This window comes from Profundibacter sp. (assembly GCF_056498605.1).
In genome coordinates, this window is sequence record NZ_JBSMEZ010000139.1 from 1 (window position 1) to 49973 (window position 49973).

Genomic DNA, 49973 nt, shown 5'->3' on the forward strand with positions numbered 1-49973 from the left:
GCGCGGAAATTGCGTTTGCGCTGTTTGCGGTCGCGGGTGGCGTATTGGTTTGCCTTATCCACGGCTTGCGTCGCGGATTTATACAGATTTTTGCGACGTCCTTTAAAACCTTTGGCGGCTTTAATGACTTTCTTGTGGCGGGCTTGGGTCGTTGGACCTGAAGTAACTCTCATTGCTCAATCCCTCCTAGCGTGAATACGGCATCATCGACTTGATGATTTTCGCATCAGGCGCCGACAGCGTGGTTGTGCCGCGCGCATTGCGCAGGAATTTGTTTGAGCGTTTGATCATGCCGTGGCGCTTGCCTGCTTGTCCAGCCAGAACGCGGCCAGTAGCCGTCACTTTGAACCGCTTTTTGCAGCTCGATTTCGTCTTCATCTTAGGCATTTCCGTCTCCTTTGTTGGGCGGTGGTTACACGCGACTCGGCATGCCACTTGGGCCGGTCGCGCACATCGAAGGCCGTCATATAGGCCGCTTCCCCCTGTATGACAAGGGAAAACGCACCTCTTAGGGCGCTTAGTTTAGATATTTCCCGATAACCCGCGTAAACGCTTTGGGCACATCGTCAAAACTGTATCCGCTGGGTTTGCCCATAATCGCAACAGCAATCATACCGCTGCCGATCATAACCATAATCGCTGCCCCGCGTGGTACTCTGCCGTCCACAAGTGCCCCAATGATAGACGGGATCGAAAGTCCAAAAACAACCAATCCAATAACCAGAAATAAGTCGTTATCCATTACTCATCCTTAATAATACTTTTACCGATAGCTTTTCCTTAGGTCATTATTATTGATCTGTGCGAAAAATCAACCTTTCATCACATGGCGCAACCCTAAGGATATTAGTGGTTCCCGGCACATTGAACGGCACACCCGCGGTTACAACGATCTGGTCTTTGTCTGTGGCAAGCCCTGACGCACGCGCCGCGCGTGCAGCACTAACCACAGCCAGTTTGAACCGGTCCACCTCGCCCGAGATGTAACAGTTCACCCCCCAGCTCAGACACAATCGGCGTGCTGTACCGGTCAGTGGCGTCAATGCGATGATCGGCACGCTGGGCCGCTCGCGTGACGTCAACAGGGCCGTTGTTCCCGATTGGGTAAAACAACAGATTGCCTTGATATCGGTGGTTTCCGCAATCTCGCGGGCTGCGGCAACAATGCCATCCGCCACAGTGCTTCGTTTCAGGTGGCGTGATGCCTCAATCACTTCACGGTAGGTTGGGTCATTTTCGACTTCGATTGCCACGTTGTTCATCGTGGTCACAGCCTCGACCGGATAACGGCCCGCGGCGGATTCCGCTGACAACATGATCGCATCCGTGCCCTCGTAAATCGCTGTGGCGACATCGGACACCTCGGCCCGTGTCGGCACAGGGCTCTCGATCATGCTCTCCATCATCTGGGTTGCGACGATCACAGGTTTGCCAGCCGCACGGCACCCGCGGATCAGGCGTTTCTGTATCGGCGGCACATTCTGCACCGGCAGTTCAACCCCCAGATCACCCCGCGCTACCATTATCCCGTCCGATACCTCCAGAATCTCCTTGAACGCCTCAACCGCTGCCGGTTTTTCAATCTTGGACAGGATTGCGGCACGACCTTGCGCCAGCTCACGCGCGTCGGTTACATCCTCGGGTCGCTGCACAAATGACAGCGCCAACCAGTCCACACCCAATTGGCAAACAAACTCCAGATCCTTGCGGTCCTTTTTCGACAGCGCCGCCAGTGGCAACACCACATCGGGCACATTCACCCCCTTGCGATTGGAAATCGTGCCGCCCACAACCACGGTGCAATTGGCAAAATCCGCGCCGCATTCCACGACCTTCAGCTCGATCTTGCCGTCATCCACCAACAGGGTTGATCCGACCTTCAACGCCGAGAAAATCTCTTTGTGTGGCAGGCGAACGCGGTGATTATCCCCATCTGCTTTATCCATATCAAAGCGGAAATCCTGCCCGTCTTCCAATTCAGCCGCCTTATTGGCGAATGTGCCGCAGCGCAGCTTTGGCCCCTGCAAATCGGCCAGAATGGCAATCGGACGGTCCACGTCTTTTTCGATCTGCCGGATTATCCCGTGGCGCACACGGATTTCATCGTGCTCTCCATGGCTCATGTTCAAACGGAACACATCGGCCCCCGCCTCGAACAGGGCGCGTATCGTTTCATAATCATCAGATGCCGGCCCAAGGGTCGCCACGATCTTTACATTGCGTTGGCGTATCATACTGCCACGTTCCTCGTGTTATTCATCATTTAATGGTGGGCCACAGGCTATATGCCGCATATCCCGCGCCGTTTCAACTGGCGCTTTTGATTTATCGCGCTTATGCAGGACATGACTTAAGACAATGACAAAGCCATGACATATCATCCGTTTCATATTATCGGTCAGGAGCGTGCGTCGCGCTGGCTGTTAACGTGCGATCACGCCGCCAACACTGTTCCCGACAGCGTAGGGGGTGGCAACCTTGGTCTTGCGCCTGCCGATATGGCGCGTCACATCGCTTATGATGTGGGGGCTGCGGGGGTGACCTATGCTCTGGCCGACCTGCTGGATGCCCCCGCGATCCTGTCCAATTTCTCGCGCCTTGTGATTGATCCGAACCGTGGCGAGGATGACCCGACTCTGCTAATGCGCCTCTATGACGGCACCATCATCCCAGGCAACCGCCATGCGGATTTGACTGAGCGTGAACACCGCCTGAACATCTGTTACCGCCCCTATCACACCGCGCAGGCGAAAATGGCCGCGCGGCAAGATAATACTGTGCTTGTGGCGATCCACAGCTATACTCCACAGTTAAATGGCTACCCCATTCGCCCGTGGCACATCGGTATCTTGCATGGCGAGGACGCGAGGTTCTCGATCCCGCTGCTGACCCGCCTAAATCAGGAATCCGATCTGTGCGTTGGCGAAAACGAACCATACGGCGGTCATCTGGATGGGGATTCTATTGACCGCCATGCCATTACACATGGACGCCTGAACACACTGATTGAAATACGCAATGACCTGATCAAAACCGAAGAACAGCAGGTCGCATGGGCCAAACGCCTTGCGCCAGTCCTGCAAGAGGTGCTCGAGGCGTCGGATCTGTAAACAAAAAAAGGGAGATATTGGAATGCCACACATTATCGTTGAATACGCCGGCCATCTGGACGAAACCCACTGCATGACCGGCATGTGCCAGACCCTGCTTGACGCGGCCGCAACATCAGGCGTGTTCCCCGACACCACCGCCATCAAGGTCCGTGCCACCCCCTGTCCGTTTTCCCGCATCGGGACAGAGCCGCAAACCTTTGCCCATGTCACCATCCGCCTGCTGGCCGGACGTGATGACGCAGTTAAGGCGAATTTGACCCAAATCATTCTGGCGGCACTGGATCAGGCGTTACCAGATGTCGGCAGCCTGTCGGTCGATATAAAGGACATCGACACTGCGACCTACGCGAAACGCACATTGTAATTCCGGCGCCCCGATTTCATTCAATGAAATCGGACCTCTTTTTTTAAAAAAAAGAGAGCCGCCGCGCAAAATTCAAGGACTCTGAGATGGACACCCAAACCAAAACCGAACTGGAAGCCGCCGCATTCCGCGCCCTGCTGAAACATTTGGACGGGCGCAAGGATGTGCAAAACATCGACATGATGATCCTGACCGGCATGTGCCGCAATTGCCTGTCGCGCTGGTATCAGGAAGCCGCTAATGAGCGCGGCATCGGGATGAGCAAAGCCGAGGGGCGCGAAGCCATTTATGGCGAACCATATGCCGACTGGGTTGAAAAATACCAGTCCGATGCCACCGACGAACAACAAGCCGCCTTCAAAGTGGCCTTTGCAGAAAATGTGGGCGAGCCTGCAAAGTAAGGCCAGACCATGCAAAGACGTTTTTTCCTGACCGCCCTGATTGCCGCCCCACTGGTGGCTTGTGTGCCTGAATACGGTGGCGACCCGCCCTCTATATATAAACCTGGCGTGCAGCCTGAATTCATCGGCCGCTGGATCGAAGTGCTGCTTGGCGGTGATGGCGGCGGGTTTGAATTATTCGCCGACGGCACCGCCGCCTCCATAGACCAACCTGAACTGAACTACGTCAGCTGGCGCGTTGAGCCGGGCAAGCTGTTCCTGACCACAGCCGAAACGGTCGGCAATGCCATCAAAACCACCGAAGTCGAATATTCGGCGACAATTGATGAGGAATACCGCATGCAGCTAAATCTGGGCGGCGACGATGACTGGCCACAAGTCTTCCGGAAAATTGACTAGAAACGAAGAGGCGGAGAATGCAGGTTTTATCACAATGGGGGGAATTCATCGCGGCGTTTGTCGTGTTTTTCCTGTCGCACTCCATCCCCGTGCGCCCCGCCGTAAAATCCCGCATTGTCGCAAAAACCGGCGCACTCGGTTTTACGCTGCTCTACTCCGCCCTATCAATCACCATCCTTACCTGGATAATCATCGCCGCAGGGCGCGCACCCTTTGTTGAAATCTGGGGCTGGTCAGAGTGGCAAAACTATGTACCACTGATCGGCATGTTGGTCGCCACCCTGATCATCACAATGGCATTTGGGCAACCTAATCCGCTGTCCTTTGGCGGCTGGAACAATGACCGGTTTGAACCAGACAACCCCGGCCTGATCGGCTGGATCCGCCATCCGCTGCTGGTGGCTCTGCTAATCTGGTCTGCGGCCCATATGGTGCCTAACGGCAATCTGGCGCATGTGATTGTGTTCGGGCTGTTTGCCGGATTTTCGATCCTCGGTATGGCGATCATTGATCGGCGCGCGCGGCGCATCCTTGGGATGGATGCGTGGCAACACCTGTCCAATACCCGTCGCCGCCTGATCATCACCCGCAGAGGCATCACACGCATCATCTTGGGCGTGTTGATCTATCTGGCCCTGCTCTATTCCCACGAATGGGTGATCGGCGTATCCCCGTTGCTTTGAACGCCCTCGCCAAGGTCTGCGCGTTGGTCTATGACAGCCCCATGTCACAAATTGAATCACTCTTCGTCACCCCGATTTACCGCGCCGCTCTGTCCGAATTGGGCAAGCCGGTAGATACGGGCGAACTCGAAACCTCTTGCTGGTCCATCGCCGAAGATGACGAAGCAGGGCAAAAATGGTGCGAGGATAACGACTATCCAGGCTATACCAGCTACGCCTCGCTGGATGATCTGCCTTGGCGCTTTCCACTCTTCAAAGACCTCTCCAAAGTGCTGAACAAACACGTTGCGGCTTTTGTCAAAAATCTGGCCTTCGATACCGGCGACAAAAAGATCAAACTGGATTCTCTGTGGATCAACATCCTGCCAAACGGCGGCTTGCACACCTCGCACATCCACCCCCATAGCGTGATCAGCGGCACCACCTATGTGGCCATGCCAAAGGGCACCAGCGCGATCAAATTTGAGGATCCGCGTTCTGCCATGATGATGGCCGCCCCGACCCGCAAACCCGACGCCCCGCGAGATTTACGCAATTTCATCTACTTTGAACCCGATGTGGGTGATGTCCTGCTATGGGAAAGCTGGCTGCGTCACGAGGTGCCGATGAACATGGCCGAGGAAGAACGCATTTCCGTCAGCTTTAATTACAGCTGGGGCTGAGACAGCCTTAAGAACATACCACGGTTTGTTCCCATAAGCGTTGGCGTCTGACACTGCAACATTCGATTGCATTGAAGTTGCGCACATAGTCCGTAAGCGGCGGAAAAATTTGCAGTAGAACCATTAATTAATCAACGTTGCTTGGCTTGGTAACCTGCTCTCTGACCTCTTGGTGCAACCAAGCACGAAAAGCTTGCACAGATTCCAGTTTCAACGCCTCATGGCGACATACAAACCAATATGAAAACTGCGATTTGACGACTTGCGGAAATGGGCAAGCCAAAGTGCCCTCAGCAATCGCATCACAGATCAACGGGGTCCGGCCCATGGCTATGCCCAACCCCTTAACCGCGGCCTGCACCACCATATTCGCCTGTCCGAACTTACGGATACGTGGCAGGTTTGGCAGCTCAATGTCTGCTTGCTGTGCCCAGTAATTCCAAGTCGGCGGTGTGCCGAGGTTCTGCACGTCATCTTTCAGAATTGTAAACTGGCTCAGATCACCAATCTCGTGCAGTTCCGCTGCGATCCCGGGTGAACAAACCGGCGTTATAGTTTCCTGCATCAACATTTCACTGTGCAATCCAGAAAAACCGCCAGACCCATATTGGATCATCACATCGGTATCTTCGGCGTTCACATCGCGGGCGTAAATATCTGTGGATAACGACACCGGAAAATCCGGAAAATCCTGATCAAAGTTCATTAACCGTGGCAATAACCAGACAAACCCAAACCCGGGTGGAGAGGCGACAAGCACACCTCGGTTTACCGTTTGGCGCTTGTCACGAAACTCATCACAAACCGCTTCAACCATGCCATACCCTTCTGCTACGGCACTGGCCAGACGCAAACCTTTCTCGGTCGCTACTGTTTTTCGCGCCCCACGGACAAGCAACTTGTGCCCTGTCCACTCTTCCAAGGATTTGATGTGTTGGCTGACAGCACTCTGGGTCACATTCAGCTCTTCTGCCGCGCGGCCAAATCCGCGCAACCTAACCACAGCTTCCAGCGTTCTGAGCGCTGTAAATGGCAAAAGTTTCATCATATAAGCTGTGGTAATACCTAACATTATGAGAATCAAATGGGTTCTGACTAGGCACGCGCATAAACAACAGGTAAGCCATGGGGGAAGACTTATATGATGAACAATACATCGCCAAATCAATTCCATTCAGGTGTGCGCAATCTGTTGTTCAACTGCGGCGAATGCAAACCTGGTCAAACCCTTTTAATCATTCATGAAAACACCGCCGAAACCTATTTTGAGCCCGAATTGGCATTGGCGGTTTCCAACGCTGCCCAGGAATTGGGCCTGACAACAGAATTTTTTGAAGTGGGCGTCGTAAATGATGTCAGCACGCCCAACCCAACCCTTAGCGCAAAAATTCAACAAGCTGATAAAACCCTCTATCTGGCGCGAATGGGCGATCAGATACGCTTTCACCCCAGTGGCGCTGCCGACACCCAAATTGTTAGCTACGCCTTGGACCGCGATATGCTGGCATCCAGTTTTGGTAACGCAGATTATCGGGCATTTGTGGCTATAAAGAATCTGATTAATCAGGCTATGGCATCAGCCAAAGACATCCATGTTACGTGTGCTGCTGGCACAGACTTCAAAGGCGGGGGCGTCGCATATGACAAAGACGGGGGTGATGTTACCATCAAACGCTTCCCCCTATCTGTTTTCACCCCTGCCCCTGCAAAGGGGGTCAAGGGGCGCATCGCGCAAGTCGGGTTTCTGGTTGGCACTGGCTCTCGGTATTATCACCCCTATGCGTGCGAATTAACCGATACGCTTTTTGTAGATTTCGAAGATAACCGGATTACCGGTTTTGACGGAAACCCCAAAGATGTTGCTGCCGCCAAGGCGCATTATGAGCGCGTTGGCAAAGAATTCGGGATCGACCCTTATTTCGTGCATTCTTGGCACGCAGGTATCCACCCCGGTTGCGATTACAAACTGCCCGCCGCAGAGTATTTTGAACGCTGGAGCAGCGGTGCTTTTGGCAATCCTCGCATGTTGCATTTTCATACCTGTGGCGAATACCCCCCTGGAGAAATCTCGCTTAACGTGGTTGATCCGACAGTCCGGCTGGATGGCATCGCAGTGTGGGAAAACGGTGTGCTGCATCCAGAACGAATTCCAGGTGGCGCAGATGTTTTAAACACTTACCCATGTGCTGCACGGGCCTTTGGTGATCCAGCATCCAGCATCGGACTAGGGCGCAACGGAGCGCTTTCTTTTCAAACCTAATCAGGGGCGTAAAGGCTCAAGAGCTCTCATTAAGGAAAGGAACCAAAATGTCCGCATGGATCAAAATGCTTTCGGACGATGACGCCGACGAAAGCCTCAGCAAGGCACTGGATTTTGCCCGCACGCCGCATGGCACCGTAGATAATGTGATGCGTGTGCATTCCCTGCGCCCTGCGACGATGAACGGTCATGTCGTGCTTTACCGCGCATGTCTACACGATGACAGCAACAGTATACCTACTTGGTTTCAGGAGGTGATCAGTTCTTACGTCTCTACACTGAACAGCTGTGCCTATTCCTATGCCAATCATTGGTCCAATGCTCGCCACCTGATTGGTGATGACACCCGTGCAGACATAATCGAGGCCGCGTTGCAATCGCGACGCCCGGAAGATGCCTTTGAGGGGGGGGAGCTGGCGTTGTTACACTATGCCGAAAAGCTGACACTTCATCCCGGTGACATGGTTAAGGCCGATGTTGATGCACTGAAACAGTCGGGCGTGCCGGACGGCGAAATATTGGAAGCGAACCAGATTATCGGTTACTTCAATTATGCCAATCGCTTGCTGAACGGCCTGGGCGTGACCACAGATGGCGACGTTGTTGGCTACTATGCCAAGAGCGAATAAGTCTGACTAATGCCCGCCATAATGAATTGGAAATGGCGCCAATTTCCAGACAGTTCTATGATCGAAAGTAACATAGGAGTTCCTGAGATGTTTTTACGCAATTGCTGGTATGTTGCAGGGTGGAGCAAGGATTACGAACAGACGTTACACGCCCAGAAATTGCTGGGCGAAAACGTGGTTCTCTACCGTCAAACCGATGGCACCCCCGTGGCACTAGAGGACGCCTGCCCGCATCGTAAATTACCGCTTTCGGATGGGATGCTTGATGGTGATCGCGTGGTTTGCGGGTATCATGGTTTGACGTTTGACTGCTCTGGTAAATGTGTCGATGCTCCGACCCAGCGGGGAAACATTCCCAAACGCGCTGTGGTGAAATCCTATCCGGTTCAAGACCGCTATAATCTATTGTGGATATGGATGGGTGATCCGGACCAGGCAGACCCTGATCTGATTTTCCCGATCGAAAACTTTGATAACCCCGACTGGGGGTGCACTGATGGCGGTACGTTGCCAATTGGCTGCAACTACCTTTGGGTGGCAGACAACCTGCTGGATCCCAGTCATGTGGCATGGGTGCATGTGACATCTTTCGCAGGTGGTGGCACCGAAGACGCGCCACTGGATATTGAACGCACTAATCGCGGCGTCATCGTTTCGCGCTGGATCTACGACCAACCGGCGTCACCATATTATGCAGATCTGGTAAAATTTGATGGCAATGCAGATCGTAAACAACATTATGAAATGTGTTTTCCAGCAATTGCATTGAACATGTCGATCTATTCCCCTGCTGGTACGGGTGGGTCGGATAAAGCAGCTGGCGAAAAAGCCTATGTGAATATTTCCTACAACTTCCTGACCCCAGTTGACGAAAATAATACGCAATATATCTGGTTCCAGCACCGAAACACCGACCCGAACGACAAGGCAATTTCCGAGAAGATGAATGCGGGTGCGGTCATGGCATTCATTGAGGACAAGGACATCCTGGAAGCTGTGCATAGTGGTATGGCCAAGATGGCAACGCCAAATATCGACTTGGGATTAGATGCAGGTGCCAAACTCTTCCGGCTGCAACTGCAACGGTTGATTGACAAAGAGCAGGGAAAGGCCACGCCCTGAAAGACTGGAAGAATGATTACAACAACCGCAAACCACATTCGTCCTTTGGAAACCTGACACCACAGGAATTTGCACAGAAAATGAGGGTGGGCAAACTGGCAGCTTAACGCCATTAACTGGGAATGTCCGAATCTCTGTGTATAGGGCTTGGCCCACGCGGTTTAAACGGGTCATCTGTTGAACCGTTCGGGATATAGAATAGCGAACTGATTGCGGGCGGCAACCCATTCTCTGACCACCCTGCCTTTTTTCTCAAAATTGCGGATAGCCAGATAGATCAGTTTTGTTGCGGCTTCGTCAGTCGGGAAGCTGCCACGGGTTTTGGTGGTTTTGCGGATGACGCGGTTCAGGCTCTCTATGGCGTTGGCTGTGTAGATGATTTTGCGCACATCTGGCGGGAAGGCAAAGAACGGGATGACCTCCTGCCATGCCCGTCGCCAACTCGGGGCTATTGAAGGATATTTTGGACCCCATTTTTCTTCGAAATCATCCAGCGATTTGGCTGCGGCTTCATCGTCCACGGCCTGATAAATCACCTCCAGGGATTTGGCCACTTCCTTGCGATCTTTCCAGCCGCAGAAGTTCAGGGAATGGCGCACAAGGTGCACAATACAGGTTTGCACTGTGGTGTCGGGATAGGCGGCATTGATCGCATCAGGGAAGCCCTTCAGGCCGTCCACAACGGCGATCAGGATGTCCTCCAGCCCACGATTTTTGAGATTATTCATGATGGAAAGCCAGAATTTGGCCCCTTCGTTAGCCGCGACCCATAAGCCCAGAACCTCACGTTCTCCCTCAGGAGTGACCCCTAGAGCCACGTAAACCGCCTTGTTTTTAACCTGACGGCTTTCCGCATCACGGATTTTGACCCGCAGGGCATCGAGGAAAACGATTGGATAACCGGCTCCAGAGCGCGGCTCTGCCAGTCTGAAACTTCCTCCAGAACCGCGTCGGTCGCACGACTGATCAGATCGGCAGAAACCCGTAATCCGTAAACTCCCTCAAGGTGGGAACGGATATCACGGGTCGATAATCCAGCGGCATAAAGCCCGATGATTTTGTCATCCATCCCGTCGATCCGAGTCTGACCTTTCTGGATTAGCTCAGGCTCAAAACTGCCATCCCTATCGCGTGGAATATCGATGGGAACTGCCCCGTCATTGCCTTTCAGAACCTTGCGCGTGGCCCCGTTGCGTCGATTGGCCTGCTGGCTGGCAGGTGCTCCATTCGGCTCATAGCCCAGATGTTCGGTCAGTTCAGCACCAAGCATCCGCTCCATCAACCGGACCTTCAGCTCCTTCATCAAGCCTTTGTCGCCGAGTAAATCTTCAGGCCGTTCAACGCCGTTAAGCAGCTCGTCCAGTAGTTCTTTGGAAATCGGCATTGTCGTCATGCTCCTTCGGAGTGGAAGCATGGACCAAATTACTCATACACAGAAGATCGGACAGTCTCTGATTTTACTGTTCCTTTGGTTTGAGGAGTATTCGATGGTGGCACTTGGATTAATCGTCCTAGTTGTCGTCATTCCCATTAAGGCATTCCTAAACAAGAATAGAAAATAACATACCGAAGGATCCGTGTTTTCATCACCCCTACCTCTCCATCATCTCCGCTATATGAAATACCACCCCTACAGAGCCCCCTCTTTCACCGCCTGCATCGCCACATAGGTCGAGGTGCTGGCCACATGCGGCAGGCTTGAAATCTTCTCGCCCAGAACCTCGCGGTACGCCGTCATATCCTTGACCCGCACCTTCAGCAAATAATCGAAATTCGCCGCCAGCATGTGGCATTCTTCAATTTCCGGCACCTTGCGCACGGCCGCATTGAACGCCGATAGGGATTTCTCGCGGGTGTCCGATAGCCGCACCTCGACAAATGCCACATGGTTTAGCCCCAGCCGGATCGGGTCCAGCAAGGCGCGGTATCCGGTGATATAGCGCTCGCTCTCCAGCCGTTTCAGGCGGGCTTGGGTCGGGGATTTGGACAACCCGATGCGCATAGCCAATTCGGTGACGCTAATGCGCCCGTCCGCCGCCATCTCGCGCAGAATCGCCTGATCGAAACTGTCCAACTCGGAAATGTTCATTTTCACTGCAAAATCTACCATATTCAGGCTCTTTCACTGCTCGTGTGGAAATTTCAGCCAGATTAGCCCACTTAAATCAGATACAAAAGACACAATCCCTATTTCGTGAAGGATATCCACATGCCTGATTCACACCGCACCAATATTGACGCCACCCTCTATGCAGACGAGGCCGAAACGCTTGCCACACTGATCCGTAACGCCGCCCTAACGCCCGCAGCCCGCGCCGATATCACCTCCCGCGCCACCCAACTGGTCCGCGACATCCGCGCCTCGGCCAAACCGGGATTGATGGAGGTGTTCCTCGCTGAATATGGCCTGTCCACCGACGAAGGCATCGCGCTGATGTGCCTTGCCGAAGCCCTGTTGCGCGTCCCCGACGCCACCACCATCGACGCGCTGATCGAGGATAAAATCGCGCCCTCGAACTGGGGTAAACACCTTGGCAAATCCTCGTCCTCCTTGGTCAACGCCTCCACGTGGGCCTTGATGCTGACCGGCAAAGTGCTGGATGATGTCGAGCCAGGCATCGCCAGCCACTTGCGCGGCGCGGTCAAACGATTGGGCGAACCAGTAATCCGCAGCGCTGTGGCCCGTGCCATGCGCGAAATGGGCCGCCAGTTTGTGCTGGGCGAAGACATCAAAAAGGCAATGAAACGCGCGGCAGGGATGGAGGTCAAAGGCTATACCTATTCCTACGACATGCTGGGCGAAGCCGCCCGCACTGAGGACGACGCGCGCCGCTATCATCTCGCCTATTCATCCGCGATCACCTCGATCGCCACCGCCTGCACCCATGACGACATCCGCCAAAACCCTGGCATATCAGTCAAACTGTCGGCCCTGCATCCGCGGTACGAGGTGGCCCAAAAAGCCCGCGTGATGGACGAACTTGTGCCGCGCCTCCGTGCCCTTGCGGGCCTCGCCAAATCTGCCGGAATGGGGTTCAACATTGACGCGGAAGAGGCTGATCGACTGTCCCTGTCGCTTGATGTGATCGAGGCGGTTCTGTCCGATCCATCCCTCTCAGGTTGGGACGGATTTGGCGTGGTGGTTCAGGCATTCGGCCAACGCGCGGCGCCAGTGATTGACTGGCTCTATGCCCTATCCCAAAAGCTGGATCGCCGCATCATGGTGCGGCTGGTAAAAGGGGCCTATTGGGACACCGAAATCAAACATGCGCAGGTCATCGGCGTAGATGGTTTTCCGGTTTTCACCCATAAATCCGCCACCGATATTTCCTACATTTCATGCGCCCGAAAACTGCTTACGATGACAGACCGCATCTATCCACAGTTCGCCACCCATAACGCCCATACCGTCGCTGCCATTCTGGAAATGGATGATGATTCAGAGGTTTACGAATTTCAACGCCTGCACGGCATGGGTGAACGGCTGCACGACATTGTGCTTCAAACCGAACGAACCCGTTGCCGCATCTACGCCCCCGTTGGCGCACACCGCGACCTGCTCGCCTATCTCGTGCGCCGTTTACTGGAAAACGGCGCGAACTCCTCGTTCGTCAATCAGATCGTAGACGAAGACGTGCCCGCAGAGGAGGTCGCGGCCGATCCGTTCGCCACCCCGCCAAAACCCGCCACCATCCCGCGCGGACCAGAATTATTCCTGCCCGAACGGCGCAATTCCAAGGGCTGGGATCTGGCCGACGCCCCCACACTCGCCGCCATTGATACAGCCCGCAAACCGCACCAAACCGCGGCCTTTACCGCAGCCCCGCTGATCGCTGGCAAGCTGGCCAAATCCAGCCCCATTCCCGTCCTGAACCCTGCCAATCCGAACGACATCGTCGGCCATGTCACATGGGCAACCCCCGCCGATGTAGACACTGCGCTGGCAGGCGCAAAACCATGGGCCACCAACACATCCGAACGCACCAAAATCCTGAACCGCGCCGCTGATCTGTATGAGGAAAACTTTGGCCAGATCTTTGCTATTCTTACACGAGAAGCCGGTAAAACCCTGCCCGATGCCGTGGGTGAGGTGCGCGAAGCGGTGGATTTTCTGCGCTACTACGCTGCCCAAGCCACCCACCACGAAAGCCCGCCCATCGGCACCTTCACCTGCATATCACCGTGGAATTTCCCGCTGGCAATTTTCACCGGCCAAATCGCGGCGTCCCTCGCCACAGGCAACGCCACGCTGGCCAAACCCGCCGAACAAACCCCGCAGATCGCAACCCTTGCCGTCACCCTTCTGCACAAGGCAGGCGTGCCGCGCGAGGCCCTGCAACTGTTGCCCGGTGACGGGGCCATCGGGGCCGCGCTCAGCTCTGATCCACGCGTTGGCGGCGTGTGTTTCACCGGCTCCACCGGCACGGCGCTGAAAATCCGCCGCGCGATGGCTGAAAACCTTGCGCCGGGCGCGCCCCTGATTGCCGAAACCGGCGGGCTGAACGCGATGATCGTCGACAGCACAGCACTTCCCGAACAGGCGGTGCGCGATGTGGTGCAAAGCGCGTTCCAGTCGGCAGGCCAGCGCTGTTCGGCCTTGCGCTGTTTGTATGTGCAAGAGGACATCGCGGATGGGTTCACCAAAATGCTAAAGGGCGCGATGGACGAATTGTCCATCGGCAGCCCGTGGGATTTATCCTGCGACATTGGGCCGGTGATTGATGACGCCGCCTGCCGCGATATCAACGCCTATATCGCGGCGGCGGATGCCGTGAAACAACTGCCCTGCCCCGATACAGGTCACTACGTCCCGCCCACTCTGATCCGTATAAACGGGATTACAGAAATGCAGCGTGAAATTTTTGGCCCAGTTCTGCACATCGCCACCTTCAAGGCGGGTGAACTGGACCGCGTGATTGAAGATATCAACGCCACGGGATACGGGCTGACCTTTGGTCTGCACACCCGCATTGACGACCGTGTGCAGCATGTGGTTGAACGCCTGAAGGCGGGCAACATTTACGTCAATCGCAACCAGATCGGTGCCGTCGTCGGATCACAACCCTTTGGCGGTGAAGGATTATCCGGCACGGGGCCGAAGGCGGGCGGGCCGGAGTACCTGACGCGATTCCTGACCCATGAAGCCCCGAAAATCACGGGCACAGATGCGCCGCGGTTGATCGATGATGTGCAACGCGACATTGCAAATGCCGACGTGCCAAGCGAGCTATCCACCACCGACCTGCCCGGCCCCACGGGGGAATCCAATCGGCTAGCTCACCACGCGCGATCGCCCATATTGTGCCTTGGGCCGACAGACGAGGGTGCCGAGACGCAAGCCAAAGCCGTGCGTGATCTGGGTGGTATTCCAGTGCTTGCCAACGGGATAGAGACGGGGGCGCTAACAAGCCTGACCGGATTTTCCGGCGCGATCTACTGGGGGGATCAAGCCCGCCCCTATGTTCAGGCGCTGGCCGCACGGGGCGGGGACATCCTGCCGCTGATTACAGCCATACCTTGCAAGGCAGATTGCCAACTGGAGCGTCATACTTGCGTTGACACCACGGCATCTGGTGGCAACGCGGCGTTGTTGGCCGAAGCGGGGTGATTAAATGCGGGATTGCGCCGCGCTACGCGCGTCGCCCCAAGCGCTTTGACCCCTGCGGGTCAAAGCGCAGGATGCCTGCGGCGCAGGTATTTAAGGCAAGAAGAAGCTGAAAATCCGTGTCTTAAAAGACCTTCAAATCTTTCACGATAGCGCTAATTTTACCGTCCGTATCATCGCTATCTGCTGATATTCCGACCCCCACCAGCACACCTGCCATCTTGCCAAAGGCCCGCTGGAAATCTGCTGCCAGATCAACGTTTTCGGAAAACGAGCCCTTGCCCGCCGCACGCGTGACCACTGTTTTTAACTGGTTTGGACCGTAAGGGCTGCGCAGGATTTTGCCGCGTGGATATCCCCCCCCCCAGACATAAACCAGCGCGCGCGTGCTGGCGTTTTTCAACACCCGACGCACTGATGCCCCCGACAGTTTTTCAGCCGAGGCCTGATCCATAAAGATAAAATAGATCGCCAGATTGCGATCATCCCCGCCTTTGCGGGTCAAATCCGTTGCCACAACCGACTGCGCCACAGACCATCCCCATGACGCCATTTTCGAATTCCATGCCGATTTTGGAACCGAACGATACAGCAATGAAACCGTGCCATCCGACGTCACCTTTAACTGACGGCCCGCTAAGTCGTAATCGTTGGTCCACAGGCGCAAGAAGCCCTGCTCGGTCCAGCTGTTATCGAATTTCAGGGTTTCGGCAGCAGCTTGAAATCCTGACATGGAAGTCAAAATTGCAACCGCCGCGAATGTTCGGGACATGAGTTTTTTCATCTGGATAACCACCTTTATAATCACAAAACGACGTAATTCCATCCTCATTGACGCCTGGCGCGCCGACTTGCCAATCAATTATACGTCATAGCACCTGCAAACATATTATACCTGTGTGCCCTTGACCCTGTCCTGTGCATCGGCGAGTTTCGGCAATATGTTTCCTATTCGTGATCACAACCCGTCGCTGAAAACGCCCTATGTCACCTACGCCTTGATGGCGGTGAACATTGTGGTTTTCCTGACCTATTGGCCGAACCTGCAAGACCCGCAGGTGATCAATCCGTTTTTCTATCAATGGGCAATGGTGCCCCAACGGGTGAGTGATGGCGATCATTATTACACCATGATTTCGTCGATGTTCCTGCATGGCGGGTTTATGCACCTTGCGGGTAACATGCTGTTTTTATGGATATTTGGCGACAATATGGAGGAGCAGCTGGGCCATATCGGCTATCTGGTATTTTATTTCGCCGTCGGTCTGGCCGCAGGGTTTGCCCAGATCATGACCGACCCGACTTCGCCCGTTGCCGTGGTCGGCGCATCCGGTGCGATTGCTGGCGTAATGGGCGGGTATTTGCTGCTGTTCCCAAAGGCAAAAATCGACATTTTGATCATCATTGTGGTGTTTTTTCGCATCTTCCCAGTTCCGGCGTGGATCATGCTGGGCCTTTGGTTTGCGATCCAGCTGTTCAGCGGTGTGGCGGTTGACGCGCAAACTGGCGGCATTGCCTATTGGGAACATGCGGGCGGATTTATTGCCGGAATGCTGTTTGCGGTGCCGATCTGGCTGCGCCTAGGGGGCAAGGCGTTCTGGAACAGGAACCACGGCCACCCGCCGCATCCCGACGCACAATATGAACTCTCGTCCTCCCGCATCCCCAGAATTAAGAGACGCCTATGAGCGCGCATAAACTGACCTGCCATTGCGGCGCGATTGAACTCGCCGTCACGCTCAGTGACGGGCTGAACACCGCGCGGCGCTGTGATTGCTCGTTTTGTCGTCGTCGCGGAGCGATTGCGGTTTCGGCGCCGCTGGACGGGGTCAAGGTGGTCAAAGGGGCTGACAAACTTACGCTCTATACATGGGGCACCGGCACTGCGAAACATTACTTTTGCTCGGTCTGTGGCAACTACACCCACCACCAGCGCCGCTCTAATCCGAATGAATTTGGCGTGAACGTCGCCGCGCTTGAAGGCATCAACCCGCGTGATTTAGGGGATGTGCCGTGGGACGACGGGGTGAACCACCCTTCGGACCGCTAACCTGACATGATCGGGCTGGAAACTCTCGGTTTTCCGGTGCTGATTTTTGCGATGCAGGGCTCACCGCTCAGCAGCCCTCGCGGATAATCTTGCTGAACTTATCAAAGATCGGCTCGTTGGCGCAAATCACGTCACCATCGCCTAAAATATCGCCACCCTTGGCCAACGGTTCAATCAAACCACCCGCCTCGCGCACGATCACCACACCGGCGGCCATGTCCCACGAATGCAGGCTGCGTTCCCAAAATCCGTCATAGCGCCCCGCGGCCACATAGGCCAAATCCAGCGCCGCAGCACCCCAGCGCCGCACACCGGCACAGGTCGGCAATATCCGCGCCAGATCCTGCAATGTTGCTGGCAAATCAGCACTACCGGCAAATGGCAGCCCCGTGGCGAACACGCAATCAATCAAGCGCTTGCGCCCCGAAACCCGCAAACGGCTTTCGTTCAACCACGCGCCCTGACCTTTTTCAGCAAAGAACATCTCGTCCTTGGTCGGGTCATACACCACACCGGCCACCACCTCGCCCTTATGCTCCAGCGCGATCGACACCGCCCAATGCGGCATCCCGTGCAGAAAATTCGTGGTGCCATCCAGCGGGTCGACAATCCAGCGCCGTGTCGGGTCTTCGCCATCCACCGCATCGGATTCTTCGCCGACCCAGCCATAGGTCGGACGCGCACCCATCAGCTCCTCACGGATGATTTCCTCGGCAGCGATATCGGCCTTGGAGACAAAATCGCCAGCGCCCTTCATCGACACCTGCAGGTTTTCAACTTCGCGAAAATCTTTTGACAGGGACCGCCCCGCCAAACGCGCAGCTTTTATCATCAGGTTCAGGTTGGCGCTCATTGCCATCGGGCAAACTCCTTATGCATCAAGGATGCCGTATATACACCCCCGCGCCCAACGCACAAGGGCCGCACAAGGTCTGGTCAGGAAAATAATAGCCGTGTCTCGCCTGCCTTCAGAGAAGGGCGAACCAACCCACCATATGCCGCACCCCCGCCGACACGCAATTCAGGGAACAACGTAAATATTTCATCGCGGGACGCATCAGACAAACTGTGCAATGCCAGTTGCCCCGGATTAAAGCTTTCAGTTTCAATACCAGCTGAATACACCAGTTCATGCTGATCAAACATAATGTGGAAATATTGCACTTCACCGCCACGCGCTTGCACAATCGTATCCCCGTTCACCAGATTTTTCGCAGCAACCAGCACCTCTGGTTCACCAAAATACAGCTCGGCACGCCACCCGGTCAGCAAAATCTTGTGCTGCGGCGAAACCCGCAATGTTTCGGTATTTCCCAGTGCTCCTTTGCCGATAACAATTGGTGCAAAATTTCCTTTTGCCGCAACAGTCCGTTGTCCGACCCAGCGCAAAGGCTGCATTCCGTTGTCCACAGTGCGCACCAGATCACCTGCAAGCAGCGTTTCCACGGGCACCGATCCTCTGGCCGTTTCAATCATTGTGCCGCGCACAAAGCATGTCACAAAATTCCAGGATTCACGGCTTGCCGTTAGACCTGAATAGCTATTGCCAACCAGGCTATCCAAGGTAATTGACCTGATTGCGCCAGCTTCGAGCGTGGCTTGATCCGCGTTGGCGGAAAATTCTGGGGCAAGGTATGTATTGCCATTGATGTCCTGATACAGAACGGCCGTATACGTCGCTGTCGTGCCATCGATATAGGTAATCGTCGCATTATAGATCGCAGTGCTGTCAAACGTCTGTGCTGCACCACCATCAATCGAAAATTGTTCTGCAGGGGAATTGTTTGTCCCGTAGGACGACCCGACATTTCCCACTTGGGACATCGTTACAAAATCATTGACCAGCGCATTGCCCGCGCTGCCAAATGTCATCCCGACAAGCGCCGAAGCGTTTTCGGCAACTGTATTGCCCTCGGTTGTATCCATATCGGCAAGAACACCGATGCTAATCACACTAAATGTTGTTGGCATGATACCTAATCCACAAAATATACGTCTTATTCAGACAACTGCAAAGAAGGTAACTCTGGATTGCGGCATCAGTTAGACAATTAAAGGGTATTAAATCTGCGATATAGCAGCCGGTCTAATTCTTCCCGCGTTGCATTTTCACCGGAATTTTGCGCCCCAGCCGATTGAAATGTGCCATATAGGGTTTGGCCACGTCATCCTCGCGCACCGCCGCGAATAACCGCCGCGTCAAACCGCTCTTGGTCAAAGGGCGCGTCACATAATCCGAATTATACTTCACCTCGCGCACCACCCAGTCGGGCAACACCGCCACACCGCGGTTCGAGGCCACCAGCAGCAAGATCACCGCCGTCAGCTCCACCTTGCGAATGGCCGCAGGCTCCACCTTGGCGGGGCCCAGCAGTCCAGTGAACGCATCCAGCTTGCTGCGCTCCACCGGATAGACGATCAAGGTCTGGCCCTTGAAATCCGCCGCCTCGATGTAGGGTTTTTGCGCCAGCGGGTTCTTGGCGGCAGCCACAAACACCGGCTCGTAATCAAACAGCGGCACAAACTCGACACCCTCCAGATCCTCAGGGTCAGACGAAATCACCAGATCGACCTGTTCCTTTTGCAACGCGGTTAGCGCGTCAAACGACAGGCCAGCGCGAATGTCCACATCCACATCCGGCCACGCCTTGCGAAACTCCTCCAAAACCGGAAACAACCACTCAAAACAGGCGTGGCACTCGATTGCGATATGCAACCGACCTGCGCGCCCCGCGTTCAGACCTGCAAAATCATCCTGAATAGCATCAATTTCAGGCAGCACCTTCTCCGCCAGCACCAGCAGCCGCATTCCGGCGGCTGACAGGCGTAACGGCTTGGAACGGCGCACAAACAGCTCGACCTGCGTTTGCACCTCCAACCCTTTGATCTGGTGGCTTAATGCGGATTGGGTGATGTTCATCATATCCGCCGCACGCCCCAAACCGCCCGCCTCGTGGATCGCTTTTATGGTGCGCAGATGGCGCAATTCCAGATGCATTTACAACAAACCTCATATTAATCTTGAGAATTATGAATTTGTTTCACATTTTATCCTGTGCGACAAGACCCACCAGCATAAAGGAAATCACCATGGTCACGCCGCGCATCAGCTTTGAATTCTTCCCGCCACAATCGCTCGATGCGTCGTTCCGGCTGTGGGACACAGTGCAAGTGCTGGCTCCGCTGAACCCGAACTTTGTGTCGGTCACTTACGGCGCTGGCGGCACCACGCGTGATCTGACCCACGATGCCGTGTCTACGATCCACAAAAATTACGGGCTAAACGTCGCCGCGCATTTGACTTGCGTTAATTCCACCCGTGACGAAATCCTCGCCATCGCCGATGGATACGCCAAGGCAGGCGTCACCGACATCGTCGCCCTGCGCGGGGATGCCCCCAATGGTGCCGAAAAATTCACTGCAATCGATGACGGATTTGCCAATTCAATCGAACTGATCGAAACCCTCACCGACACTGGTAAATTCAACATCCGCGTTGGTGCCTACCCCGAACCGCACCCCGACAGCGCCAACATGGCCGCCGATGTTGACTGGCTGAAACGCAAAATCGACGCGGGCGCAACCAGCGCCATCACCCAGTTCTTTTTCGAGGCCGACACGTTCTTCCGCTTCCGTGACGCCTGCGTCGCCGCTGGCATCACCGCCCCGATCATCCCCGGCATCATGCCGATCACCAGCTGGACCGGCCTGAAAAAATTCGCCGCCGGTTGTGGTGCCTCAATCCCGACATGGCTGGATGACGCGTTTAATGCCGCCATCCGCGATGATCGCACAGACCTGCTGGCAACCGCCGTTTGCACTGAATTGTGCAGTGATCTGATTGATGGCGGTGTGCAGGATTTGCACTTCTACACCCTGAACCGCCCCGCCCTGACCCGTGATGTGTGTCACGCGCTAGGGGTTACGCCGGATGTGTCGCTGCAAAACGTCGCCTGACCTGCATCATTTTCGGCCTTCCAATGTAATTCCCATTATCTTGAAGCAGAGTTCACTCAAGAGTGAGCGATTCATACGCCACTGGATCGACCACCTGCCTGATTATGAAACTGCGCTGACGCGGTGCGCATATTTATGCCCCTGCGCACTGGAATGCACATGTTCGCTCATATCGCGCCCGATCACGCGGCGCCTGCGCCATAAAAACAGCTTGGCCCAACCGCGAAATGATCCGACCGATGGCGCGTCGGGATCGACCGTGAACCGCTCGCGGCAATCATCGGGCATACAGACATCGCACCCCTCCAATTTTTCCAGCATCCAGACCAGCGGAATGTTCGACAGGGGCCGTGCCGCATCATAGCCCCCCAAATGGCCGCCAATGTCACTGTGGCAGCCCCGAAACCACATCTGTTCCATCACCCCATGCCAATCCCCCGGGCACTCCCACATGACAGGGGCAAAGGCCAGACGGGTTTCATCCATCGCCAACGCGTGAAACCCGTGGCGGATGCTGTTGCCCAGATGATGGCTGTGAAAATCATGTTTCGGCTGGGTCCAGCGCCAAAGCACTGGCAGACGGATGCCAAGGGATTTGACCGTATCCCAAACCCCGACCATTTCAATCTCGACCCCGTCATAGCAATGCGCTTTGGCAAAATCCTGCGCGGCATCACTATGCGCTGTGCATTCATAATGGCGGTAAATCTGGCGGATATTGCGCACTGTGGCGTGTTCCTGTGTCAGCAATCCGATCCGGTCAATCACCCCCGCCATAGATCGCGCCGCATAGGCCCCACGCGAAAACCCCAGCAGGAATATCCGGTCACCGGCCCGATACCGGCTGGCCAAAAACCCGTAAGCCCGCCTGATTTGGCGGTTGATCCCCTTGCCGGTGATCACATCCATCGTGCTGCGCCAATGGTGCCACTGCACCCCGCTCTCGTATCGCAATGATAAATGCTGCGACGGAGCCATTTCGCGCAGGATTTTATAGGTCAGCCCCGCGTTGCTCTCGCAGCCCTCTTTCAACGACGACATAGTGCCGTCAAAGATGATCACATGGTCAACCCGCCCGCGCGTCAGAACCGCAGGCGTCTGGTCCACCCGCGATCCAAGGCCCAGCCAGCCCGATATGCGTTCGCTTAACCGCATCCGTCGCAATCCCCTATCATCTGTTTAACCATGCTCCAATCATCGGCCCACACCCCTGCGCCGTCTATAAACAATGCCGTGAACCATATTACGGTTACATCCCTAACCCGTTAATTCCAAACGGATTTCAAATTTATTTTACCCGACAAGGATTAAAACCACCCCCCGCGGTGTGTTTATCATATGCCGGCTCAAACCACCGGCGATATGAAACCTTCAGGAGAACCCTATGTTCAAAACCACCATGATCGCCGCCGCATTGGCAACCACATTGTCCGCTGGCACCGCTTTCGCAGCAGCACATGCGCCAAAGGCATCCATCTTTGCCATCACAGTTGAGGGCGGAAAAATCTATACCGACTCCAAAGGCATGTCACTTTACACCTTCGACAAGGATAGCAAAGGCGTGTCGAACTGCAATGACGGCTGCGCCGTAAAATGGCCCCCATTGATGGCACCAGCTTCAGCCGAGGGCGCTGGCCAGTTTTCGGTCATTACCCGTGCCGATGGCACCCACCAATGGGCAGTCAACGGCATGCCGCTCTATACATGGTTCAAAGACAAGAAATCCGGCGACACGACCGGTGATGGCGTCAAAGGTGTGTGGCATATTGCCAAACCCTAATCATGTCCCCGCAAGCGATTTGCATTCGCCTTGAAACCGAGCGTCCTAATTCTCCCGATCTTGGGGCGAATTAGGATACAAGCCAACGCAAATTGCGGTTAGGGTAAGGCAGGGCGGCCCCGCTACTTTGGGCCGCCCGTATTTGATAGGATCACATGCCCCAATTTCGCGCCCAGCTACAGCACTGCCTGCCGGACCTCTGGCGCTATGCCTATGCCCTGACGCGGGATCGGCACATGGCGGACGATCTGGTGCAGGATTGCGCCGAACGTGCGCTGCGCAAACGCGATCTTTGGCAACAAACCGGCGCACTCAAACCGTGGTTGATGAAAATGCTTCTGAACCTTTACAAAAACCAGATGCGCAGCCAGTCCCGCCGCCCGCACCTCGTGGCGATTGACGACATGCACCATGATCCCGCCGCACCGGATGCGTTGGACCAAAAACTGGCCCTGTCCCAAACCGCCCGTGCCATGACCCAACTGCCCGAAGACCAACGCGAGGCACTCTTACTAGTGGTGCTGGGCGGGGTTAGCTATAAACAAGCCGCCGAAGCGCTGAACGTGCCGTTGGGCACCCTGATGTCGCGCCTTGGCCGCGCACGGGCAAAACTACGCGAGATGATGGCCGATGTGCCCACAACCGACCTAAAGGGGGCCTCATGACCCAAATAACCACCGATATGATGCACGCCTTTGTCGACGGACAACTGGACGACGCCGACATGGCGCTGGTCGAGGCGTATCTAGCCGAAAACCCCGACCGCGCCGCTGAAGTTGCCGACTGGGCCGCGCAAAACGACGCGTTGCGCACCCTGTTCCCCGCCCCCGATATGCCGATTGACCTGCCGTCCATTGCCCCCGCCACCCCCCCCCGCGCCCCGATGCGCGCCATTGCCGCATCTCTGGCAATCCTTGGCGTCGGCGTCGCGCTTGGCTGGATGGGCCGTGGTATTGCCCCACAAAACACTGACCTCATGGTTGCGGGCCTTGTGCAAGAAGCCATCACCGCCCATGCTGTCTACACCGCCGATCCCCACCGCCCTGTCGAGGTAGGCGCAGACGAGGAAGAGCTGCTGATCCGCTGGCTGTCGAACCGCGTTGGCGAACAGCTGTCAGCACCCGACCTGACTGCAAACGGCTTTGGCTTGATTGGCGGGCGCTTGCTGTCGGCCACCGAAGGCCCCGCCGCCCAATTCATGTATGAAAACACCGCAGGCACCCGCATCACCCTGTTTGCTGTGCGATCAGACCACAGCCAGATGGCCGAATTCACCTTCAAACAAAACGGCAAAACCAACAGCTTTTACTGGCAGGACGACCGCTTGCGTTACGCCATCGTCGGCGATCTGCCCCGTGATGAACTGAACAAGCTGGCGATCCGCGTTTACGAGGCGTTTTCCTAACCCCGCTTGCCAGACACGAAATTTTCGGCTTACCTCTCGGTATCAACAAACGAGGTGCGCATCATGGATCACGTCAAATTCACCCAAATGAAAGATGGCGACAAGGAAGACTATGACTTCCTAACCAAACACGAGGTGGAATACACCAAAGGCACCGCTGATCGGCTGCTCACCGCACTGGTTGATCTGGACCAAGGGTTATCCGGCTACAAAATCAGCCGCCTTGGCCATTCTCTGCAATCGGCCACACGGGCATGGCGGGACGGGGCGGACATTGATTGGGTGGTCTCGACCCTGCTGCACGACATCGGCGATATCTACGCACCCTACAACCACGACGAATACGCAGCCAGCATCCTGCGCCCGTTCGTGCGGGAACAATGCACATGGGTGGTGGAAAAACACGGCGATTTCCAACTGGCCTATTACGGCACCCACGTTGGCGCCGACCCGAACAAACGTGACACATATGCGGGCCACATCTACTATGACGATTGCGAAAAATTCTGCGAACTCTGGGACCAAACCAGCTTTGATCCCGATTACGACACCCTGCCGATCGAATTTTTCACCAACATGACCCGACAGGTCTTCGCCCGCGAACCCTATGACCCCGCCGTGACCCGCACAGGCGAACGCGTGCCCCTGCAAACCAACGCCCCGAACCGCAGCTAATACCGGCACCCGTCAAACACGCCCTTCCCCTTACCCGCATCATTCGTTAGACCTCGCCTAACCAGATTTTGACGCGAAGGCAGACCACAATGGCGATGGAAAAGACATTTGACGCAGCTTCAGCCGAGGCACGTATTTTCAAGGCTTGGGAAGACACGCACGCATTTGCGGCAGGTGCCAACGCCAAGGAAGGTGCCGACAGCTTCTGCATCATGATCCCGCCGCCCAATGTCACGGGCGCGCTGCACATTGGTCATGCCTTCAACAACACCCTGCAAGACGTGCTGGTGCGCTGGCACCGGATGCGCGGCTTTGACACCCTGTGGCAACCCGGCCAAGACCACGCGGGCATCGCCACCCAGCTGCAAGTCGAAAAGATGCTGGCCGCCAATGGCGAGCCATCGCGTGCCGAAATGGGCCGCGAGGCGTTCATTGAGAAGGTCTGGGAGTGGAAAGAGAAATACGGCTCCACCATCGTCAATCAGCTCAAGCGGCTCGGCGCGTCCTGTGACTGGGATCGTAATGCCTTCACCATGGATGAAAATTTCCACGACGCCGTGCTTAAAGTTTTCGTCGATCTATACCACAAAAACCTGATCTATCGCGGCAGCCGTCTGGTCAATTGGGACCCGCATTTTGAAACCGCGATTTCCGATCTTGAGGTCGAAAACATCGAGATCGACGGCCACATGTGGCACTTCAAATACCCCCTCGCAGGCGGCGCTGAATATGAATATGTCGAAAAAGACGAGGACGGCAACGTCACCCTGCGCGAGATGCGAAACTACATTTCCATCGCCACCACACGGCCCGAAACTATGTTGGGCGATGGTGCTGTGGCAGTTCACCCCGATGACGAACGCTATGCGCCCATCGTCGGTCAGCTTTGCGAAATTCCGGTTGGTCCCAAACAGCACCGCCGCCTGATCCCGATCATCACCGATGACTACCCCGACATGACCTTCGGCTCGGGGGCAGTGAAAATCACCGGCGCGCATGATCTGAACGACTATGGCGTCGCCAAACGCAACCATATCCCGCTGTATCGGCTGATGGATACCAAGGCGCACATGCGGGGTGATGGCGCGGATTACGAGACCGCAGCCACCCGCGCCAAAGCTATTTCCGAAGGGGCTGATTGGGCCGAGGCCGAAATTGACGCCCTGAACCTTATCCCTGACGCCTACCGTGGCATGGACCGCTTTGAGGCCCGCAAGGCGGTGGTTGCCGATATCGATTCTGAGGGCCTGATGATCATGATCGAGGACAAAAAGATCATGCAGCCGTTTTGTGACCGCTCCAAGGTGGTGATGGAACCGATGCTGACCGATCAATGGTATGTCGACGCCGCCAAACTCGCTGGCCCTGCCCGTGATGCGGTGACAGACGGGCGCGTGAAAATCATGCCGGAAAGTGGCGAGAAGGTATATTTCCACTGGATGAACAACATCGAGCCATGGTGCATCTCGCGCCAGCTTTGGTGGGGGCACCAGATACCGGTTTGGTATGGGCCTTCTAAAGATTCTTTCTATTCTGAGAGTCACGAAAAATTTGGCAGCAATGAAAAATTCTGTGCGAGTAGTGAAGAAGAGGCCATTGAAGCTGCATCCAATTTTTATGGGATGCCCGTTAAGGTATTTGACAGCTTTGAAAGCGCATTCACCACCCAATTCAATTCGGGTGATTTAAACTATAAGCCTATCTACCGCGACCCCGACGTCCTAGACACATGGTTCTCCTCCGGCCTCTGGCCCATCGGTACCCTCGGCTGGCCCAAGGACACGCCGGAACTGCAAAAATACTTCCCCACCAGCACCCTGATCACCGGCCAAGACATCCTGTTCTTCTGGGTCGCCCGCATGATGATGATGCAACTCGAAGTCACCGGAAAAGTGCCGTTTGACACCGTTTACCTGCACCAGCTGGTGCGCGACGAAAATGGTGTGAAAATGTCCAAAACCTTGGGCAACGTCATCGACCCGCTGGATATGATCGACGAATTCGGCGCCGACGCCGTGCGCTTCACCATGACCTCGATGGCCAGCATCGGTGGCTCCCTAAAGCTGTCGACCGAACGCGTCGAGGGCTACCGTAATTTCGGCACCAAACTCTGGAACGCCACCTCCTTCGCCCAATTCAACGAATGCCACCCAGATCCAGATTTTGACCCAGCCGCCGTCAAACTACCCCTGAACAAATGGATGGTCGGCGAAGCGGCCAAAGCCTTTGACGCTTATAATGCAGCACTTGAGGCCTACCGTTTCAACGACGCCGCCAGCGCCGCTTACGTCTTTGTGCGCGGGACCTTATGCGACCGCTATCTGGAATTCACCAAACCGACATTCTTCTCGGAAGACGACGCCGCCATTAAGGAGACCCGCGCCACGATGGCATGGATCATTGATCAAAGCATGATCCTGCTGCACCCGATCATGCCCTTCATCACCGAAGAATTATGGGGCATCACAGCCAAACGCGACAACATGTTGGTCCACCAAGATTGGCCACAATATACGGCTGCCGATCTGGTTGATCCCGAGGCGGATCGCGAAATGGGTTGGGTCACTGATCTGGTCGACAAAATCCGCTCGGTGCGGACCGAAGTCAACGTGCCAGCCGGTGCCAAAATCCCGATGCTGATGCAAAATCTGGATACCGCTGGCCGCAAGGCATGGGACAACAACGAGGCGCTGATCAAACGCCTCGCCCGCATCGAGCCGCTAACCGAGACCGCAACCCTGCCCAAAGGGGCCGTCACCATCGCGATCGAGGGCGGCGTATTCGCCCTGCCACTGGCCGATATCATCGACGTGTCGGCGGAAAAAGAGCGGCTGGAGAAATCGCTGGGCAAACTGGAAAAAGACATGGGTGGCCTGCGCGGTCGTTTGAACAACCCCAAGTTCGTGGAAAGTGCGCCCGATGCCGTGGTCGCCGAGAGCCGCGAACTGCTCGGCCAGAAAGAAGAAGAAGCCGCCAAACTAAAGGCCGCGATGCAGCGGTTGGCCGAAATGGGCTAACACGCCGTCACAGGGTCAGTTGCGCACATACAGGATGCGATCCTCGTATTTGCGCGCAATACAGCCCACATTGCGCCCGCAAGCATCCCGTGCGCCAATCCATGCACGCTGGCTGTTTTTCAAACGCGCCTTGCCGCTGGCATCCCGCCGCCGTAATTTCGCAAAATAAAGGCGGGACATTTTCAGGTCGAGTGACGACAGCCGCTTATTGCCGCAAATCGTCTTCTCGGTTGCCGTGGCGGCTGACGGGCACCACTTGGGCCGTTTGAAAATTGCAACAACAGGGGGTTTTTCCGGCACAGCCTCGTGCTCAACCTCAACTGGCGGATCCGGAGTAATCGGCGCCCTGTCGTTCGTTTGTGCTGCCAGTAAAACCCGCGCCTTGTCTGCGGCCAATGCCGAATAGGGCGTGCCCGCATGGCGCACGGAAAACTGCAACAACGCCTCGACCGAGGTTGTCTCCTTGAAATCCTGCCACTCGACTTGCGCAATCAACACTTGATCCACCGTCGCCACAGGCGCGGCATCCGGCAATTTTGTCGGCTCCACCAACGACGGGGTGCAATTACCCGTTAAACATGCCGAACCGATCACCTCGTCGTAATAGGCAGGGCGCTGCGGATGACCAATGCCTTGCGCCGACTGGTTCACGGCAAGTTGCGTGGCCTTAAAGGCCGATTGCAAATCCTGCGGTTTTGCAAGTTCCTTAAGGAAAAAGCGGGTAAAAACCGAATAGGATTCGGGATCATCATCCGACAAACGGTCCAGCGCGGTTTGCCCTTCGCCCGCTGAAAACGCGATGAACGTGCCCACAGGCGCCTCGACCTGAACCAGCCCGCGCTCCAGACCAATCGCGCGGGTTCCATTGCTTGGACTGGAAAAGGGGTTATTTCGGCAGGCATCAATTATTGCCACGGTTAATGCGGGGCTACGCTGGGAAATTTTATCAATAACACCGTTCACCCCGTTGCGCAGCGCGAAACTTTCCGCTGCAATCAGGGTTTCCGACCCTTCAAAACGTATGTCGGTCGGCACTAGGTAATTCTCGCGTCCGTCCGACCAGCCATGACCGGAATAGATAAACAGAACTGTATCACCCGTTGTAATTTTATCCAGAAATTCTGCCAACGCCACCACCATATCGCGCCCGCCCACATCCAGCTTCATTGTCACGTCAAACCCGCGATCTTGCAGGAACGCACGATACCCTTCAGCGTCCGAACGCGCCTTCAATAGCGGTTCAACATTCTGGTAACTATCATTGCCAATCACCAGCGCCAGAGATTTAGCACGGGACATATCCGCAAAAGACAGCAGTATTAAAACCGTAATAGCGAGCCTAAAAAGCATTGCGCGCCTCCTATAACAAGTCAGCGATAATGCGTGTCAGGCTAGCCTGAACAGACACCCTTGCATAGGTAAGGAATTACATGCCTGTCGTCGGGGTTAATAAACCACCCGCTCAATCGCCCGCATCATGCCCAGCGATTTGTCGTAAACCAACGTCAATATGCGCCGTCCACCCAGACGCGGGGCGATAGTTGGCATGGTGCGCACAGCCCCGGCCGCAACCGTGCTTGCCAGAAATCCGCGACGGGTTAGTTTGATCGACATGTATCACCTATTGGTAGTTGCGAGTGATTCTCATATATGCACGCCACGCATGTTTTCAACCTATCCCCTTGCCGCCCCGCGCATTTTGCGCAATCTATTCCCCATGACTGGACCCAGATACACCCCGCTGATCGCCTCGCTGCCCTCCACCGTGCCGTTCGTTGGCCCCGAGGTGCAGGAACGCGCCCTTGGCCATGTTTTTACGGCTCGCCTTGGTGCAAATGAAAACGTATTCGGCCCCTCGCCAAAGGCGATTCTGGCAATGCAGGGCGCAGTGCCGCAAACATGGATGTATGGCGATAGCGCCAGCCATGAATTGCGCGCAGCACTGGCCGCCCACCACAGCGTCACCATGGACAACATCGTCATAGGTGCTGGCATCGACGGGCTTCTTGGCTCCTTGGTGCGCATGACCGTCGCGGCAGGCGACAAGGTGGTGACCTCGGCTGGCGCCTACCCGACCTTCAACTACCACGTAAACGGCTTTGGCGGCGAGTTGGTGCAGGTGCCGTTCAAGGACGATATGGAAGACCCCGATGCCCTGATCACCAAAGCCACCGAGGTAGACGCGAAACTGGTCTATCTCGCCAATCCCGACAACCCGATGGGCACATGGCACAGCGCCGACGTGATCAACGATATGATCGCGCGTATACCCAATGGCTGCTTGATGGTGCTGGACGAAGCCTATGTTGAATTCGCCCCAGAAGGCACCGCACCACCAATGCAGCCCGACAACCCGAACGTCATCCATATGCGCACTTTTTCAAAGGCTTACGGCATGGCTGGTGCCCGTGTCGGGGCCGCCATTGGCCACGCAGACCTGATCGCCTCCTTCGCCAAGGTCCGTGACCATTTCGGTATGAGCCGCGTCTCTCAGGCAGGCGCACTCGCGGCCCTACAAGACCAGGCCTACCTGTCAGAAACCCTCGCCAAAGTCACCGCCGCCCGAACCCGTATCAGCGACATCGCCCGCGCCAATGGCCTGACACCCCTGCCCTCGGCCACCAATTTCGTCACCATCGATTGTGGCAAATCCGGCGATTTCGCCCGCGCCATCGTCGCCGAAATGACCGCACTCAGCATCTTTATCCGCATGCCCTTCGTCGCCCCACAGGACCGTTGCATCCGTATTTCCGCAGGCACACCCGCCGATCTAAACCTGCTTGAAACCGCTTTCCCAACAGCGCTCGCCGCTGCCCGTATCAAATGCCCGTGAACCGCTGGAATTCCCCACAAGGCTAGCGTATGTTTGCGCTAACAACACAAGGAACACATCATGTCAAAATCACAAATCGGCGTCTATGGGTTGGGAACGATGGGCAGCGCACTGGCCCTGAATATGGCCGATAATGGCTTTCAGGTGGCTGTCACCAACCGCGAGGTGGACTGGATCGCCCCCTTCATCAAAGAAGCCGGAGCGCTCGCCAAAAACCTCTCCCCCCACGACACGCTCACCGATTTCATTCAGGGCCTGACCACCCCGCGCGTGATCCTGTTCATGATCCCCTCGGGCAAACCGATGGACATGATGATCGACACCATCACCCCGCTGCTGGACGCGGGCGACACCATCCTTGATGGCGGCAACGCCAATTTCCACGACACCCGCCGCCGTAGCGCCCTGATGGCCGAAACCGATCTGCATTTCGTCGGCATGGGCGTTTCGGGCGGCGAAAGCGGCGCACGGCATGGCCCATCTATGATGGTTGGCGGCACGGATCACAGCTGGACCCAACTAAAACCCATCCTGCAAGCGATCTCGGCCAAATTTGAAGGCGATCCTTGCGTTGATCACCTCGGCCCCGACGGCGCGGGTCATTTTGTGAAAACCGTGCACAACGGCATTGAATACGCCGACATGCAGGCGATTGCCGAAATCTACGCGCTGCTGCGTGACGGGGCCAACTGGCCTGCCGCAAAAATCGGCGACCTGCTGACCAAATGGAACGACGGCCCGCTGCATTCCTACCTGATCGAAATTTCCGGCAAAGTGTTGCAAGCCGTCGACCCTGAAACCGGCAAACCGATGGTCGATCTGATCCTTGATAAGGCGGGTCAAAAAGGCACTGGCCGCTGGACCGCAATCGAGGCGTTAAAACTCGGCCAGTCCGCCAGCGCAATCGAGGCCGCCGTGGGGGCGCGTTCGTGGTCGTCCGAAAAAGACACCCGCATCGCCGCACAGCCGCTGCTAAACCCCGACACCACCCAAACCGACCGGCCCAGCACGGATGATCTGGAAGCCGCCCTGATGGCCGCCCGCATCCTTGGCCACGCCCAGGGCTTTCGCGTCTTGCAAGCGGCTTCCGATGAATACGACTGGTCCCTGAACATGCCGCGCATCGCCGAAATCTGGCGCGCCGGCTGCATCATCCGCTCGTCCCTGCTGGACGATCTGGCCGATGCCTTCCGTACCAACCTGCCGCAAAACGAACTCATCCTCGCCCCCGCCATCCGAACCCGCCTTGATGCCTCCATCGGTGCCCTTCGCCGCGTGGTCACTTCTGGCATCAATAATGGCGTCCCCGTGCCGGTCCTCTCTGCATCCTTGGCATGGTTCGACAGCATCCGCACCGCGCGCGGCAGCACCAACCTGATCCAGGCCCAGCGCGATTTCTTTGGCGAACACGGCTTTAGACGGCTGGACAAAGACGGCGATTATCACGGCCCGTGGAATGGCGCAAATGACTGATATTACGTTAGAAAAAATCAAAGCCGCCCAGCAACAAATAGCAGGCCGTATCATCCGCACCCCCACTTTGGACCTGCGCCAAACGGGGCTGGAGGACCTGCTGCCAAAGGGCAGCACCGCCACGATGAAGCTGGAGTTGTTCCAGAAAGCTGGCTCGTTCAAAGCCCGCGGGAGCCTTCTCTCCATCGAAGCCCTAACCCCCGATCAACGCGCCGCTGGCGTCACAGCGGCAAGCGGCGGCAACCACGCGCTGGCCTTGGCATGGGCCGCAAAAGCGTGCGGCACCTCGGCCAAAATCGCCATCCCCAAAACCGCCGACCCGATCCGAATTGACGGCTGTCGCGCGTTAGGGGCAGATCTAGTGCTCTGCGACAGCATCCTTGAGGTGTTCCCGAAGATGCACGAGATCGCCGAGGCCGAGGGCCGCACCATCATCCACCCGTTCGAAGGCTACAACATTTCCCTTGGCGCGGCCACTTGCGGGGCCGAACTTTTCGCTGACGCCCCCAACCTCGACATGGTGATCCTGCCGGTCGGCGGTGGCGGTCTGATCTCTGGCATGTCAGCCGCATTAAAACTGCTGAACCCCAAGATCGAAATCTTCGGGGTTGAACCATTCGGTGCCGACAGCATGTTTCAAAGCTTCCAATCCGGCAGCCCTCAATCCCTTGATAAAGTTGACACAATCGCCGACAGCCTCGGATCACCCACGGCGCTGCCTTACTCATACGAGCTGACCCGCGCCAATGTCACCGACATCGTCCGCGTCACCGATGACGACTTGCGCCAAACCATGCGCCTGATGAACGAGACGCTAAAACTGATGGTCGAGCCCGCCTGCGCCGCCTCCCTCAGCGGCGCGCTTGGCCCGCTCAAATCCCACTGCGAGGGTAAAAACATCGGCTTGCTGGCCTGCGGAGCCAACATCAGCCGCCCCCGTTTCATGGAACTGGTCGCCTAACCCCATTTTCGTTCCCCAAATATCCGCGCAGCAGGCATTGAATCTCTTTGCAAGCCTGCGCAATTTGCCACATCGCCAATCCGCCTGCGCACTGCCATTGCAGCCGTCCAACCCAACCAAAGGACGCCCCGATGAAACAATCTATCCTGATGGAAAAATACCCGACCTTCGATCTGGAAATTCCAAAATCCGAAACCAGCCACACAAGCGTTGATGACATCCTGACCGCCCTAAAGGTCAACATCGACGCCCACCCAAAAGTCGCCTTCATCGGCATTTTTGATCACCTAAGCCACACAAAATCCATTGACGGTGACATCGCCGAGGCGATCACTGACGCCAAAAACATCATCTTTTGCTTTGGTATGAAACTACCCAACCCACACGTCATGGCCGTGCGTCCGCGCTCCATCGGCGTGACCGACATGGGCAGCCACTTCCACATCACGTTCATGGAGCCACCAATGCCGCTGGCCACAAACGCGATGGAAAGCTGGTGCAAGGCGCTGGCCGATAAGGCTTAGGAATTTACCTACAGGGTGTGGGCGATGCCCCCACCCTAATTTGCCTTGCTCTCCAACTACAAACCGCATCATATTCCTACATGAGCAAAGCTGTATTCATCCAAAACCCCGTTTCAATCTACGACGACCGCCCTGGCGAAGCATATCATTTCCCCAGACGCTATTTACGCATTGTTCAAGAAACTATTGGTGACTGGGTCATTTTCTACGAGAGTCGAAAGAACAAGGGCGCATTCGGATATGTATCAGTGCAAAAGGTCCTCGATGTCATCCCAGACCCGCACAAGCCAGATCATTACTTTGCAATTCTAGAACCATCCTCGGAGTGGTCTTTTGAGCAAACAGTCAAACGCGCCGATCCAGATGGCCTAGCATTTGAGCACTCCCTTCGTGCTGGCGACGGCAGGCCCATGTCAGGTGGTGTAAGCGTTTCCGCGGTCCGCCGCCTAACGGACCTTGAGTTTGCCTCGATCGTTAATTACGGAATGCAGGAATTGAAAGGGCCAGAGGCTTTACCAAGACAAGCCGATCAGGAACAGTCCGATGCCCTTTCCGGTTTTGCCGAAACACAGGCCCCGTTTGGGCCCGCCCCAATATCCTCATTCCGGCCAGACATCCTTACCTCCAGAAAATATCGCGACCCCTCTTTTCAGCGGCAGGTCAAAGCTGCCTACGGCGGTCGATGCGCTATTTCTGGGCTCGAGCTGAGGAACGGAGGTGGGCGTCCAGAAGTTGAAGCGGCTCATATCAGAGCCGTCAAAGACGGTGGCCCTGACATTATTCGCAATGGCCTTGCCCTATCTGGAACATTGCACTGGATAGTTTGATCGCGGTCTCATCTCTGTCGCCGAGGATCATCGCATCCTTATTTCACATAACAAAGTTCCAAAAGAAACAGCTGCGCGCCTAATAGCTCCGGAGCAAAAACTAATACTACCTCGCAATCCGCGCCACCATCCACATCCTGATTATCTGCGATACCATCGTGAAAATGTATTTGGTCAAATGAACTAAGCCTGCGAAACCACCTTGGCCGCCGCCGCCAGCGCGCCCTCGCCATGCTCGATGCCCAGCGCAATCATCCCCGCCTCAATCACACCCAAAACACCCAGCACCATATGCGCATTTACATGCCCCATATGGCCAACGCGGAAAAACCCGTGCCATGCCGGATCACCCGGTGGCGCCATGCCGATGCCAATGCCCAGCGTCACGCCCGCCCGCTCACTCACCCAGTCGCGCAGCGCCGTGCCCAAAGGCGCACCAATGCGCACCGCCGTCACCGCATGGCTGCGCATATTTCTGTCCGCAATGTTCAACTCCACCGGTCCCCGCAAGCCCCACGCCTCGAACGCCGCCCAAACCGCCGCGGCCAATTTGGCGTGGCGTTCCCATGCCGCCTCTACACCTTCCTCGTGAACCAACATTTTTAACGCCTCATGCAGGCCGAACAAATGATGCGTCGGTGCCGTGCCCGCGAAATACTGGTAAAACCCCTCCGGCCGCGCCCGCGCCCGCCAGTCCCAATAGGAACTGACACAATCCGCTGCCTCCCGCACCGCATCCGCCTTGTCGTTGAAATAAACGAATCCCAATCCCGGCGGCAGCATCAGCCCTTTTTGCGACGCCGCGACCATCACATCCACGCCCCATGCGTCCATCTCGAACCGGTCCACCGCAAGCGACGCAATGCAATCCGCCATCAACAACGCCCCATGCCCCACCGCATCCATCACCGCGCGCACACCGGCAATATCATTCCTGACCGATGTTGACGTATCCACATGCACCGCCATAACCGCCTTGATCTTGCCGCCGACATCGGCGCGCAATGCCGCCTCCAGTCGCGCCATATCAATGCCCGACCGGTTGCCATAATCAATCACCTCAACCTCGGCCCCCAGCCCTTCGGCGATTCCAGCCCAACCCAGCCCAAACAGCCCCGTCGCCAACACCAGAACCTTGTCGCCGCGCGACAACACATTGGCCAATGCCGCCTCCCACGCGCCATGCCCGTTACAAATATAGATCGCCACATTATGCTCGGTGCGGGCCACAACCTTCAGATCTGTGACAATGCCCTCGACCATTCGCTCGATGGCTGACCCGTAAATATTGGGCGCAGGCTGATGCATCGCTTGCAGCACCCGATCCGGCACAACAGACGGACCAGGAATGGCAAGATAAGGACGGCCATGGGACAGGGACATGCGGGGGGGCTCCTATGAATACCAGCAAACGCTATTGCCTCGTCACCCCCTCGTCAATTCCCCCACCTCTTCTTCTTGCTCTAAATACCTGCGCCGCAGGCACAAGACATAAAGCGGCCCGTAGGGCCTCCGTTAAACTGCTCTGGCGCTTGCCAGCCAGCCCGCCGCAGGATATGCACATAAAACAACTGCCCCACAGGATCAGGCAAACGTGACAAAACCCCCTAAAAATGACCAATACGCTTCCCGCACCCTGATGGCACGGCTTTGGCACGGCTATCTGAAACCACACAAATGGTGGATGCTGCTAGCGTTGATCCTGATGGTGATCGAGGGCAGCACATTGGGCATCCTGTCCTATATGCTGCAACCCATGTTCGACCATGTGTTCGTTGGTGGCGATACCGCCGCTATATGGTGGGTTGGTGGGGTGATCTTTGGCCTGTTTGTGGTCCGCGCCATTACCCAGCTTTGCCAGAAAACCATCCTGACCCGCGTGGCCCAAAAAACCTCGACCAATATGCAGACCGACCTTCTGCGCCACTTGATGCGACTGGACAGCGTGTTTTTCCAGAAAAACCCGCCCGGTGCATTGATGGAGCGTGTGCAGGGCGACACAACCGCTGTGCAACAGGTCTGGGCGGTGATTATCTCGGGGGTTGGCCGTGATATGGTCTCGCTGGTGCTGCTGCTGGGGCTGGCCATTTCCCTCGACTGGGTCTGGACGGTTGTCGCCGTGATTGGGGCCCCCCTGCTGGTCATCCCTGTCTACGTGCTGCAAAAATACATCCGCCGCAAAACCAGCCATATGCGTGAACAGGCTTCCCTGCGCTCGACCCGCCTGGATGAGGTGTTCCACGGCATCAACCCGATCAAACTGAACCTGCTGGAGCAATACCAACTGGGCCGCTTCACCAGCATCATTGATAAAATCGTCTCGGCCGAAGTGAAAACCGCCGCCGGTCGCGCCATGATCCCGTCCCTGATCGACATCATCACCGGCCTTGGGTTTTTCGGCGTAATGATTGTGGGCGGCCAAGACATTATCGAGGGCGAAAAAACCGTCGGACAATTCATGAGCTTTTTCTCAGCCATGGCATTGGCGTTCCAACCGATGCGCCGTCTGGGCAGTATTTCCGGCATCTGGCAGGTGGCGGCCGCCAGTCTGGAACGGCTGTACCGACTGTTCGACGAACTGCCTACTATCACGTCCCCCGCCAAACCTGCCGCCCCTGTGGCCGCCGAAAACACCACGCTGGAACTGGCAAATGTTACCTTTGCCTATGACGACACACCGGTTCTGAACGGCACTTCCTTGATTGCCGAGGCCGGCAAAACCACCGCCCTTGTGGGGGCCTCGGGGGCGGGCAAAAGCACCATCTTCAACGTGCTGACCCGTCTGGTCGAACCGCAATCGGGCAAAACCACCGTCGGCGGCACCCCGATCAACCAGCTGACACTGAACGACCTGCGCGGCATGTTTTCCGTGGTAACGCAGGACGCCCTACTGTTTGATGAAACCATTCGTGAAAACATCCTGTTGGGCCGCACCGATGTGACTGACACCGCGCTCAAAGACGCGCTTGATGCGGCCCACGTCACCGACTTCCTCGACAAATTGCCAAACGGTCTGGACACCCCCGCAGGCCCGCGCGGCTCCAACCTGTCCGGCGGCCAGCGCCAGCGCGTCGCCATTGCCCGCGCCATCCTGCGCGACACCCCGATCCTGCTGCTGGACGAGGCCACCTCGGCGCTTGACGCCCATTCCGAAGCCGTGGTGCAAAAAGCGCTTGAGCGCCTGTCCAAAGGCCGCACCACACTGGTCATCGCCCACCGTCTGTCGACCATCCAGTCCGCCGATAAAATCGTAGTGATGGAGCGCGGCCGCGTGGTCGACCAAGGCACCCACGAAGAACTGCTCGCCGGTGGCGGCATCTACGCCGACCTGCACCGCCTGCAATTCAAGGAAAACGCGCCCATAGGCGGCCACAACCCGCTGGACCCCGCCAACGGCGCTGTGAGAACTGGCACATCCCCCACCAACGCCCCCCCCAAACCCAACCTATTCACCCGCTTCGCCCAACGCTGGTTCGGGCGGTAAGGGCAAGGGCTTTGTCCTTGGGCAGACAATTTTGCGATGATCGGAAAAGGCAACCAGTTCAATGCTGCGAAGCAACGTCGTATAGCAGACGTTAGAGCACGATAGAATTCCCTCGATAATCGCCTATAGAATGGGTCGATCTGCGTTTGATCTCATCTACCTTTCCACTTGTTCTCGTCATCAAAATAAAAGCACCTCCCAAAGTCAAAGGCGTTCCACATGAAATGCATCTGCTCAGCAATGACATCTACGTAGTCATCATCATCTCTAAAGTCTTCGATAATAGACGGCGGCAAGTGCAGGCTTTCCTTTGAGTATGCAGGCGGTTGATCGGGAACGCGCATTCGGTCCACACCCATCCTTAACCCAGCCGTTCCAAAGAAAGATATTTGAAGCATGATAGGTGGCAGGGCGCCGATTGCACGCAGCCCCTTCATATATGAGGTCATGAATTGGATGAGGTTTTCTGGCAGTGATAACGACGCGAAATGCCGCCCATGTTCATCATCACGAAAGATACTGGCGCTGGTTGCTTCAACGCATCCATTTCTGAATATTTGGGTGTACCCGTGGCAAACGTCACCGCCTCGATAGACGACAAAACCATCAAGGTTGATGCGTCCAGAGTGACCGCTAGCACCGATCGGGCAAAAGGCCGATCTCTGTTCCTGCAACACAGCCACTTGGTGTCGCCTCTCCCCTCCGAGATCAGCCAGCGGTATAAGATGCATCACCAACCCTCCGTTTTGGATGGGGAGTGGCAGCGGCCCCTCATTCGCCTGAATTTGCAGGAACCGTTCGCCTGTGAATGCCCGGCTGCGTTCCTCAATCGTCCGTTGCTGACCAAAAAGCATGCGAAGTTCTTCAAGTGCAAGTTCATAAGTCCCAGATGAATTGCGGGCGTGATAGCGGTTGGTGTTTTTGAAAATCACCCTATGGGGCGGGTTAACGCTTCGGGGCACATGAATGGCAATAACGTCCCCGTCTCCAATTTGAATACGCTTCATTCTCAACCCATAGATCTTTGGATCCACTCCTGTCTGGGCGATATTTTCCAACCTCAGGAGTTCTTGATCGACATCAATACCCCTCAAGGGTGTGATTGCCGACGCAGCGCCGTCAGCCTCGTCAATCCCGATCAAAAGGTGGCCACCAAAACTATTTGCAAAGGCCGATATGTCCTTCAGAAATTCCTTCTTGTCTGCGTCAGCTGTTCCGTAAGTTTCTCTTTTGAAATCAAGGTGAACTGTCTCTGTCGCGCCGGCATCTATAAGGGCTTGTAAGGTTCCATCGTCAATATCATCGAAATTCTTGCCTAAAAGCATGTGCCCACCGTGTTTAGCTAGAGAACTCATTTATAGGTTAGGATACAATTAGATGCGCTGCCCGTCGAGATCTTTTGCCGCCGACCCATAGCTATCATTTCCCCATCTTCTTGTGCCCCCCCACATCACTCCCCATACTCCCGCCCCAACCGCTCCGGATCAACCCCTGCCAAATACCGCACCAGCCGCCACAGGTTCCGCGCCGATTGCCGTGCCCATCCCGCCTCCTGATACCGCGCCGCACTGGTCACAACCTCCACCGGTAAGGCGCACAATTGCCCCCGCAACCCCCGCGCCATCGCCACATCCTCCATCAACGGCATATCCTTAAACCCGCCCACCGCATCGTACAGATCACGCGAAATCAACAACCCTTGATCCCCATACGGCAACCCAAACACCTTTGACCGCACATTCGCCCACCCCGCCACAAACCACGGCCAAAACCCATCCGCCCTAAACCGCAACCGGAAATATCCCGCCCGCTGATCCGCCACCATATGCGCCCGAACAACCTCGGCCCAGCCCGCCCCAAGCACCGTATCCGCGTGCAAAAACAACAACCACGCCCCGCCAGCCGCCTCCGCCCCCCGCGCCATCTGCCCGCCACGCCCCGCAGCACCGCTCACCACCACACCACCTGCCTCAACCACCAACGCACAACTGCCATCCGATGACCCCCCATCCGACACCACCAACTCGCGCACCAATCCGGCCTCAAGCCCCTCCATCAACGACGCCAACACCAAAGGCAGCTCACCCTCCGCGTTCAATACCGGTATAATAATGCTCAATGGCGCCCGCATGTCGCACCCCTCTGGTTGCCCCGCCCCACATCCCCTATATTATGTTCAGCACCGAATGGGGAATGGATTTATGACGCGCACATTATTTGACATCACCGGCTCTGATCGCACCGAGTTTCTGCAAGGCCTGATCACCAACGACATGGCAAAACTAAAACACGGCCTGCTCTACGCCGCCCTCCTAACCCCCCAAGGCAAATTCCTCACCGATTTCTTCCTGCTGGAGAACGGCGACACCATCACCATCGACGCCCCCGCCGCAACGGCCGACGACTTGGCGCGCCGCCTGACCATGTACCGCTTGCGCGCCAACGTGCAAATCACCCCCTCCCCCCTGAAGGTGATGCGCGGCACCGGAACCACCCCCGAAAACGCCCTGCTTGATCCGCGTCACAAGGCGCTCGGCTGGCGGCTCTACGGGGCCGAGGCAGGGAGCGACGCCACCGACTACGACGCCATCCGCGTGGCCCACTGTATCCCCGAAACCGGCATCGAACTGATCCCGAATGAAACCGACATCTTGGAGGCCGGATTCGAGCACCTGAACGGAGTCGATTTTCGCAAAGGCTGCTACGTCGGCCAAGAAATCATCGCCCGCATGAAACACAAAACCACCTTGAAAAAGGGCTATGTGACTGTCGGAATCACCGGCACCGCCCCCATCGGAACCCCGATCACCTCGGATGGAAAACCCGCCGGAACCCTGTTCACCCAGTCAGGCAACCAAGCCATCGCCTACCTGCGCTTTGACCGCGCCAAGGGCGAGTTGCTGGCGGGAGACGCCACAATCACCCCGTAAAACCCCCTCAACACAGCACAACCCATTTTGAAGAAATGTCAGCCCCCGACCGGGTGGGGGCTGCACAGGTGTTACCAAACGACCAACCCTATCAGTCTCCAACAGCCTATCAAATAGACGCAACGCCGCAAAAGCCCCCGCCGTGGGGCGGTCTCTGGTGCATTGCGCAGCAATGCACTGCCGGCAGGCGATTGCTCGCAATCGCCGAGAGGTGGGGGCTGGCATTTTTTCAAAATGACGAGGGTGGAGTGTGAATGTGGACTAACTAAATCAAATCCTTTAGCACTTAAAGTGAGGTTGCAACTCATCCATTCAATTTAATGGTGTGGCTCTCGGTATTTTGCTTCGAAAGGCGGTTTTTATGGCCAACAGTTGGCACGTTAATTGGTTGAAAGAAGGTGTCATTCCTTGGAACCAACGCCGAAGGAAAGTAAAATTCACTCCAGATTTAGAGGGGACCAATTTCTATGAAATTCTTCCTAAGGACTATCGAGAGTCTCCAAAAGCAAAAGCCTCACGCTTCTTTGAAAAGATAAATTTAAGCGGCGCAAACCTTACCAATACAAACCTGTCTCATCTAAACTTCAAACAAGCAAATTTTACCGATAGCGATTTATCGGGAGCCAACCTAGAAGCATCGAATTTCGAAGATGCAAAATTTAAAAACGCTTCACTCAGGGGATGCACAGCAGAAAGAGCTATTTTTCGAAACGCTATATTTACCCAATCAGACTTGGAGAGTATGAGTTTTGTTGAAGCAGATGTCACCTTCACTAAGTTTATCGAAAGCCCACTTACTTCTAACCAAGAAGAACAGTTTGGAGAAAACAACGGCGTCCAAATAATTGCCTCCGTTGCTGACTACAAAAAGATGACCCAGTCATCGCAACTCATTGAGCGGTCAATTGGATACAAGGAGCCTTCTCCCAAACGCGACAAAAATACAAAGTATGATGTTTTCTATGGCACGAACAGAAAACCAAAGCTTGATCGCGATGAATTGGTCGGATACGGCAACCAATTTGACACAAAAATCAATTACGGTATCTGTGAAGTGATAATTCCTGACAGTCACAAAGTAGGGAAATTGGGTTCGTCATTATGGGGAAAGCTTATCAAAAAAGAAGATGATCGCCTTAAAGTTCGTCAATTAATAGGGCTAAATCCTGAACTGTACTGGTCTCACATAAACGCTCTTTCCCAAAAGATGAAGGTCAAAGAAAAACCAACAATCTTTGTCCACGGATACAACAATACCTTTGAACAAGCAGCTCTCCGTGCTGCCCAAATTGGGCATGATTTAGGTATTGGGCAGGGAATTGGACTTTTTAGTTGGCCTTCTAAAGGGCGTAAAAGAAAGTATCCTGCGGATGAGGACGCGGTCAATGTCAGCAAATACCGTCTTGCCGAATTTATAGAAGACTTCATTGAAAAAACGGAGCACAAAAGTGTCAACATTATCGCGCACAGCATGGGATGTAGATGTTTGATGGGGGCTTTTGAAGTTTTGGCAGCCAATAAAAAATCAGTGCTGAAAAGGGTCAATCAAGTCATTCTTGCAGCTGCCGATATTGATGTTAGGCATATGGAAGCGCTGGGAAAGCACGCTGTGAATAACTGCGCTCGAACAACTTCTTACGTTGCCCCTCAAGATAAAGCCCTTTTAATTTCAAGTTGGTTTCACGATGTCCAAAGAGTTGGCATTGTGCCTCCGACTTATGTTTTAAATGGTATGGATACCGTGGTAGTGAACGACGCTAAACTGTGGAAGCTTGGGCATGGTTATGTTGCAAGCAATAAATCTGTCCTAATGGACATATTCAATTTGCTAAAAAACAATGATGATCCAGCAGATAGGTTTTCGATTGAATTGGTAACGGAAGGGGTGCCTGAACACTGGAAAATACGAGAGTAATTTCTAATGGCTAGCTTCTTCTCCCCCCACTACCTAATCACCATCCCCGGCTCCCCCCGCTTGGCCCGCTCCCAAGCATCCGCCCGCATCATATATTCCAGTTCTTTCTGCCGCACCGATTTACGGTCAAATTCAACAATCCGGTCCAGATCACGGGTCGAGACCAGACCCGCGATCTCTTGCCCATGCCGATAAATCAAAAACCGTTTACCGCCAAACTTCACCTGTGACAGATACCGCCCCAGATGGCCTCTAAGCTCCGTGTTCGTGACAAATTCCATACCCGCACCTCTTTTGCATTCCGCCCAATCCCGAAATGGAATCATGCGTTTCAAGGCGTGAAATGTACCAAATGTCCGAATACCAAACCGTTACAGCACCGTCCATAAACGGCGCCGGAATGTTGCATTTTATATTTTGGGCCTGCCCTGCGGCAATCCGCCCTAGGCGCGTTCGGAATATTCCATGCTGATCGTATCGACGATAATATCCTCGTCCTGACCGATGAACGGCGGCACCATCACCTTGATCCCGTTGTCCAAAGTGGCGGGTTTGAACGACTTGGCGGCTGTCTGCCCCTTCACCACAGGTTCGGTTTCAACCACCTTGCAGGTCACTTTTTGCGGCAGCGTCGCGCTCAGCGCTTCTTCCTCGTGGTATTCGATCACCACCATCATGCCGTCTTGCAAAAATGCGCGTCGGTCGCCCAGAATATCGGCGGGCATCTCGATCTGCTCATAGGTATCCATATCCATGAACACCAGCATATCATTGGATTCATACAGAAATTGCTGATCCTTTTGCTCCAGCCGCACCCGCTCCACCTTATCCGCCGCCCGAAACCGTTCGTTCAATTTGGACCCATTGCGCAGGTTTTTCATTTCAACCTGTGCAAACGCACCACCCTTGCCAGGCTTCACATGGCCGACTTTCACAGCCACCCACAGCGAGTCATTATGCTCCAGCACGTTACCGGGGCGAATTTCGTTTCCGTTGATTTTAGGCATGTGTCAAAACCATAGCAAAAGGTTGAAGGAATTTTGTCAGCACCTATATATTGGTGATCTACTGGGGGCAAGACGACTATATGCAGAACAAGCCATGTGCTAGACGCATGGCAGCTATGCAAAAACACGGTAGCCGAATCGGTTTAGATCGGGCATAAAGAACGTCACGCCAAAAAGAGCAAGAGCAAAAGGAACAGTAATGCGGGATTTCGTAGACGGCACAGCATTCAACCACGAACAAGGTAACCGCTCGCGCAAGCTATTTGCTGCTGTGGTGTTGGCTGCATTGGATGATGCAATTGCTGATGACAAGAAATACGGCAATGGCCCCGAGCAGATTGCACGCTGGGCACGGTCACGCGATGGCCGCGAAGTTTTGTCTTGTGCCGGCATTGACCCGAACGAGCGGGTTGTCACTGGCTTGATGGATTTTGTTGGCAAAGGTGTGCGCACCTCGGTTGCGCTATCGCGCGAAGAGTCCGAGCGTCGCCAGCAGGCAGAAGCAGCCTAAACAGCCCGATTACAAAGATTCAAAACGCGTCCTTTAGGGCGCGTTTTTTATGTTTGGTGGGTATCGTGGTCTAAGTAGCCACCATCGGAAAGAACCAAATACATCGCCAGAAAAACCAACACCGAAAAGATGCCGCCGATCACCAATCCGGCCCAGCGCCCCTTATATTTACGCCATAAAACCACGCAAAGGCCAATATCCAGCAGCAGTTCTATCGGGGCGACGATCCGGCCATAAAACCGACTGTCCCAATAGCTGATCGGGCTTTGGAACACCCAATTGGACAGTGGCCAGAAATGCGGACGGGCATCATAGTGGTGCAGCGCGAAATCCGTTGCCAGATGCAACAACCCCGCCCCAGCGAACGCAACCACCCATCCCCGCTTGCTCCACAGACCAACGCCAAACAGCCCACCCCACAGGATGAAACTGTTGTCCCAGGCAAAAACCCGCATCCATTCGGCGGAAAAATAGTATTCCCGAAACACCACTTCGGGCGGCACGTTTTGCACCAGTATCGCCCACGCCGACATCACGTATAACGAAATGTCCGGCGCCAATCCGCCCAAAACTGCGGCGGCGGTGATTTTCGCATGACCGGATCGCCCAAAAACGGCGACGCCCAACAGTATGTGTGATGGCGTATTCATTGCTAATTACGTCCTGTTACGACTTGTTTCTTTGACCCAGCATAGGGATAACTGGGGTAATGGCAAAATCACTTATGATACAGGGCGCAGGCTCGAATGTTGGCAAGTCGATGCTGGTGGCAGGGTTAGCCCGCGCCTATGTGCGTCGCGGCCTGATCGTGCGCCCATTCAAGCCGCAGAATATGTCAAACAACGCCGCCGTCACGGTGGATGGGGGCGAAATTGGCCGTGCACAGGCGTTGCAGGCACGGGCGTGTTGTGTTGATCCGATCACCGATATGAACCCCGTGTTGCTGAAACCCGAAAGCGAAACGGGGGCGCAAGTGGTGCTGCAAGGCGAGCGGATCGCCACCCTTAAGGCGCGTGCCTTTTCAGCGATGAAACAGACGTTGATGCCGCCAGTGCTGGAGAGCTTCCAGCGCCTGTCCGCAGGTGCCGATCTGGTTTTGATCGAGGGCGCAGGTAGCCCCGCCGAAATCAATCTGCGCCAAGGCGACATTGCCAACATGGGCTTTGCCCAAGCCGCAGATGTGCCGGTGGTTCTGGTTGGCGACATTGATCGCGGCGGGGTAATTGCGCAATTGGTTGGCACTCACGCAGTGTTGCCAGAGGCAGACCGCACACGGATCAAGGGGTTCATCACCAACAAGTTTCGCGGCGATGTCAGCCTGTTTGACGATGGTGTTGAGGAAATTATCAACCGCACCGGATGGGACAACATCGGGGTTCTGCCGTGGTTTGCCGATGCGTGGCGCCTGCCTGCCGAGGATGTGATGGACATCGCCTCGACCTACGGCGGGGTGTTCAAAATCGTAGTGCCGCGTCTGTCGCGGATTGCCAATTTCGATGATCTGGACCCACTGGCGGCGGAACCCGATGTCAGTGTTGAAATCATTGAGGCAGGCCGCCCCTTGCCCGGGGACGCCGATCTGGTGCTGATCCCCGGAACCAAATCCACCATCGCCGATCTGGCCTATTTCAGGGCGCAAGGATGGGACGTGGACCTTGCCGCGCATGTGCGCCGCGGCGGACATGTGTTGGGGCTGTGTGGTGGCTATCAAATGCTGGGCAGGCAGATCATTGATACCGACGGGATCGAAGGGCATGTCGGCAGCTATGACGGGTTGGGATTGCTGGATGTGGTGACGGAAATGGTGCCGGAAAAACGGCTGGTGCTGACCAAGGCCACTTATCTGCCTACTGGCGATGCTGTGCGCGGTTATGAAATCCATATTGGGGTGACAACGGGTGCGGATTGCGCTCGTGCGTGGCTGGATATGGATGGGCGCTCCGATGGGGCTGCTACGGCTAACGGGCATGTAATGGGTTGTTATATGCACGGGTTGTTTGCCGCTGACAGCTTTCGCGCGGCGTATTTGGCAGGGCTTGGCGGGGTTGCGGGGAATTCAAACTATGATGATACGGTCGAGGCAACGCTGGATGCGCTGGCCGATCATCTGGAGGCGCACCTTGATTTGGATGCGTTGTTGAAAATAGCTGATTAAGCCAGCGAATAGCCTATTCGAAATCCTGCGCCGCCAACACACGGTTGATCTCGCGGCGCACCAGCTTGCGCACGTTGCGGGTGATCCGTTCGCCCAGCGCACCCTGCAATTCCTGACGCACAATATCACTGACCATATCGCGCAAGGTTTCCTCGTCAATCACCGATTCCTCGCCGCCGAACAGATCGGCATCTTTGGCTTCATCCTCAAGCACATCAGCCGCAGCAAACTCGGCACCAACCTCTTGGGCCGTGCCGTCGATCCAGTCCTGAACCGGTTCCGACATCACCTCTTCGGCGTCGGCATCCTCTTCAAAATCGCTGCCATCCGGCTCCCATTCGCCATCTTGCTGGCCGATTGCGGCCTCAAGATCTGCGATGGTGCTTTCAAGGGATGGCGTTGCATCCTCATTCTCCAGCGCGGTATCTTCGGCCTGCTCTGCGGGATCCTGCCACACCTCGTTGGTCTCGCCCTGAACCGGCTCAGCTTGCGCTGTTTGCGTCTCCTCGTCTGTGGTGCGCTCGGTGTGATGAAACTCGAACGGGGTATCTTCCCCTGCATCAGACGCCTCTACCTCTTGTGCCGCATCCTCTTCGGGCGACGCATCATCCGGTTCGGAAACCCGAAAATCCGCCGTCAAAATCAGCTTTGCAGCCGGTTCATCCGCCACATCATCTTGCGATTCCGCAACATCGTTCGATACAAGCCGCCGGATAGACGACAGCACATCCTCGATTTCCGCATTGGATACAGGTTCAGACATTATAGATTCCCGATTTAGCCTCTTCTTGATAATAGCGCCAAGGCACGCGCCGCACAACAGAAAGGATAAATTCTATTCTTTTCCCAGCGCCCGCAGCACACGATCCAGCCGTTTGCCCTGTGTGCTATCGGCCGGAGCCGTGCGCACAGCGTTGTAATAGGCCGCAGGATCATAGGTTCTGATACCCAGTTTCAGGTGGTCAACCGTCAACAGGCCCATCGCGGATAATAGCGAATATGTTGCAACATACTGGTCGGTGATGGCCGAAATGCGGTTGGCTTCGGCATCCAGCAATTCTTGCTCCGCATCCAGCACGTCCAAAGTGGTACGTGCGCCCAGTGTCGCTTCTTCTTTCACCCCGCGATACGCGACGCGGGCCGCGCGGATCTGGCGATTGCTGGCTTCCAGTGTGGCCCGTGATACAGCCAACAAAGACCAAGCATTGCCAACCCCCTGCGCCACATCATGACGGGTGATGTGCAGACCGGACCGTGCTGCATCACGCCGCGCAACCGCTTGGCGGTATAACGAACTCAGCTTGCCGCCCTGATAGATCGGCCCGCCCAGATCCAGCCCGATTGTGGCAGATTCAGTTCCCACATGGTTGTAATCCAGACTCCCCTTCAGCGACAGCGTCGGCTTCATCAACGCATCCGCCCGCAGCACACCGATTTCGGCAGCAGCAATATCGTGCTGCACCTTTTTCATCGCGGGATGCGTGGTGTAGGCAATCGCACGGGCCGAATCTAGCGAGCGGGCTGTCGCCGGTACCTTTGGCGCACCGCGCAAGGATTTGGGGTATGTGCCGACAGCAGCGCGGTATTCTTCGCGCGAACGGGCCAGATTGCCCTCGGCCGAGGCCAGATTTGCCCGTGCCAGCGCAAGGCGCGATTCTGCCAGTGACACATCGGTTCGAGTTACTTCGCCCACTTCGAACCGATCCTTGGCGGCCCGCAATTGTTCACCGATCAAACGCACGTTATTTTGGCGCAAAGCAACAAATTCATTTTCCCGCAGCACATTCATATAAGCGGTGACCGTGCGCAACAGCACGGATTGCTCGACATTGATCAGCCCTTCGCGGGTGGCCAGAACCGTTTCCTTGGCCCCCTCGATCGCCAATTTGCTGCTACCACCATCCAGCAACAACAGGCTGGCTTGCAACCCGACATTCGCCGTTAGGTGATCGCCATTCCGATCTGTGAAATTCGCATACTGCGATTTGGCATAATAGCTAAGGACCGGACGCAATGCGGCCACAGCCTGCGCTACATCCTCATCCGCCACCCGCAGCAGCGCGCGGTTTTGGTCCAGCAGGCCGGAATGCTTATATGCCGAAATCAACGCATCCGTCAGGGTTTCGGCCCGTGCCGCAGGGGAGGCAACAAATGCAAATATTGCAACGGCCACCGCCAGTACTGGTTTCACTCTATAGCCCACGTTGAACCCTCATGCTTGTGTTTATATTGCGCCATTCTACCCGAAGGATGTAAAACTTCATAAAACAAACGTTTTACGACGTTCAAACCCTGGCAGAACCGGCGCCGTTGCGTTGAACGCAAACCGCCATGCTACATCCCCATCAATCTTGTAACCGATACGCGCCATGCCCAACGCGTCTTCCATAAAGATGCAGCCGATCCGGCCACCTTCTTTTAACTGGTCCAGAATGGCTGCAGGCACCTGCTCGGTCGCCCCTTCCAGAATGATCACATCATAAGGGCCGTGTTTGGCCGCACCATCAGCCATAACGCCCTCGATCACGGCGGCATTATCTACATCATTGCCCGACAGTATCGCCTGCGCTTCGGCGGCCATTTCCGCGTCTTCCTCGACTGCGACAACAGCATCGGCCAGCCGCGCGATCACGGCGGTTGAATACCCCAGCCCGCAACCGATGTCCAAAATCACCTCGTTCGGGTCAATATCCAGCGCATCCAGCAGTTTGGCGAATGTGCGTGGTTCTAGCATCACACGGGACGCGCCCAGCACCACATTTTCGCTAACGTATGCCTCTTCGCGCTTGCTGTCCGGCACGTAGGATTCGCGCGGGACGGTTAGCATCGCCTCGAGGATCGGAAACTTGGTGACGTCCTGTGGACGGACCTGTGAATCGACCATCATTGTGCGGCGTGCGGAATAATCGCTCATCGTGTAAACCCGTTCGTTTAGTTCGTATGAATCGGTTTTGCCACAGAACCGCGGCCACAGCAACACACCACAGCACAACAAACCTCCTTGCGCGACGAAATGGCATGGGTTACACGGCCCTTGGCTTCGGCGAGTTGGCGGAGCGGTTACGCAGCGGATTGCAAATCCGTGTACATGAGTTCGAATCTCATACTCGCCTCCAAGCTTTTCAATGACTTGCGTCATTCGCTGTCTCCTTCTACTTTGTTTTTGAAACAAGTGTTGAAACTTTCACGTTTCGGCCTTGCTTCGTTCCATGCGGTTTCGTGCCTCTTGTG

Annotated in this window: 51 protein-coding genes, 1 tRNA gene and 1 pseudogene; 30 read left to right on the forward strand and 23 right to left on the reverse strand. The window is 55.7% G+C overall.

What is annotated here, in order from left to right; genetic code table 11:
- The 4 genes from ACWB12_RS13580 to pyk all read right to left on the reverse strand — a co-directional run.
- Window positions 1-173, reverse strand: a 173-nt coding sequence (locus ACWB12_RS13580; RefSeq protein WP_479530677.1) for a 50S ribosomal protein L20, incomplete at its 3' end; no start/stop codon positions are given.
- A gap of 13 nt (window positions 174-186) precedes the next feature.
- Window positions 187-387, reverse strand: coding sequence for a 50S ribosomal protein L35 (gene rpmI, locus ACWB12_RS13585; RefSeq protein WP_479530630.1), 201 nt, complete (start codon window positions 385-387; stop codon window positions 187-189).
- A gap of 130 nt (window positions 388-517) precedes the next feature.
- The gene (locus ACWB12_RS13590; protein WP_479530631.1) at window positions 518-742 is read right to left on the reverse strand and encodes a hypothetical protein; all 225 of its coding nucleotides are present in this window, start codon (window positions 740-742) and stop codon (window positions 518-520) included.
- A 49-nt stretch (window positions 743-791) separates the two neighbouring features.
- Window positions 792-2234: a pyruvate kinase gene (pyk, locus tag ACWB12_RS13595; RefSeq protein ID WP_479530632.1), complete on the reverse strand. Its 1443-nt coding sequence runs from the start codon at window positions 2232-2234 to the stop codon at window positions 792-794.
- A gap of 135 nt (window positions 2235-2369) precedes the next feature.
- On the opposite strand from pyk, the gene ACWB12_RS13600 reads away from it, so the two are divergent.
- The 6 genes from ACWB12_RS13600 to ACWB12_RS13625 all read left to right on the forward strand — a co-directional run bounded on the left by ACWB12_RS13600 (window position 2370) and on the right by ACWB12_RS13625 (window position 5622).
- Window positions 2370-3110, forward strand: coding sequence for an N-formylglutamate amidohydrolase (locus ACWB12_RS13600; RefSeq protein ID WP_479530633.1), 741 nt, complete (start codon window positions 2370-2372; stop codon window positions 3108-3110).
- 22 nt (window positions 3111-3132) lie between these two features.
- Entirely contained in the window at window positions 3133-3477 is a 345-nt protein-coding gene (locus tag ACWB12_RS13605; protein WP_479530634.1) for a 5-carboxymethyl-2-hydroxymuconate Delta-isomerase, read from the forward strand.
- 86 nt (window positions 3478-3563) lie between these two features.
- Window positions 3564-3878, forward strand: a complete 315-nt coding sequence (locus tag ACWB12_RS13610; protein WP_479530635.1) for a DUF1244 domain-containing protein — start codon at window positions 3564-3566, stop codon at window positions 3876-3878.
- A gap of 9 nt (window positions 3879-3887) precedes the next feature.
- Window positions 3888-4277 (forward strand): lipocalin family protein, encoded by a 390-nt coding sequence (locus ACWB12_RS13615; RefSeq protein WP_479530636.1) that lies wholly within the window; start codon window positions 3888-3890, stop codon window positions 4275-4277.
- A 17-nt stretch (window positions 4278-4294) separates the two neighbouring features.
- Window positions 4295-4960 carry an NnrU family protein gene (locus tag ACWB12_RS13620; protein ID WP_479530637.1) on the forward strand — a complete coding sequence of 222 codons (666 nt, stop codon included), beginning with the start codon at window positions 4295-4297 and terminating at the stop codon, window positions 4958-4960.
- A gap of 41 nt (window positions 4961-5001) precedes the next feature.
- Complete coding sequence (locus tag ACWB12_RS13625) at window positions 5002-5622, forward strand: 2OG-Fe(II) oxygenase family protein (protein WP_479530638.1); 621 nt, start codon at window positions 5002-5004, stop codon at window positions 5620-5622.
- Window positions 5623-5749: 127 nt separating this feature from the next.
- Here the strand turns inward: ACWB12_RS13625 and ACWB12_RS13630 are convergent, their stop codons facing one another.
- The gene (locus tag ACWB12_RS13630; RefSeq protein WP_479530639.1) at window positions 5750-6694 is read right to left on the reverse strand and encodes a LysR substrate-binding domain-containing protein; all 945 of its coding nucleotides are present in this window, start codon (window positions 6692-6694) and stop codon (window positions 5750-5752) included.
- A gap of 69 nt (window positions 6695-6763) precedes the next feature.
- Here ACWB12_RS13630 and ACWB12_RS13635 point away from each other — a divergent pair, with 69 nt between their 5' ends.
- The 4 genes from ACWB12_RS13635 (at window position 6764) to ACWB12_RS13650 (ending at window position 9740) form a co-directional block, all read left to right on the forward strand.
- Entirely contained in the window at window positions 6764-7882 is a 1119-nt protein-coding gene (locus tag ACWB12_RS13635; RefSeq protein WP_479530640.1) for a hypothetical protein, read from the forward strand.
- 47 nt (window positions 7883-7929) lie between these two features.
- On the forward strand, window positions 7930-8511 hold the full coding sequence (locus ACWB12_RS13640; protein ID WP_479530641.1) for a carboxymuconolactone decarboxylase family protein: 582 nt from the start codon (window positions 7930-7932) through the stop codon (window positions 8509-8511).
- Window positions 8512-8598: 87 nt separating this feature from the next.
- Window positions 8599-9633 carry an aromatic ring-hydroxylating dioxygenase subunit alpha gene (locus ACWB12_RS13645; RefSeq protein ID WP_479530642.1) on the forward strand — a complete coding sequence of 345 codons (1035 nt, stop codon included), beginning with the start codon at window positions 8599-8601 and terminating at the stop codon, window positions 9631-9633.
- A complete protein-coding gene (locus tag ACWB12_RS13650; RefSeq protein WP_479530678.1) occupies window positions 9630-9740 on the forward strand; it encodes an integrase core domain-containing protein in 111 nt (36 codons plus the stop codon). Before ACWB12_RS13645 ends, ACWB12_RS13650 begins: the two co-directional genes overlap by 4 nt.
- A 63-nt stretch (window positions 9741-9803) precedes the next feature.
- Here ACWB12_RS13650 and ACWB12_RS13655 read toward each other — a convergent pair.
- Window positions 9804-11017 (reverse strand): annotated as a pseudogene (locus ACWB12_RS13655) (IS256 family transposase).
- A gap of 246 nt (window positions 11018-11263) precedes the next feature.
- Window positions 11264-11743, reverse strand: coding sequence for an Lrp/AsnC family transcriptional regulator (locus ACWB12_RS13660; protein ID WP_479530643.1), 480 nt, complete (start codon window positions 11741-11743; stop codon window positions 11264-11266).
- A gap of 99 nt (window positions 11744-11842) precedes the next feature.
- On the opposite strand from ACWB12_RS13660, the gene putA reads away from it, so the two are divergent.
- The gene (gene putA / locus ACWB12_RS13665) at window positions 11843-15241 is read left to right on the forward strand and encodes a bifunctional proline dehydrogenase/L-glutamate gamma-semialdehyde dehydrogenase PutA (RefSeq protein WP_479530644.1); all 3399 of its coding nucleotides are present in this window, start codon (window positions 11843-11845) and stop codon (window positions 15239-15241) included.
- Window positions 15242-15362: 121 nt separating this feature from the next.
- Here putA and ACWB12_RS13670 read toward each other — a convergent pair whose 3' ends face one another.
- Window positions 15363-16010, reverse strand: a complete 648-nt coding sequence (locus ACWB12_RS13670) for a DUF3047 domain-containing protein (RefSeq protein WP_479530645.1) — start codon at window positions 16008-16010, stop codon at window positions 15363-15365.
- Window positions 16011-16179: 169 nt separating this feature from the next.
- Here ACWB12_RS13670 and ACWB12_RS13675 point away from each other — a divergent pair, with 169 nt between their 5' ends.
- Together ACWB12_RS13675 and ACWB12_RS13680 are read left to right on the forward strand one after the other, a co-directional pair.
- Window positions 16180-16926, forward strand: coding sequence for a rhomboid family intramembrane serine protease (locus ACWB12_RS13675; protein ID WP_479530646.1), 747 nt, complete (start codon window positions 16180-16182; stop codon window positions 16924-16926).
- Window positions 16923-17288 carry a GFA family protein gene (locus tag ACWB12_RS13680; protein WP_479530647.1) on the forward strand — a complete coding sequence of 122 codons (366 nt, stop codon included), beginning with the start codon at window positions 16923-16925 and terminating at the stop codon, window positions 17286-17288. The genes ACWB12_RS13675 and ACWB12_RS13680 overlap by 4 nt, the downstream gene beginning before the upstream one ends.
- Window positions 17289-17355: 67 nt before the next feature.
- On the opposite strand, the gene ACWB12_RS13685 is transcribed toward ACWB12_RS13680, so the two are convergent.
- From ACWB12_RS13685 to ACWB12_RS13695, 3 genes are all read right to left on the reverse strand, one after another.
- Window positions 17356-18147 carry an inositol monophosphatase family protein gene (locus ACWB12_RS13685; RefSeq protein WP_479530648.1) on the reverse strand — a complete coding sequence of 264 codons (792 nt, stop codon included), beginning with the start codon at window positions 18145-18147 and terminating at the stop codon, window positions 17356-17358.
- Window positions 18148-18224: 77 nt separating this feature from the next.
- A complete protein-coding gene (locus ACWB12_RS13690; RefSeq protein ID WP_479530649.1) occupies window positions 18225-19259 on the reverse strand; it encodes a Hint domain-containing protein in 1035 nt (344 codons plus the stop codon).
- Between the two features lie 115 nt (window positions 19260-19374).
- Window positions 19375-20286 carry a LysR family transcriptional regulator gene (locus ACWB12_RS13695; protein ID WP_479530650.1) on the reverse strand — a complete coding sequence of 304 codons (912 nt, stop codon included), beginning with the start codon at window positions 20284-20286 and terminating at the stop codon, window positions 19375-19377.
- A gap of 92 nt (window positions 20287-20378) precedes the next feature.
- Here ACWB12_RS13695 and metF point away from each other — a divergent pair, with 92 nt between their 5' ends.
- Window positions 20379-21245 (forward strand): methylenetetrahydrofolate reductase [NAD(P)H], encoded by an 867-nt coding sequence (metF, locus tag ACWB12_RS13700; protein ID WP_479530651.1) that lies wholly within the window; start codon window positions 20379-20381, stop codon window positions 21243-21245.
- 102 nt (window positions 21246-21347) lie between these two features.
- On the opposite strand, the gene ACWB12_RS13705 is transcribed toward metF, so the two are convergent.
- A complete protein-coding gene (locus ACWB12_RS13705) occupies window positions 21348-22400 on the reverse strand; it encodes a DUF2235 domain-containing protein (protein WP_479530652.1) in 1053 nt (350 codons plus the stop codon).
- A gap of 229 nt (window positions 22401-22629) precedes the next feature.
- Between ACWB12_RS13705 and ACWB12_RS13710 the strand changes: the two genes are divergently transcribed.
- The 5 genes from ACWB12_RS13710 to ACWB12_RS13730 all read left to right on the forward strand — a co-directional run bounded on the left by ACWB12_RS13710 (window position 22630) and on the right by ACWB12_RS13730 (window position 28122).
- The gene (locus tag ACWB12_RS13710) at window positions 22630-23025 is read left to right on the forward strand and encodes a COG4315 family predicted lipoprotein (RefSeq protein WP_479530653.1); all 396 of its coding nucleotides are present in this window, start codon (window positions 22630-22632) and stop codon (window positions 23023-23025) included.
- A 155-nt stretch (window positions 23026-23180) separates the two neighbouring features.
- Entirely contained in the window at window positions 23181-23690 is a 510-nt protein-coding gene (locus tag ACWB12_RS13715; RefSeq protein ID WP_479530654.1) for an RNA polymerase sigma factor, read from the forward strand.
- Window positions 23687-24430, forward strand: coding sequence for an anti-sigma factor family protein (locus ACWB12_RS13720; protein ID WP_479530655.1), 744 nt, complete (start codon window positions 23687-23689; stop codon window positions 24428-24430). Before ACWB12_RS13715 ends, ACWB12_RS13720 begins: the two co-directional genes overlap by 4 nt.
- 63 nt (window positions 24431-24493) lie before the next feature.
- Complete coding sequence (locus ACWB12_RS13725) at window positions 24494-25105, forward strand: HD domain-containing protein (RefSeq protein WP_479530656.1); 612 nt, start codon at window positions 24494-24496, stop codon at window positions 25103-25105.
- An 89-nt stretch (window positions 25106-25194) separates the two neighbouring features.
- Window positions 25195-28122 carry a valine--tRNA ligase gene (locus ACWB12_RS13730; protein WP_479530657.1) on the forward strand — a complete coding sequence of 976 codons (2928 nt, stop codon included), beginning with the start codon at window positions 25195-25197 and terminating at the stop codon, window positions 28120-28122.
- A gap of 15 nt (window positions 28123-28137) precedes the next feature.
- On the opposite strand, the gene ACWB12_RS13735 is transcribed toward ACWB12_RS13730, so the two are convergent.
- Window positions 28138-29472 carry a caspase family protein gene (locus tag ACWB12_RS13735; RefSeq protein WP_479530658.1) on the reverse strand — a complete coding sequence of 445 codons (1335 nt, stop codon included), beginning with the start codon at window positions 29470-29472 and terminating at the stop codon, window positions 28138-28140.
- A gap of 96 nt (window positions 29473-29568) precedes the next feature.
- Entirely contained in the window at window positions 29569-29736 is a 168-nt protein-coding gene (locus tag ACWB12_RS13740) for a Tat pathway signal protein (RefSeq protein WP_479530659.1), read from the reverse strand.
- Window positions 29737-29839: 103 nt separating this feature from the next.
- On the opposite strand from ACWB12_RS13740, the gene ACWB12_RS13745 reads away from it, so the two are divergent.
- The 5 genes from ACWB12_RS13745 to ACWB12_RS13765 all read left to right on the forward strand — a co-directional run bounded on the left by ACWB12_RS13745 (window position 29840) and on the right by ACWB12_RS13765 (window position 34740).
- Window positions 29840-30955: a pyridoxal phosphate-dependent aminotransferase gene (locus ACWB12_RS13745; protein ID WP_479530660.1), complete on the forward strand. Its 1116-nt coding sequence runs from the start codon at window positions 29840-29842 to the stop codon at window positions 30953-30955.
- 60 nt (window positions 30956-31015) lie between these two features.
- Window positions 31016-32428: an NADP-dependent phosphogluconate dehydrogenase gene (gene gndA / locus ACWB12_RS13750; RefSeq protein ID WP_479530661.1), complete on the forward strand. Its 1413-nt coding sequence runs from the start codon at window positions 31016-31018 to the stop codon at window positions 32426-32428.
- Entirely contained in the window at window positions 32421-33389 is a 969-nt protein-coding gene (locus ACWB12_RS13755; RefSeq protein ID WP_479530662.1) for a threonine/serine dehydratase, read from the forward strand. The genes gndA and ACWB12_RS13755 overlap by 8 nt, the downstream gene beginning before the upstream one ends.
- A gap of 131 nt (window positions 33390-33520) precedes the next feature.
- Window positions 33521-33913 carry a DUF6858 family protein gene (locus tag ACWB12_RS13760; protein ID WP_479530663.1) on the forward strand — a complete coding sequence of 131 codons (393 nt, stop codon included), beginning with the start codon at window positions 33521-33523 and terminating at the stop codon, window positions 33911-33913.
- A gap of 80 nt (window positions 33914-33993) precedes the next feature.
- Entirely contained in the window at window positions 33994-34740 is a 747-nt protein-coding gene (locus tag ACWB12_RS13765) for an HNH endonuclease (protein WP_479530664.1), read from the forward strand.
- A gap of 183 nt (window positions 34741-34923) precedes the next feature.
- Here the strand turns inward: ACWB12_RS13765 and ACWB12_RS13770 are convergent, their stop codons facing one another.
- Entirely contained in the window at window positions 34924-36123 is a 1200-nt protein-coding gene (locus tag ACWB12_RS13770) for a pyridoxal-phosphate-dependent aminotransferase family protein (RefSeq protein WP_479530665.1), read from the reverse strand.
- Between the two features lie 256 nt (window positions 36124-36379).
- On the opposite strand from ACWB12_RS13770, the gene ACWB12_RS13775 reads away from it, so the two are divergent.
- On the forward strand, window positions 36380-38224 hold the full coding sequence (locus ACWB12_RS13775) for an ABC transporter ATP-binding protein (protein ID WP_479530679.1): 1845 nt from the start codon (window positions 36380-36382) through the stop codon (window positions 38222-38224).
- Between the two features lie 152 nt (window positions 38225-38376).
- Here the strand turns inward: ACWB12_RS13775 and ACWB12_RS13780 are convergent, their stop codons facing one another.
- Together ACWB12_RS13780 and ACWB12_RS13785 are read right to left on the reverse strand one after the other, a co-directional pair.
- Window positions 38377-39549, reverse strand: coding sequence for an AlbA family DNA-binding domain-containing protein (locus tag ACWB12_RS13780; RefSeq protein ID WP_479530666.1), 1173 nt, complete (start codon window positions 39547-39549; stop codon window positions 38377-38379).
- Between the two features lie 125 nt (window positions 39550-39674).
- Complete coding sequence (locus tag ACWB12_RS13785) at window positions 39675-40355, reverse strand: TIGR04283 family arsenosugar biosynthesis glycosyltransferase (protein ID WP_479530667.1); 681 nt, start codon at window positions 40353-40355, stop codon at window positions 39675-39677.
- A 70-nt stretch (window positions 40356-40425) separates the two neighbouring features.
- On the opposite strand from ACWB12_RS13785, the gene ygfZ reads away from it, so the two are divergent.
- Together ygfZ and ACWB12_RS13795 are read left to right on the forward strand one after the other, a co-directional pair.
- Window positions 40426-41154: a CAF17-like 4Fe-4S cluster assembly/insertion protein YgfZ gene (gene ygfZ, locus ACWB12_RS13790; protein WP_479530668.1), complete on the forward strand. Its 729-nt coding sequence runs from the start codon at window positions 40426-40428 to the stop codon at window positions 41152-41154.
- 361 nt (window positions 41155-41515) lie between these two features.
- Window positions 41516-43069, forward strand: a complete 1554-nt coding sequence (locus ACWB12_RS13795) for an alpha/beta hydrolase (RefSeq protein WP_479530669.1) — start codon at window positions 41516-41518, stop codon at window positions 43067-43069.
- A 29-nt stretch (window positions 43070-43098) separates the two neighbouring features.
- Here the strand turns inward: ACWB12_RS13795 and ACWB12_RS13800 are convergent, their stop codons facing one another.
- Together ACWB12_RS13800 and efp are read right to left on the reverse strand one after the other, a co-directional pair.
- The gene (locus ACWB12_RS13800) at window positions 43099-43350 is read right to left on the reverse strand and encodes a type II toxin-antitoxin system Phd/YefM family antitoxin (RefSeq protein ID WP_479530670.1); all 252 of its coding nucleotides are present in this window, start codon (window positions 43348-43350) and stop codon (window positions 43099-43101) included.
- A 162-nt stretch (window positions 43351-43512) separates the two neighbouring features.
- Entirely contained in the window at window positions 43513-44076 is a 564-nt protein-coding gene (gene efp / locus ACWB12_RS13805; RefSeq protein ID WP_479530671.1) for an elongation factor P, read from the reverse strand.
- A 199-nt stretch (window positions 44077-44275) separates the two neighbouring features.
- On the opposite strand from efp, the gene ACWB12_RS13810 reads away from it, so the two are divergent.
- Window positions 44276-44587, forward strand: coding sequence for a DUF6280 family protein (locus tag ACWB12_RS13810; protein WP_456386290.1), 312 nt, complete (start codon window positions 44276-44278; stop codon window positions 44585-44587).
- 47 nt (window positions 44588-44634) lie between these two features.
- Here ACWB12_RS13810 and ACWB12_RS13815 read toward each other — a convergent pair whose 3' ends face one another.
- Complete coding sequence (locus ACWB12_RS13815; RefSeq protein WP_479530672.1) at window positions 44635-45237, reverse strand: cobalamin biosynthesis protein CobQ; 603 nt, start codon at window positions 45235-45237, stop codon at window positions 44635-44637.
- Between the two features lie 59 nt (window positions 45238-45296).
- Here ACWB12_RS13815 and ACWB12_RS13820 point away from each other — a divergent pair, with 59 nt between their 5' ends.
- On the forward strand, window positions 45297-46742 hold the full coding sequence (locus ACWB12_RS13820) for a cobyric acid synthase (RefSeq protein ID WP_479530673.1): 1446 nt from the start codon (window positions 45297-45299) through the stop codon (window positions 46740-46742).
- Between the two features lie 13 nt (window positions 46743-46755).
- On the opposite strand, the gene ACWB12_RS13825 is transcribed toward ACWB12_RS13820, so the two are convergent.
- From ACWB12_RS13825 to ACWB12_RS13835, 3 genes are all read right to left on the reverse strand, one after another.
- Entirely contained in the window at window positions 46756-47505 is a 750-nt protein-coding gene (locus tag ACWB12_RS13825) for a hypothetical protein (RefSeq protein WP_479530674.1), read from the reverse strand.
- A gap of 72 nt (window positions 47506-47577) precedes the next feature.
- Window positions 47578-48933: a TolC family outer membrane protein gene (locus ACWB12_RS13830; protein ID WP_479530675.1), complete on the reverse strand. Its 1356-nt coding sequence runs from the start codon at window positions 48931-48933 to the stop codon at window positions 47578-47580.
- A gap of 69 nt (window positions 48934-49002) precedes the next feature.
- Window positions 49003-49656 (reverse strand): protein-L-isoaspartate O-methyltransferase family protein, encoded by a 654-nt coding sequence (locus ACWB12_RS13835; RefSeq protein ID WP_479530676.1) that lies wholly within the window; start codon window positions 49654-49656, stop codon window positions 49003-49005.
- Window positions 49657-49784: 128 nt separating this feature from the next.
- Between ACWB12_RS13835 and ACWB12_RS13840 the strand changes: the two genes are divergently transcribed.
- Window positions 49785-49858 (forward strand) — tRNA-Cys (locus ACWB12_RS13840).
- Window positions 49859-49973: the final 115 nt, after the last annotated feature.

Coding starts and splice junctions, on each gene's coding strand:
- ACWB12_RS13835 (WP_479530676.1), bottom strand. CDS start 49,656: ATGAGCGATTATTCCGCACGCCGCACAATGATGGTCGATTCACAGGTC.
- ACWB12_RS13735 (WP_479530658.1), bottom strand. CDS start 29,472: ATGCTTTTTAGGCTCGCTATTACGGTTTTAATACTGCTGTCTTTTGCG.
- rpmI (WP_479530630.1), bottom strand. CDS start 387: ATGCCTAAGATGAAGACGAAATCGAGCTGCAAAAAGCGGTTCAAAGTG.
- ACWB12_RS13630 (WP_479530639.1), bottom strand. CDS start 6,694: ATGTTAGGTATTACCACAGCTTATATGATGAAACTTTTGCCATTTACA.
- ACWB12_RS13765 (WP_479530664.1), top strand. CDS start 33,994: ATGAGCAAAGCTGTATTCATCCAAAACCCCGTTTCAATCTACGACGAC.
- ygfZ (WP_479530668.1), top strand. CDS start 40,426: ATGACGCGCACATTATTTGACATCACCGGCTCTGATCGCACCGAGTTT.
- ACWB12_RS13615 (WP_479530636.1), top strand. CDS start 3,888: ATGCAAAGACGTTTTTTCCTGACCGCCCTGATTGCCGCCCCACTGGTG.
- ACWB12_RS13780 (WP_479530666.1), bottom strand. CDS start 39,549: ATGCTTTTAGGCAAGAATTTCGATGATATTGACGATGGAACCTTACAA.
- ACWB12_RS13800 (WP_479530670.1), bottom strand. CDS start 43,350: ATGGAATTTGTCACGAACACGGAGCTTAGAGGCCATCTGGGGCGGTAT.
- ACWB12_RS13710 (WP_479530653.1), top strand. CDS start 22,630: ATGTTCAAAACCACCATGATCGCCGCCGCATTGGCAACCACATTGTCC.
- ACWB12_RS13785 (WP_479530667.1), bottom strand. CDS start 40,355: ATGCGGGCGCCATTGAGCATTATTATACCGGTATTGAACGCGGAGGGT.
- ACWB12_RS13760 (WP_479530663.1), top strand. CDS start 33,521: ATGAAACAATCTATCCTGATGGAAAAATACCCGACCTTCGATCTGGAA.
- ACWB12_RS13625 (WP_479530638.1), top strand. CDS start 5,002: ATGTCACAAATTGAATCACTCTTCGTCACCCCGATTTACCGCGCCGCT.
- ACWB12_RS13745 (WP_479530660.1), top strand. CDS start 29,840: ATGACTGGACCCAGATACACCCCGCTGATCGCCTCGCTGCCCTCCACC.
- ACWB12_RS13730 (WP_479530657.1), top strand. CDS start 25,195: ATGGCGATGGAAAAGACATTTGACGCAGCTTCAGCCGAGGCACGTATT.
- ACWB12_RS13725 (WP_479530656.1), top strand. CDS start 24,494: ATGGATCACGTCAAATTCACCCAAATGAAAGATGGCGACAAGGAAGAC.
- pyk (WP_479530632.1), bottom strand. CDS start 2,234: ATGATACGCCAACGCAATGTAAAGATCGTGGCGACCCTTGGGCCGGCA.
- ACWB12_RS13795 (WP_479530669.1), top strand. CDS start 41,516: ATGGCCAACAGTTGGCACGTTAATTGGTTGAAAGAAGGTGTCATTCCT.
- ACWB12_RS13740 (WP_479530659.1), bottom strand. CDS start 29,736: ATGTCGATCAAACTAACCCGTCGCGGATTTCTGGCAAGCACGGTTGCG.
- ACWB12_RS13825 (WP_479530674.1), bottom strand. CDS start 47,505: ATGTCTGAACCTGTATCCAATGCGGAAATCGAGGATGTGCTGTCGTCT.
- ACWB12_RS13820 (WP_479530673.1), top strand. CDS start 45,297: ATGGCAAAATCACTTATGATACAGGGCGCAGGCTCGAATGTTGGCAAG.
- ACWB12_RS13690 (WP_479530649.1), bottom strand. CDS start 19,259: ATGCCAACAACATTTAGTGTGATTAGCATCGGTGTTCTTGCCGATATG.
- ACWB12_RS13635 (WP_479530640.1), top strand. CDS start 6,764: ATGATGAACAATACATCGCCAAATCAATTCCATTCAGGTGTGCGCAAT.
- gndA (WP_479530661.1), top strand. CDS start 31,016: ATGTCAAAATCACAAATCGGCGTCTATGGGTTGGGAACGATGGGCAGC.
- ACWB12_RS13620 (WP_479530637.1), top strand. CDS start 4,295: ATGCAGGTTTTATCACAATGGGGGGAATTCATCGCGGCGTTTGTCGTG.
- ACWB12_RS13755 (WP_479530662.1), top strand. CDS start 32,421: ATGACTGATATTACGTTAGAAAAAATCAAAGCCGCCCAGCAACAAATA.
- ACWB12_RS13685 (WP_479530648.1), bottom strand. CDS start 18,147: ATGGCAATGAGCGCCAACCTGAACCTGATGATAAAAGCTGCGCGTTTG.
- ACWB12_RS13670 (WP_479530645.1), bottom strand. CDS start 16,010: ATGTCCCGAACATTCGCGGCGGTTGCAATTTTGACTTCCATGTCAGGA.
- ACWB12_RS13645 (WP_479530642.1), top strand. CDS start 8,599: ATGTTTTTACGCAATTGCTGGTATGTTGCAGGGTGGAGCAAGGATTAC.
- ACWB12_RS13695 (WP_479530650.1), bottom strand. CDS start 20,286: ATGCATCTGGAATTGCGCCATCTGCGCACCATAAAAGCGATCCACGAG.
- ACWB12_RS13600 (WP_479530633.1), top strand. CDS start 2,370: ATGACATATCATCCGTTTCATATTATCGGTCAGGAGCGTGCGTCGCGC.
- ACWB12_RS13770 (WP_479530665.1), bottom strand. CDS start 36,123: ATGTCCCTGTCCCATGGCCGTCCTTATCTTGCCATTCCTGGTCCGTCT.
- ACWB12_RS13775 (WP_479530679.1), top strand. CDS start 36,380: ATGGCACGGCTTTGGCACGGCTATCTGAAACCACACAAATGGTGGATG.
- ACWB12_RS13715 (WP_479530654.1), top strand. CDS start 23,181: ATGCCCCAATTTCGCGCCCAGCTACAGCACTGCCTGCCGGACCTCTGG.
- ACWB12_RS13810 (WP_456386290.1), top strand. CDS start 44,276: ATGCGGGATTTCGTAGACGGCACAGCATTCAACCACGAACAAGGTAAC.
- ACWB12_RS13675 (WP_479530646.1), top strand. CDS start 16,180: ATGTTTCCTATTCGTGATCACAACCCGTCGCTGAAAACGCCCTATGTC.
- ACWB12_RS13705 (WP_479530652.1), bottom strand. CDS start 22,400: ATGCGGTTAAGCGAACGCATATCGGGCTGGCTGGGCCTTGGATCGCGG.
- ACWB12_RS13815 (WP_479530672.1), bottom strand. CDS start 45,237: ATGAATACGCCATCACACATACTGTTGGGCGTCGCCGTTTTTGGGCGA.
- ACWB12_RS13640 (WP_479530641.1), top strand. CDS start 7,930: ATGTCCGCATGGATCAAAATGCTTTCGGACGATGACGCCGACGAAAGC.
- metF (WP_479530651.1), top strand. CDS start 20,379: ATGGTCACGCCGCGCATCAGCTTTGAATTCTTCCCGCCACAATCGCTC.
- ACWB12_RS13590 (WP_479530631.1), bottom strand. CDS start 742: ATGGATAACGACTTATTTCTGGTTATTGGATTGGTTGTTTTTGGACTT.
- ACWB12_RS13610 (WP_479530635.1), top strand. CDS start 3,564: ATGGACACCCAAACCAAAACCGAACTGGAAGCCGCCGCATTCCGCGCC.
- putA (WP_479530644.1), top strand. CDS start 11,843: ATGCCTGATTCACACCGCACCAATATTGACGCCACCCTCTATGCAGAC.
- ACWB12_RS13720 (WP_479530655.1), top strand. CDS start 23,687: ATGACCCAAATAACCACCGATATGATGCACGCCTTTGTCGACGGACAA.
- ACWB12_RS13680 (WP_479530647.1), top strand. CDS start 16,923: ATGAGCGCGCATAAACTGACCTGCCATTGCGGCGCGATTGAACTCGCC.
- ACWB12_RS13660 (WP_479530643.1), bottom strand. CDS start 11,743: ATGGTAGATTTTGCAGTGAAAATGAACATTTCCGAGTTGGACAGTTTC.
- efp (WP_479530671.1), bottom strand. CDS start 44,076: ATGCCTAAAATCAACGGAAACGAAATTCGCCCCGGTAACGTGCTGGAG.
- ACWB12_RS13605 (WP_479530634.1), top strand. CDS start 3,133: ATGCCACACATTATCGTTGAATACGCCGGCCATCTGGACGAAACCCAC.